We start from the raw sequence: 55015 nt of genomic DNA, 5'->3' as shown, positions 1-55015 counted from the left end.
ATCATGCAGACCCATCAGGCGCTGCATTTCCTGAACGGCGGACGCGGGCGCGTCGGTCTTCAGGAAGGCGTAGTGGCCCTTGCGGTTCTTGTTGATCTTGAACGCCATGGTCTTGACGCCCCAGTATTCGGATTCGACGACGGTGCCGCCGTTATCCGTCAGGACGGTGCCGAAATGTTCGACAAGACCTTCGGCCTGCGCGCTGGAAAGATCCTGACGCGCGATAAAGACATGCTCGTAAAGCGGCATGTGTGCTCCATTTGTGTCCGGGCGCATTTCATAGGGCAGGTCATCCACTCCGCACCTGCCCACGAGAGACTGCGCGTTTCATCGTCTCGCAGAGGGATGGCGCCGTATACACGCTTGGTCCATGGATTCAACCCCCGCCGCCGCCGCCCGGGCAATTCCTTGGTCATGCCCAATTCCGGCCTTCTTTTGACGCGAGGTTAACCTTGTGACGCGTAGCGAGGGAGAGAGCAAGATGTCCGCAGAAACCACGTTTCCGGTCGTACCAATGCCGGCGCAAGACAGCATCATCGTTCTGTTGCGGATGATCGTGCTGGTGGCGGGTGTCACGCTCTGGGCGGCGGCGCTGACCATCTGGCTGGTGCCCACCTCCGAAGGGCTGCCGGCGCTGCAACTGGTCCGGCTGGGGCTGTCGCTGTTTCTGGCGCTGACCGGCACCGCCTGCCTGCTGGGCGGGCGCAGCCAGCCGCAGCAGGGGCCGCAGCCGCGCCCCCTGCGGGAATGAGTGTTCGTATTTCCACAGACCCTGTGGGCGAAGACCGGATTGCCGCGGCGCGGCACTGCCCCACATGAAGAGGCATCTGAAATCCTGATGGAGATGCCTTTCATGAAATCCTATCTGCTCGCCGGTGCGCTGGCGCTTGCCCCCCTTGCTGCTGCCGCCGAACCCGAAGCCTATTCGGTGGATCCGAGCCACAGCCAGATCGTGTTCTCCTACAACCACCTTGGCTATTCGGTCGGCTACGGCATGTTCTCCGGCTTCGAGGGCGTCATCTCCTATGATGCCGAAGAGCCTGCCGCCTCTTCCGTGGAAGTGTCCTTCCCGGTGCGCAGCATGATCACCGGCTGGGAAGCCCGGTTCGACCATTTCATGAGCGGCGATTTCTTCGACGCGGCCGAGGACGAGATGGTGACCTTCACCTCCACCGGCATCGAAGTGACCGGCGAGGACACCGCGCTGATCACCGGCGATCTGACCCTGAACGGCGAGACCAAGGAAGTCGTGCTGGACACCAAGCTGATGCAGGCAAGCGAGCATCCGATGGAAGGCAAGCCGTGGCTGGGCTTCACCGCCACCACCACGCTGCTGCGGTCGGATTTCAACCTTGGCATGTTCGCGCCCTATGTCAGCGACGAGGTCGAGCTGAACATTTCCGTCGAGGCGATGAAGGCAGAGTGATCCAATCCTCTGTTCGGCCCGTATAAGGCCATGTAACGAGTTTTGAACGCCCCCGGAGCCGCTGGTTCCGGGGGCTTTTCTGTCTCTGTCAGCGGCCCGTGCCGCGCGCGCGGAAATCGGCGAGGCTTTTGCCCGGTTCATCCACGAAGAGCCCCGGCAGCGGCGTCAGCGCCGTGACCCGGTCGATGCGGAACGTGTCGAAATCCCGCGCGGTTTCGTTCCAGACCACGCAGGTCCAGACCCGGCCCCAGTAATCCAGATGCAGCGGGCGCACCTCCTGCGGGGGCTCGCCCTCGCGCAGCGTGACGCGCAGCTTCTGCCGGGCGCGGATCGCGGCGCGGAAGGCGGGCATGAAGCGGAACCCCTCCGCCGCTTCGCGGAACGGGTAGGTGGCAAAGCCGAAACTGCCCGCCGCAGCCCCGGCATCCTCGGGCAGCACCGCGTCGATCTTGGCCGAAAGCGACCGCGCCGCCTGCGCCAGATCGGCCATGTCGGCGGCGCCGATGGCGGCGAGCCCCAGATGCAGCGCCTCCAGTTCCGGCTCGGTCAGGTTCAGCGGCGGCAGGGTGATGGCGGCGCGGGCGGTATAGCCGCGCCCGCGCTCGCCCTCGACCGGCACGCCGGAAGCGGCGAGCGTTTCCATGTCGCGGTAGATCGTGCGCACCGACACCTGCAGGGCGGCGGCCAAGTCCTCGGCGGTGTGCAGATGGCCATCCTTCAGCCGCTGCATCAGCGCGTAAAGCCGGTCGGTGCGGGACATGCGATTCGCCTTTCTGCCATGGGGCGGGCCGGGATTTGCTGACATCATTCTGTCACCTGACAGGATACTGTCAGAAACTGTGACGATTTCCAGAGCCACAAGCGCCGTTCCGGGGCCTTGGCGCTTTTCAAGCGGTCGGAAAAGCCTCTAGAACCCGGACAGGGAATAAAACTCGGGCGCGCGCCGCTTCTGCCGCCGCCCCAACGGGAGAGACAACATGCTCAACAATATCGGGCTTCCGGGCATTCTGCTGATCGCCATCGTCGTGCTGGTGCTGTTCGGCCGCGGCAAGATCTCCAACCTCATGGGCGAGGTCGGCAAGGGCATCACCGCCTTCAAGAAGGGCGTCAGCGACGGGTCCAAGGACATCGAGGACGAGAAGGCAGACAAGGCCCGGGATGTGACCCCCGAGGACGAGAAGACCAAGGTCTGATCGCACATGTTCGATCTGGGCTGGTCGGAACTGCTGGTCATCGGCATCGTCGCGCTGATCGTTGTGGGACCAAAGGATTTGCCGGTGCTGTTCCGCAATGTCGGGCGCTTCATGGGCAAGGCACGCGGCATGGCGCGGGAATTCAGCCGCGCCATGAACGATGCTGCGGATGAATCCGGCATGCGCGACGTGGCGAAGACCTTCAAATCCGCCACGAACCCGCTGGGATCCGCGATGGACGGGGTGCGCGATGCCGCCCGGTCGATGACCGATCCCACGCCGCCGAAAAAGGGCGAGGGGCTGAAAGAGGATCCCGGCGCGCTTGATCCCGAACGCGCCGCGCAGAAGAAAAAGATCGAGGCGGGTGCCGCCCGCGCCGCCGCCGAACGCCAGAAACGCGAAGCCGAGGCCGCCGCCAAGCGCGCCGAGGAGTCCGCGCGCAAGGCCGAGGAAATGGAAGCGGCGCTGAAGAAAGACGGTGAGGCATGAGCGAGGCGCATGACGAGATCGAGGACAGTTCCGCCCCGCTGATCGAGCATCTGGCGGAACTGCGCACGCGGCTGATCCGCGCGGTGGTGGCCTTCATCATCGGCATGGTGCTGGCCTTCACCGTGGCCGAACCCATCCTGCAATTCCTGCTGGAACCGATCGAGGCGACGCTGCGCTCGCTGGGTGATCCGTCGCCCACGATGCAATACACCTCGCCGCAGGAATACCTGTTCACGCTGTTCCGGATTTCCATGGTGTTCGGCTTTGCGCTGGCCTTCCCGGTGATCTCTTACCAGCTGTGGCGCTTCGTGGCGCCGGGGCTTTACCGGTCGGAAAAGGGCGCCTTCCTGCCCTTCCTCATCGCCTCGCCGGCGATGTTCCTGCTGGGGGCGAGCTTTGCGCATTTTGTCGTGACCCCGCTTGCCATGGCGTTCTTCCTTGGCTTTGCCGATGTCTCGTCGATCTTCGCCGAACTTCTGGCCCGTGCCGCCGACACGCTGCCCGCCGGTGTGCCGATCGACACCGCCGTGGTGCCGGAAACCACCGAGGGCATGCGGATCACCTTCTTCGGCAAGGTGAACGAGTCGCTCGACATCACGCTGAAATTCATCATCGCCTTCGGGCTCTGTTTCCAGCTGCCGGTGCTGCTGACCCTGATGGGCAAGGCGGGGCTGGTGTCTTCCGAAGGTCTGGCCTCGGTGCGGAAATATGCCGTGGTGGCCATTCTGGTGCTGGCCGCCGTGGTCACGCCGCCCGATGTCACCACGCAGCTGATCCTGTTCGTGGTGGTCTACGGTCTTTACGAAATCTCGATCTTCCTTGTCCGCATGGTGGAAAAGAAGCGCGAGAAAGAGCTGAAGGCCCAAGGCCTGTGGTTCGAAGAAGAGCCTGATACCGAAAACGATCCTCTGATGAAGCAGTTCGACGAGGACGCGAAGGACGACCGCACGTGACCAAATCGACGCTGAAACGCATCGCCGCCGCGCTGGAACGCATGGCCCCCGCGCCGCAGGCCGCCCCAGAATTTGGGGCGGCCGAGGCGTTTGTCTGGCACACCAATCCCGACCGGCTGGAGCCGGTGCATCAGATCAGCCGCGTGGCGCTGCGCCTTCTGGTGGGGGTGGACCGCACGCGGGACACGCTGCTGCAGAACACGCTGCAGTTCGCGCGTGGCCTGCCTGCCAACAATGCCCTGCTCTGGGGTGCGCGCGGCATGGGAAAATCCAGCATCGTCAAGGCGGTGCATGCCGAAGTTCGCGCAAGGGGCGAAGATCTGAAGCTGGTGGAGTTGCAGCGCGAGGATCTGCCCTCGGTCGCGCGTCTGCTCAATCTGCTGCGCGCCAGCGACCAGCGCTTCCTGCTGTTCTGCGACGACCTGTCGTTCAGCCACGACGACCAGCATTACAAAAGCCTGAAGGCGGTGCTGGATGGCGGCATCGAGGGGCGGCCCGACAACGTGCTGCTCTACGCCACCTCCAACCGGCGCCACCTGATGCCGCGCGACATGATCGAAAACGAACGCTCCACCTCCATCAGCCCCTCCGAGGCGGTGGAGGAAAAGGTGTCGCTGTCGGACCGGTTCGGGCTGTGGCTGGGCTTCCACCCCTGTTCGCAGGACGACTATCTGGACATGATCCGGGGCTATTGCGCGGCACATGGCGTGACTGTCCCCGAGGACCGGCTGCGCGCCGAAGCCATCGAATGGCAGGCCACGCGCGGCGCGCGGTCTGGCCGGGTGGCATGGCAGTTCTTCGTGGATCTGGCGGGGCGCGAAGGCGTGGCGCTGAGCTGACGCAGACCGGAGGGGAGCGGCAGATGCAGGTTGCCCAAGGCGCCCGGCCCGATCTTGCGGCACTGGTGACGGCGGTGTTCTCCGCCTCCGAAGGGGCGGCGGAGGGCGCCGTGGTCGGCGGGCTGGTCCGCGACCTGCTGGCCACCACGCCCGCCGCCGACATCCGGGTGTTCTGCGCCACGGAGGCGGGCGAAACCCTTGGCGGCGTCATTTTCACCCGGCTGGATTTCCCCGAGGATCCGCACCGCGTGCTGCTGCTGTCGCCGATGGCGGTGGCTAGGCAGGGGCAGGGCGTGGGGCTGGCCCTGCTGCGCCACGCGCTGGCCGCGCTGCGCGCCGAAGGCTGGGATGTGGCGCTGACCTATGGCGATCCGGCCTTTTACGGGCGGGCGGGCTTTGCCCGCATCACCGAAACACAGGCGCGCGCGCCCCTGCCGCTGAGCATGCCGCAGGGCTGGCTGGGGCGGTCGCTGGACGCGGGGGCCATGCCGGCGCTGCGCGGGCAGTCACGCTGCGTGGCGGCGCTGGACCGGGCCGAGCTGTGGTAACGAAGCCCGGCGCCGGAAAGTGCTGTCAGCGCAGGTAGGTCATGGGATCGACGCTGTCGAAGCCCTTGCGCACCTCGAAATGCAGGAAGGCCGGATCCCCCGCGCGGACCGAGCCGATGGACTGGCCGCGCGTCACCGCATCACCCTTGGCGACCTGCAGCCCGTCCAGATGCGTGTAGATCGACAGCAGTTCGTCCGGGTGGCGGATAACCACGATCTGCACGTTGTCCGTGTTGCGGGTGATGGCGGCCACCGTGCCTGCGGCAGCGGCCTGCACCGGGGTGCCGCCGGGGGCCGCGATGTCGATGCCCTCGTTCTTGCCCTTGGCATATTCGCGCACGATGCTGCCCTGCACCGGCATGGCCATGGCGGCGGCGCTGGCGGGCTTTGACGTGCTCTGGCCGATCTCGGCCACGGGCTTGGCCGGTGCTGCGGGCGTGGTGGAGGCGGAGGCCGTCTGCGCCGCCGGGGCGGGTTCGTTCTGCGGCAGCGGCTGGCTGGCCGAGGGCGGCTGCGGCGTGGGCGATCCGGTGCCGGGCGCGGTGGTGGCCAGCGCCGCGTTGCTGCTGGCGCTGCTGCTGCGCGGCTCCGCCACCGGGATCAGCAGATACTGGCCCTCGCGCAGCGTGTAATTGGCATCAAGCGCGTTCCAGTCGGCCAGCGCGCGCGGGGTCACGTTGTAAAGCCGCGCGATGGTGAAGGCGGTCTCGCCGCGCGTCACCTTGTGGCGGATCGGCTCCACCCCGGTCTGGGGCTGGGCGGCGGTGCTGGCGGGCGGGGTGCCTGCGGGGGTGATGACCTGCGACTGCACGGCGGGGGCACGGTCGATGGCGCCCCCGGCGAGTGTGGCGATGTCGACCTGCGCGGGCGGCTGGATCGGGCCGGTGGTCGCGGCGCCGGTGGCGGGCGAGGGTTCGGACACCCGGCCCGGCAGGGCGATGATGACGCCCTCGCGCAGCGGATCGTCCGGCTGCATGCCGTTGTAGCGCGCCAGTTCTCCGGCGGGCAGGCCGATGCGCCCCGCCAGCGTCGCCACCGTGTCGTCGCGCCGGGCCACGGCCACCTGATAGTTCGGATAGGAGATGATGCCGCGATTGTCCGGGGCGGGGCGGTTGGCGGCGGCCTGCAGCGCGGCGGCGCTGGTGTCGACCGAGCCACCCATGCGGCCCCGCATGTCGTAATCCAGCGAGTCGCAGGCGGCGAGCGCGGCAAGAACCCCCAGCGGCAGGGCAAGGCGGGACGCGGTGAAGCGGCGATTGTGCATCTGTCTCTCGATCCTCAAATGCGCCCCTTGTGCCGGGACGTCACGGCAAATGGGCCGCAGGTTGGGTCAGCTGTCCTTGGCCAGCCCCTCGACCAGCGGCACGAAACGCACGGGGCGCAGTTCGTCATACTCGAATCCGTCTTCCGTGCGGGTGACACGGATCAGATGCTGCACGGTATCAGACTGCCCCACCGGCAGCACCATGATACCGCCAATCCGCAACTGGGCCAAGAGCGGGCCGGGCGGATCCTCGGCGGCGGCGGTGACCAGAATGCGGTCAAACGGTGCCTGATCGGGCAGACCGAAGCTGCCATCGGCGGTGAAGGCGGTGATGTTGGCCAGATCAAGCTGGTCAAAGACCAGCTTCGCCTCGGTGACCAGACGGCGGTGGCGGTCCACGGTATAGATGCGCCGCGCCAGCTGGCTGAGGATCGCGGCCTGATAGCCAGAGCCCGTGCCCACCTCCAGCACCTTGTCGCGGCTCGACACCTGCAGCGCCTGCGTCATGATCCCCACCACCGAAGGCTGCGAGATGGTCTGGCCGCAGGCGATGGGCAGCGGCATGTCCTCATAGGCGCGGTCGGTGAAGTAGCCCTTGACGAAATGCCCGCGGTCGATCCGTTCCATGGCGCGAAGCACGGCGCTGTCCGTCACCCCGCGCGACCGCAGGGCGAACAGGAACTGCATCTTGGCTTCGGCGTCAAAGCTCATGCAAAGGCGTCTTTCAGGCGGTCCAGCGCGTCATGTGCGGTCAGATCCGCGCGCATGGGCGTGACCGAGATATAACCGTCAAGATTCACCTCCGCATCCGATCCCGGCGTGGCGCGGGCGCGCTGGTCGCCGCCCCGGATCCACAGGAAGCGGCGCCCCGAGGGCGACAGATGCGGCTCGCAGCCATAGCTGGTGTCGATGCGGTAGCCCTGCGGCACGACGCGGGTGCCCTTGACCTCTGCGGCGGGCAGGGGCGGGAAATTCACGCTCCAGAACAGCCGGTAGGGCGCGTCGGGCTCCAGCCCGGTGGCAAGGATGCGGCGGATCACCTCGACGCCATAGGTTGCGGCCCCCTCGAAGGGGTTCTCCAGATCGCGGGTGCGCGGCCCCAGATATTGCGACAGCGCGATGGCGGGTAGGCCCTGCAGCGCGCCTTCCATGGCGCCGCCCAGCGTGCCGGAATAAAGCGCGTTTTCGGCGGAGTTGTTGCCCCGGTTGACCCCGGACAGGATCAGATCCGGCGGCGTGTCGGTCATCACGTCATGCAGCGCCGCGATGACGCAGTCGGCGGGGCTGCCCTCGGCGGCCCAGCGGCGCGGGCCAAGCTCGGCCACCATCATCGGATGGGTGTAGCTGATGCAATGGCCGACCCCGGACTGCTCGAAAGCGGGCGCCACGGTCCAGACTTCGCCTTGGGGGCCCGCGATCTCGGTGGCGATGGCGTGCAGCACCTCCAGCCCCGGAGCGTTGATGCCGTCGTCATTGGTGATGAGAATGCGCATGATCTGTCCCTCGTGCTGTCAACTCCATAGGGAATGCGCGCGCGCGGGGCAAGTCGCAGCACCCTGCCGCAGCGGCGGCAGGGGCCGGAAAATCAGGGCTGTGGGGAAAGCGCCGCTGTGGCGGGCGGTGGGGCGGGCCTAGGCCAGCCCGACCTCGGCCAGAAGCCGCGCCGCCTCGGCATAGGGGCTCGCCAGCGCGTCCTTGTCCTCGCCGGGGTGAAAGCGCATCCGGGTGGTGGTGTTCATCGGCGCGGGGGACAGGATGCGCACGCGCGGTCCGGTCTTTTCCGACTCGGCGGCCCAGCTGCGGGCCAGCGCGATCTGCGCGCCCTTGGTGGTGCCGTAATGGCCGTAGAACTTGCGCCCCGCCTGATCGTCCTCGAAGAACAGCGCCAGCCCCTCGGCACCCAGCAGGGGCGCGACATAGGGGATAAGCACGCCCATGGCGCCCAGATTGGTCGCCACCGACTTGTCCCAGTCCTTGCCGTCCATATGGCTGGCCAGCGTCAGGGGGGCGGCATGGACCGCCGTATGGGCCCAGACCGCGATGCCGCCCCAGCGGTCATGGATCGACCGGCAGAGCTGCGCCATGGCTTCGGGCTTGGTGATGTCCATGGGGGCCAGCGTGGCGCTGCCGCCCCGGGCCTTGATGCGGTCGTCCAGATCCTCCAGCCCACCGATGGTGCGGCCGACGGCAACGACATGATGCGCGGGCGCCAGCGCCTCGGCCAGGGCAAAGCCGAGACCGCGGGAGGCTCCGGTGACAAGGGCGATCTTTTCACTCATGCGCGCCCTGTCGCCTGCCGCGCGCGGAATGTCAATTCGGCAGGGTGATCCATTGCGCCGCACCCCGGCGGGCCAGCGCGATGCGGTTCTGATCGATCGCCACCACCTGCGCGCCATCGACCATGTCGCCGATGCCCACGGCTTCGGTGCGGCCATTCTTTTTCAGCACGAGGGCGGCGCGGTGCTGGTCGCGGCCAAACACGCCCAGCAGCAGCGGTCGGCTGCGGGGCAGAGGCGCCTGCGTGGTGGCGGTGGCCGCGATCTGCGGCGGGGTGCCGGTCTGTGCCATGATCTGATCCCTGTCCGTTGGGTGTGGACGGCTGGGATAGCGCGGGTACAGGGCAGGGCGAAAGGGTGCGGCGGGTCACGCCCGCGTGTGCCGGAGATGGGGCAGCGGCGGGCCGCGCAGGGCCGGGCGGTGGACCGCTCAGGCGGTCAGATGCGGCCTTATGTCATCTCCGAAGGCGGCGTAAAGATCGAGCAGCCCGTCGAAGGACAGCCCCTCGCCCTGCGCCTCGGCCAGCGGGCCGTCACTGGCGGTGAAGCGCGGCGGCTGGTCGGGGGCGACCAGCGCCAGCGTCAGCACGCTGGCGCGCTCCTCATCCAAGAGCGGCAGGGTATTGGCCAGCAGGCCCTCGCCGCCCTCAAAGCTGGCGGCGGGATCGTCATAGGTGGCAAGCCACGCGCGGAACACCTGTTCGGGCACTTCGGCCCAGACGCCAAGATAGAGCCGTTCTTCGCTGCCCCGGATGTCAAACCCCAAGAGCCCGCGCAGGAAATAGCGCCCGTCCATCCGGCACAGATCGGCGGTCAGCCGGTCTTCGCCCGCCAGCTTTTCGCCGCCCTCGGGGGCTGGCCCATAAGGCCAGTCCTCGGGAGCGTCAAAACCCAGATCGAACACGCCGGAAAACCGGCGCCCGCAGCAGGGGCAGGCGCGGTCGGGATCGTTGAAGCGCCGCCAGCGCGCATCCAGCGCCAGCAGGGTCACTCTGCCGCCGTCTTGAGCTTGAAGCCCTTTTCGATCATGTCCGCCGGTTCCACCGGATATTCGCCAGAGAAACAGGCATCGCAATATTGCGGGCAGCCATTGTCGCGGCCCTTCGCCTCGCCCACGGCGCGGTAAAGCCCGTCCAGCGAGATGAAGCGCAGCGAATCAACCCCCAGATGCTCGCGCATCTCGTCCTCTGACATGGTTGCGGCCAGCAGCTTTTCGCGCTGCGGCGTGTCCACCCCGTAAAAGCACGGCCATGCGGTCGGCGGCGAGGCGATGCGGAAGTGCACCTCGGCGGCCCCGGCATCAAGGATCATCTCCTTGATCTTGCGCGAGGTGGTGCCGCGCACCACCGAATCGTCGACCAGAATCACCCGCTTGCCACGGATCAGCGCCCGGTTGACGTTCAGCTTCAGCCGGACGCCCATGTTGCGGATCTGCTCGGTGGGTTCGATGAAGGTCCGGCCCATATACTGGTTGCGGATGATGCCCATGCCATAGGGAATGCCCGATTCATGGGCAAAGCCGATGGCGGCGGGGGTGCCGGAATCCGGCACCGGGCAGACCAGATCCGCATCGACCGGGGCTTCGCGCGCCAGTTCCACGCCGATCTGGCGGCGGGTCTCATAGACCGACCGCCCGCCGATGATCGAATCGGGGCGCGAGAAATAGACGTGTTCGAAGATGCAGAATTTCGACGGCTGCGGCCGGAAGGGGCGGCGGCTTTCGACCATCTGCCCGGTGATGACCACCATTTCGCCCGGTTCGATCTCGCGCACGAATTCGGCGCCGATGATGTCCAGCGCGCAGGTTTCCGACGACAGCACCCAGCCATCGCCCACCCGGCCCAGCACCAGCGGGCGCACGCCCAGCGGATCGCGCACGCCGATCAGCTTGGTCCGGGTCATGGCGACCACGGAAAACGCGCCTTCGACGCGGCGCAGCGCATCCTCCATCCGGGCGGGAATGTCGCGTTGCAGCGACCGCGCCATCAGGTGGATGATACATTCGCTGTCCGACGAGGACTGGAAGATAGAGCCGCGTTCGATCAGTTCGCGGCGCAGCGCATCGGCATTGGTGATGTTGCCGTTATGGGCGATGGCAGCACCGCCCATGGAAAATTCGCCAAAGAACGGCTGGACGTCGCGGATCGCGGCGCCTTTCGATCCGGCGGTAGAATAGCGCACATGGCCGATGGCCAGCACGCCGGGCAGCGTTTCCATCAACGACTGCTTGGTGAAGTTGTCGCGCACATAGCCGAAGCGACGTGCCGAGTTGAACCCGTGCTCGGGCGCATAGGAGACAATCCCACCCGCCTCCTGACCGCGATGTTGCAGCGCGTGCAGGCCAAGGGCGACAAAGTTTGCCGCATCGGTCACGCCGTTCACGCCGAAGACGCCGCATTCTTCATGCAGGCTGTCTCCGTCGATCGCGTCGTAATCGAAGGGGTGGGCGGGGGGCATCTGGCGTTGGGACAAGGGCAGCTCCGCATCCATGAGGCTCGAGTCGCAGCCTCCATACGGCCTGCGGCTTCCAGTGTCACGAAGTGTTCGCAATTCCCCGCAATACAAAGAGCCTATCTCGGCAATGTGAACGCGCTTGGCGTCAGGATGCCGCATCCGCAAAACTGGTCAAGCACAATCCCGTGCCCTAGCTCTGGATCATCAGGGATAACCTCAGGGGGCCATGGCATGGATACCTTTCTTGGTCTGGACGCAACGCTGCTTGCGCGGATTCAGTTCGGCTTCACGGTGTCGTTCCATTTCATCTTTCCCGCGATCAGCATCGGTCTGGCCAGCTATCTGGCGGTTCTGAACGGGCTTTATCTGTGGAAGGGCAACGACACCTATCTGCGGCTCTTCAATTACTGGGTGAAGATCTTCGCCATCTGCTTTGCCATGGGGGTCGTGTCGGGCATCGTGATGTCCTACCAGTTCGGCACCAACTGGTCGGGCTTTTCCGATCTGGCGGGGCCGGTGGTCGGGCCGCTCATGGCCTATGAGGTGCTGACCGCCTTTTTCCTCGAAGCGGGGTTTCTGGGCATCATGCTGTTCGGGCGGCGCAAGGTCGGGCCGGGCCTGCACATGTTCGCCACGCTGATGGTGGCGGTGGGCACCGCGATTTCCGCCACTTGGATCCTGTCGGTGAACAGCTGGATGCAGACCCCGCAGGGCTTTTCCATGAACGAGGCGGGGCAGTTCGTCCCCGAAGACTGGTGGGCCATCGTCTTTACCCCCAGCTTCCCCTACCGGCTGGCGCATACGCTGACCGCGACCTATCTGACCACCGCCTTTCTGGTGGGCGGGGTGGCCGCATGGCATCTGCTGCGCGGCGGGCAGGCCAATCCGGGCGTGCGGCGGATGTTCTCCATGGCGATGTGGATGATCGTGGTCACGGCGCCGCTGCAGGTGGTGCTGGGCCATGAACACGGGCTGAACACGCTGGAATACCAGCCCGCCAAGATCGCCGCGATGGAGGGGCATTTCGAAAGCCACCCCGACGGCGCGCCGCTGATCCTGTTCGGCATCCCCGATCAGGCGGCGCAGGAAATGCGCTATGAGCTGTCGATCCCCAACCTCTCCTCGGTGATCTTCGGCAAGGGCTGGACCGGGGCGCTGCCGGGGCTCGATACCGTTGCCCCCGAAGACCAGCCGCCGGTTGCGGTGGTGTTCTGGTCGTTCCGGGTGATGGTGGGGCTTGGCTTCCTGATGCTGGGCATGGGGGCTTGGGCGCTCTGGACGCGGCTGCGCGGCGATCTTTACGCCTCGCCATGGCTGCACCGCGCCGCCGTGCTGATGGGGCCTTCGGGGCTGGTCGCGGTCATCGCGGGCTGGATCACCACCGAGGTGGGCCGCCAGCCCTATGTGGTCTATGGCGCGCTGCGCACCGCCGATGCGGTCTCGCCGCTGGGGGCGGATGCCGTGGGCTGGTCGCTCATGGCCTTCATCGTCATCTATTTCACCGTGTTCGGGGCAGGCGTGCTTTATATCCTGCGGCTGATGTCGCATCCGCCCGAGGCCGGAGAGCACGGGGCGCGGGTCGAGCCGGGCCCGATCCGCAGCGCGGGCCTGACCCCGCAGCAGCAGTATCCCGGGCGGGGCAACCCCTCCGCCGATCCCGCAGAATAAGGATCCCGTCATGCCTTTTGATCTGACCGTCGCCTGGGCCCTGCTTCTGGTCTTTGCCGTCTTCACCTATGTGGTGCTTGACGGGTTCGACCTCGGCTTGGGGATCCTTTACCCGCTCTTTCCCGAAAAGCACGACCGCGATCTGATGATGAACACCGTGGCCCCGGTCTGGGACGGCAACGAGACATGGCTGGTGCTGGGGGGCGGCGGGCTCTTTGCGGCTTTCCCGCTAGCCTATGCCATCATCCTGCCCGCCACCTATCCGCTGGTCATCGCCATGCTGCTGGCGCTGGTGTTCCGTGGCGTCGCTTTTGAATTCCGCTGGCGCGCGCAGCGGCCTTTTTCGCGGGTGTCGTGGGATCTGGCGTTTTTTGGCGGCTCCACGCTGGCGGCGCTGACCCAAGGCATGATCCTTGGCACGCTGCTGCAGGGGATCGAGGTGGAGGGCCGCCAATATGCCGGGGGCTGGTGGGACTGGCTGACGCCGTTCACGCTGCTCTGCGGCGTGGCGGTGGTGCTGGGCTATGCGCTGCTGGGGGCCTGCTGGCTGAACATGAAGACCGAAGGCGAGATCCAGCACCGCGCCCGCGTCATCGCGCGGCTGGCGGGCTTTGCCACCGTGGCGGGGATCGTCGCGGTCAGCCTTGCCACGCCCTTTCTGGAAAACGCCTATTTCGAACGCTGGCTCGCATGGCCCGGCATCCTCGAGGTGGCGATCGTGCCGGTGTTGGTGGGGGTGCTGACGCTGGTGCTGGCCCGCGCGCTTCTGGCGGGGACGGGGCCGGACTGGCTGCCCTTCGTGCTGGTGCTGGCGCTCTTCGGCCTGTGCTTCGCGGGTCTGGGGGTGTCGATGTGGCCCTATGTGATCCCGCCCTCGGTCACCATCTATGACGCGGCCAGCCCGCCCAGTTCGCAGCTTTTCATGTTCGTGGGCGCGGTGGTGCTGGTGCCGATCATCCTTGCCTATACCGCCTATGCCTACTGGGTGTTCCGCGGCAAGCTCGACCCCTCTGAAGGCTATCACTGATGCGGCGCATCCTGTGGTTCGTGGCGCTTTACGGCGCGGGCGTGGCGGTGGTGCTGACCGTGGCCTATGCCATCCGGCTGGTGCTGCTGTAACCCCGCTCCCCACCAAAGCAGAACGCCCCGCCTCGGTCCGAGGCGGGGCGTTTTTTTTAAGGGCGGGCCAGTGCTCCGCGCCGGAACTCAGGCGTCGCTGCCGGCGGGGGCTTCGCAGACGCCGACCAGCTGCTCGTACTGGGTGGTGACCCAGCCCAGTGCCGCAGCGGGATCCTGTGCCGCGATCCGCTCGGTCAGCTGCGAAAAGATCGCGGCAGAGCGGGAATTGTCGATCATCGCGATGTCCTGCGCGGTGATCACGGTCTGGTAGACGAAGAAGGCCACCGCCACCAGCAGCACGCCGCGCGCCACCCCGAACAGGAAGCCCAGACCCTGATCCAGCCCGCCAAGCGCCGACCGCTGCACCAGCCCGGAAAACACCGGCGTGAACAGCGAGGTCACCACCAGCACCAGCGCAAAGACCGCCGCGAAAGCCGCGATGATCGACAGTTCGCAGCTGTCGGACAGGAATTCGCCGATCACCGGCACTTCCTTGACCAGCGGCTGCACCTGCGGTGCGAACATCACCGCCAGCATCGCCGCCACGATCCAGCCCGCGATGGCCAGCGCTTCGCGCGCCAGCCCCCGCGAATAGGCCAGCAGCGCCGACAGCACGATGACGAGCGCAACCACCCCGTCGACGATAGTGAAACCTTCCATGGCTCTTTGCGTCCCTTGCCTTGCGCTTGTCGGGGCCTCAGCCGGCTCCGAACACTTCACCCACGACCGTGGCGAGATCGCCCATTTCGGTCAGCGTCATCTCGCCCGCGCCAACAGGCTTTCCACCCCGCGGCAGGATCGCCGTGGAGAAACCAAGTTTTTGCGCCTCTTTCAACCGATTTTCGGTCTGGCCCACCGGGCGCAGCGCGCCCGACAGGCTGATTTCGCCAAAAACCACCGTTTCCGGAGGCAGCGCCACATCTTCGCGCGCCGACAGCAGCGCCGCCGCCACCGCCAGATCCGCGGCGGGCTCGCTGATCTTCATGCCGCCCGCCACGTTCAGATACACATCGAGCCCCGCAAAGGGAATGCCGCAGCGCGCCTCCAGCACGGCGAGGATCATCGCCAGCCGCCCGCCATCCCAGCCGACCACCGACCGGCGCGGCTGCGCCTGCGGGGTGGGGGCGACCAGCGCCTGAAACTCCACCAGCACCGGGCGCGTGCCCTCGATGCCGGAAAACACCACCGACCCCGGCGCGGGCGTGCCGCGTTCGGACAGGAACAGCGCCGAAGGGTTGGTGACCTCCGCCAGCCCCGCGCCGGTCATCTCGAAGACGCCGATCTCGTCGGCGGGGCCGAAGCGGTTCTTGACCGAGCGCAGGATGCGGAACTGATGGCCACGCTCGCCCTCGAAATAAAGCACGGTATCGACCATATGCTCGATGACCCGAGGCCCGGCGATCTGGCCGTCCTTGGTGACATGGCCCACCATGATCACCGCCGTATTGTGCCGCTTGGCAAAGGCGGTCAGCTCATGCGCCGCTGCCCGCACCTGCGCCACCGATCCGGGCGCCGAGGCCACGTTGTCCACCCACATGGTCTGGATCGAATCGACGATGGCAAGCCCGGGCTTTTCCGCCTCCAGCGTGGTCAGGATGTCGCGCAGGTTGGTCTCCGCCGCCAGCCGCACCGGCGCATCGGCCAGTCCCAGCCGCTGCGCCCGCATCCGCACCTGCGCGCGGGCTTCTTCGCCGCTGGCATAGATCACGCTCTGGCCCGCGCGGGCAAACGCCGCCGCCGCCTGCAGAAGCAGCGTCGATTTGCCGATGCCGGGATCACCGCCAACCAGAATGGCAGAGCCGGGCACCAGCCCGCCACCCAGCACCCGGTCAAGCTCGCCCAGACCCGAGGCGGTGCGCGGCGGCGCCGCCTCCGAGGTGGCGAGATCGGACAGCACCACCGCGCGCCCGCGCGAGGCCCCCAGAGCCTTGCCCGCGGGCCCCTGCGACAGCGGCACTTCTTCCACGATGGTGTTCCACGCGCCGCAGGCATCGCAGCGCCCCGACCATTTGGACGTGGTGTTGCCACAGGCCTGACAGACAAAGGTGGAGGATGTGCGCGCCATGGCGCCTTGTGCCAAGACGGGGGGGCGGCTGCAAGCCGTGCCTTCTTCTGACCGCAAATATCCCGGGGGAGTCTGCGCGCAGGCGCAGACGGGGGCAGCGCCCCCGGCCCTTATTCGGCGGCGCGCCGCGCAGGCATGGCAACGATCCGCTCAGGCGCGTCCCCCTCCTCCGGTTCGGCCCGCAGGGCGGCGGGCAGCACATAGGGGCCGGGCGCCGGGGCGGGTCTGGGCTCCTCGGGCAGAATCTCCGGCAGCACCCGCTCCAGCTCCTCGCAGAGCCGCACCAGCTGCGCCTCGGCCACTGCCTCGTCCAGTTCGACCCGGTCGTGCCACATGCGGATTTCCGTGGCCAGCGCCTTGGCCTGATCCAGCCTGCGGTTGAAATCCTCGATCTCCTGCTGGCGCGCGATCAGGAAATCCCGCGCCCGCATCACGTTGCTGTCGGAATAGATGCGCGCCAGTTCGCGGGACACATGGCTCATCTGCGCCGCAACCTCGAGGATCGACGGCTCCAGATCACCCAGATCGGGATGGTCGCGCAGGAAGGCGATGCGTTCGCGGATCGAATCAAATTCCGAAGACAGCGTGAACACGCCCTGCCGGTCGGCGCGATGCGCCGCCGCATAGGCCTGCGCCACGTCGCGCATGTTCAGGTGAAACCGCCGGTGCGAGCGTTCCAGCGCCATGACCCGCGCATTGGTGGGCAGATAGGCCGCCAGCGCCACCGCCAGCGCCACCAGCCCGATCTGCAGCCACATGCCTGCGTTTTCAATGGGTTCGGTGCCAAGGCTCATGTCCAGCACCAGCCATGGCAGCAGACCGAAGGCCGCCGCCAGCGTCCATGCGCCAAGGCTTGCCCCCAGCGCCAGCACGATCAGGATGGAGATCTGCTGAAGCACCGACTGCAGGATGAGCGCGCTACGGCGCAGCGGTGTTTCCATAACCCAACCCCCCGGAAAACGATCAAAAAACTGATGGGAGTCAAGATAGAACAGGCGGTGGAAAATCCTACAGAATTTTAACCAAATCCCCGCAGGCTGCGCGGTTGCGGCAACAATGGGGGTCCGGGATCAGGATTGTTGCGCCGCTTGCGTCCGCTGCCGGCGTTTCTCCAGCGCGGCCAGCGCCATGGAGGCAAGAATGCAGAAAGTGAAGAGGTAAAGCCCCCATGCCGTCTCCACCCGGCCCACGCCGATGCCCTTGGCCAGCGTGATGTAAAGCGCCAGCAGGAAGATGTCGGCCATGGCGAGCCGGCCCAGGGCTGCAAGTGCGGGCAGGGCGCGCGGGCCGAGCCTGCCGAACTGCACCAGCGCAAGGCCCGCCGTCTTGGCCATGGGCGCCACCAGCGCAAAAAGTGCGACCAGCAGCGCCAGCAGGCGGTCGGTCTGCCAGAGCGCGGCGAGACCCGAGAGCACGCTGATTTCCTGCAGGCCGAACAGCGGCAGCAGGCCCGCGCGCAGCAGGGGGGCTGTCCATGCAAGCGGATAGAGGATCAGCAGCGCGAGGTTGAGGTATTTCAGCATAGCACCCGCCCCGGCCTTGAGGGGGCGCTGCCCCCGCGCGCGTGCCGCGCGCCCCCCGGAGTTTTCCGGGCAAGATGAAGGGGCAGGGTCGCGCTCACAGCCAGCGGGTGGCGGCCCAGAGGCCGAGGAGACCGCCGATCAGGATGACATGCAGCGCGTCGATCCAGGCCGCGCGGCGGCCCGGCAGCATGGCGCTGACCAGAAGCGGCGCCGAGGCCAGCAGCAGCGCGGGCAGGCCCTGCCCCTGGGTCATCGCCTGCGAGGCCATGGCGAAGACCGGGCCTTGGTTCAGGTTCAGCGCCGGGGCGAAGGTCAGCGCCAGCCCCGCCAGCGCCAGCAGCAGCGCCAGCAGCGCCGCCAGCCGCGCCGGGCCGCGCGCGATCAGGCCGCGCGCCAGCGCCAGCAGCGCCAGCACCTCCAGATAGACGAAGGTCCGCACGAAGATCAGCGCCAGCAGCAGCGGGCTTGGTTCAAAAAAGGTCATCGCAGAGCCTCGATGGGGCCATGGGGGTGGCCGTGGATGAACTGCCGGACATAAGGATCGTCGGTGCTGTCCAGATCGCCGACCGGGCCGGTCCAGCGGATGCGGCCGTCATGCAGCATGGCGACGCGGTCGGCAATGGCGCGGACCGAGGCCATGTCATGGGTGATTGTGATGGTGGTGGCGCCCATTTCGGTGGTGATCTCGCGGATCAGGGCGTTGATGACCCCGGCCATGATCGGATCAAGCCCGGTGGTGGGTTCATCGAAGAAGATCACCTTGGGGTCGGCGGCGATGGCGCGGGCAAGGCCCACGCGTTTCTGCATGCCGCCCGAAAGCTCGGCGGGCAGCCGGTCGGCCACCTCCGGCCCCAGCCCGACGCGGCGCAGCTTGTCGAGCGCCAGGGCCCGCGCCTCGGCCTGCGGGCGGCGCAGGCTGCCCCGTAGCAGGCGGAAGGCGACGTTCTGCCAGACCGGCAGGGAGTCGAAGAGCGCGCCGCCCTGAAACAGCATGCCGAAGCGGGACAGGAAGGCCTCGTGGTTGCGGCCCTGCGTGTCCTGCCCGTCCACGGTGATCTGGCCCGCATCGGGCGGCACAAGGCCAAGGATAGATTTCAGCAGCACCGATTTGCCGGTGCCCGACCCGCCGATCACCACCAGCGACTGGCCGCGCGCCACGTCGAGATCGACGCCGCGCAGCACGGCATTGGCACCAAAAGATTTGCTGAGGTTACGGATCCGGATCATGCCGAAAAGAACACCCCCGTCAGCAGGAAATTGGCGGCAAGGATCAGGATCGCCGCCGCCTCGACCGAGCCTTTGGTGGCGCGGCCCACGCCCTGCGCGCCGCGCCCCGAGCCCATGCCGTAATAGCAGCCCATCAGCGCCGCGATGCCGCCAAAGGCGCAGCCCTTGGCGAGCGAGGAGAGCACGTCCAGCGGTTCGAGAAAGTCGAGCGTGTTTTTCAGATAGCCTGCCGCGTTGAAGCCGAGCGGGCCGGTGGCCACGGCATAGCCGCCCGCGATGCCGATGACATCGCCCACCGCCACGAGGGCCGGCACCACCAGCAGCGCCGCCAGCAGGCGCGGCGCCACGAGATATTTCATCGGATGGGTGCTGAGCGTCACCAGCGCGTCGATCTGTTCGGTGACCTTCATCGTGGCGATCTCCGCCGCGATCGAGGAGGTGACGCGGGCCGCGATCATCAGCCCCACCAGCACCGGGCCCAGTTCGCGCACCATGCCGATGGCCACGATCTGCGGCACCACCGCCTCGGCGCTGAACCGCGCGCCGCCCGAATAGATCTGCAGCGCCAGCGCGCCGCCGGTGAAAACGGCGGTCATGCCCACCACCGGCAGCGACAGCCAGCCGATCTGTAGCAGCGCGCCGGCGAATTCCCGGCCATAGAAGGGCGGGCGCAGGAGGTGCGACAGCGCCTGCAGCGCAAACAGCGTGACCCGTCCCACCGCCGCAAGCCCCGCCAGAACGGCGCGGCCGATCAGGGCAAGGGGCGCCGCCGGGCTCATCCGCCGAGATAGCGCCGCGCGTAGCGGGAGCCGAGCGAGGTCAGGATCTCGTAGCCGATGGAGTTGATGTGATCGGCAAGCTGGTCCACGCCCTGATGCGGGCCAAGCAGTTCCAGCGTGGCGGGCATTTCGCGCACCGCGCTGACATCGACGGTGATCAGATCCATGCTGATGCGGCCCAGAAGCTTGCAGCGGGTGTCGCCCGCCCAGAGATGGGTCTTGGGCGCCAGCGCGCGGATCAGGCCATCGGCATAGCCGGCGGCGATGGTGGCGACCTTCATCGGCATCCGCGCCACGAAGGCATTGCCATAGCCCACGGATTCGCCCGCCGTCACGTCGCGCACCTGAATGATCGGGATGTCCAGCGCCACCACCCGCTGCGCCGCCGCAAAGGGCAGCCCGCCATAAAGCCCGATGCCGGGGCGGGTGACGTCGAAATGATAGGCCTCGCCCAGCAGGATGCCGCCCGTCGCCGCCAGCGAGCGCGGCGCCTCGATGCCGTCGGTCATCTCGCGGAAGGTGCGCAGCTGGAAGGCGTTCATGCCGTGATCGGGCTCATCGGCGCAGGCCAGATGCGACATGACCAGACGCGGGTTCTGCGCCAGCGCGATGTCGCGCAGCGCCGACCATTCCGCCGGTTCCATGCCCAGCCGGTTCATGCCGCTGTCCAGCTGGATGCCGAAGGGATGGCCGGGCAGCGCCTCGACATGGCGCAGCATCTGGTCGATGGAATTGATCATCGGCGTCAGATGCGCATCGCGCAGCAGGGCGGCATCGCCGGTCATATGGCCGGAGAAGACGTTGATCTCTGGCCCGGCGCCAAGGATGTGGCGCAAGCTTGCCCCTTCCTCGGTGGTGGCCACGAAGAACCGGCGCACGCCTTCGCGCGCCAGCATGGGGGCCACGCGGTCCGCGCCCAGCCCATAGCAGTTCGCCTTCACCACGGCGCCCGCCTCGGCGGTGCCGCGCGCGGCGAGAGCGCGCCAGTTGGCGCGGATTGCGTCAAGATCGATGGTAAGCTGTGCCTGTGCCATGGCGCGACTGATTGCGTCCGGGGGGCGGGGCGTCAAGGGGGAAAGCGCGCGCAAGCGCCGCTGCGCGGGCTTGCCGCGCTTGAAGGGGGCGGGGTGCTGGTTTATGTCCCCCGGATCACTCTCAGGAAATCCGGGAACACCCATGCGCGCCGAGACCCAGAAAACCGTCGACAAGATCGAGAAATCGCTCGACCTGCTGGCCCAGCGGCTGGACTGGGAGACCGCGCCCTACCGGCTGGAAGAATTCAACGCGCGGGTCGAGGATCCGAACCTGTGGAACGATCCGACCGCCGCGCAGAAGCTGATGCGCGACCGGCAGATGCTGGTCGATGCGATGGAAACCTATCGCTCCATCAAGCAGGATCTGCAGGACGGCGTCGATCTGATCGAACTGGGCGAGATGGAAGACGACGCCGCCGTGGTGGCCGAGGCCGAAGCCGCGCTGAAGCAGCTTGCCGAGCGCGCCGCCAAGAAAGAGCTGGAGGCGCTGCTGGACGGCGAGGCCGACGCCAATGACACCTTCCTTGAGATCAACGCGGGCGCGGGCGGCACCGAGGCCTGCGACTGGGCCGAGATGCTGCAGCGGATGTTCGTCCGCTGGGCGGAAAAGCGCGGCTACGAGGTGGAACTGCAGTCCGAGGAAGCGGGTGCCGAGGCGGGCATCAAGTCGGTGGGCTACAAGATTTCCGGCCTCAACGCCTATGGCTGGCTGAAATCGGAATCGGGCGTGCACCGGCTGGTGCGGATCTCGCCCTTTGGCAAGGGCACGCGCGAGACGTCCTTTGCCTCGGTCTGGGTCTATCCGGTGGTCGATGACAATATCGAGATCGACGTCAATCCCAGCGACATCCGGGTGGACACCTACCGGTCGTCGGGCGCGGGCGGGCAGCACGTGAACACCACCGATTCCGCGGTGCGCATCACCCATATTCCCACCGGCATCGTCGTCACCAGTTCGGAAAAGTCGCAGCATCAGAACCGCGACATCGCCATGAAGGCGCTGAAATCGCGGCTTTACCAGATGGAGCTGGACCGCCGGAACGCCGAGATCAACGCCGCCCACGAGGCCAAGGGCGATGCGGGCTGGGGCAACCAGATCCGGTCCTATGTGCTGCAGCCCTACCAGATGGTGAAGGATCTGCGCACCGGGGTGGAAACCTCTGACACGCAGGGCGTGCTCGACGGCGATCTGGACCAGTTCATGGCCGCCACGCTGGCGCAGAACGTGGCGGGCAAATCCCGCGCCGATGCGCGCGGCGAGGACTGAGGCCGCGCATCCCGCTTGCCCTCTCGCCCTGACCGCGGCTTAGATGCCCGCGGGACAGGAGGAGGAGGCATCATGTCGGACATCCCCGCATCTGGCGTGCCGGAATTTGCACCGGTGCGCCTTGCCACGCTGCGCGCGGCACTGGCGCTTGGCTGGCGGGATCTGCGCCGTGCCAAGCGCTTTGCGCTGGTTCTTGCCGGGGTCTATGTGGCGGCGGGGCTGGCGCTAAGCTGGATCACGCGGGCCACCGGGCAAAGCTTCTGGCTGGTGCTGGCGGCGGTGGGCTTTCCGCTGGTCGGCCCCTTCGCGGCGGTCGGGTTCTACGAGATCTCGCGCCGTCTGGCCCGGGGCGAGGCGCCGGGGTGGCGGCAGGTCTTCGGCGTGATCCTGCGGCAGTCGCAGCGGCAGCTGCCTTCGCTCTGTGCGGTGATGGTGCTGGTCTTCCTGTTCTGGTTCTTTCTGGGCCACATGATCTTTGCCCTGTTTCTGGGGCTTGCGCCGATGACCAATATCAGCAGCAGCCCGGAGGTGTTTCTAAGCGTGAACGGGCTGATGATGCTGGGCACCGGCACGCTGGTGGGGGCAGGCTTCGCCGTGCTGCTTTACACGATCACCGTGCTGGCGCTGCCGCTGCTGCTTGACCGCGAGGTGGATTTTGTCACCGCGATGATCGTGTCGGTCCAGTATGTGCTGGCCCATCCGGTGCTGATGTTGGCCTGGGGCGCGCTTCTGGCCGGGCTGACCTTTCTGGCGCTGCTGCCGGGCTTTCTGGGCCTGTTTCTGGTACTGCCATGGCTGGGCCATGCCTCGTGGCACCTTTACGCCCTGCTGCGGGGCGCTGATCCGGCCTGAGCGGTCAGCGGAACGGGTCGTTCACCCGCAGCTGCTGGCGGTGGAAGGGCACCAGTTCCGACGCCGTGCGGTAGCCCGTGCTGCGCGCGGCGGCCAGCACCTTATGCGTGTCATGGCCCAGAAATTCATAGACCAGCCGCGCCGCCCGCCGCCCCGAGGGGTTTTCGGGCGTGGTGCGCACGGTGTAGCCGACCCAGAAATGGTTGGCGAGCGCCGCCGCCCGCGACAGGTAGTTGAACGAGGTGGTCACCGCCCCGTTGCGGCTGACCATGGCCGCGATACCCTCGGCCTGCGGCATGACAAAGCCGCGGAACTCGCGCGAGGCGGGATCGGTGGGCAGGTCATGCATCGACATCGCTTCCTTCGGCTCGAAGCCGCGCAGGAAGGTGAAGCCGTCGCGCCGGGTGATGTGCACGAGCCCGACCACGAAACGCTCTTCCTCGGAGAACGCGGCGCGGGAAAAGCGGTAGAAACCCGAGGGGAATTCCTCTTCGGAGAGCCCCATCATGCCCGCGCCGACATAGTTCGCGATGAAGGGGTGGCGCAGCAGGTCGCGGGGGGTGTCGCGGATATGCGTCACCGGCTCCAGCAGGATGCGCGCATCAACGCCAAAAAAGCGGCAGATCCGGTGCAGCACATCGGGGCGGGGGAAGCTCTCTCCGGCCAGATAGCGGTTGAACTGCGTGCGGTTGATTCCAAGGTCGCGGCACAAGGCCGAAATCGAGGCCGCATCCTGACCCAGGCGACGCAGATTCGCGCCAAACACGCCCCGCAGCTCTGCCGGGCTTAGCTGCGCCTCCGCAGCATTACCTTCTTTGGCCATGACTTTTCTTCTCTTTTGCACGCCCATCCGGTCGGGAAAACCGCCATCCACCGTCTTGTCCTCACTATCCGTATCTCAACTGATGCGTATTGGCATCATATGTGATGCGATATCGCGACAGGGTTTACTTAAAGCGTCACAAAATGCAAGTGGTCGTCACGTTTACCCTGATGTGCGACGCTTTTGATTTGCGTCACGCTGATGTAATGAACGAGCGTTAAGGGTGTCGCCATGTCACGCAAGATGTACGGGGTCGTGCTCTGGGCCGACCAAACCGATAACCAGGCTGTGGTGTGGTGCGAAGACCATGGAGATCTTGCCTATTGGCATGACACCGGCTCCCCTCAGCACGAGGGGCCCTGTCTTGACGCGGGCGACCTGATCCAGTTCGAACTGATGCAGGACCGCAATCTGCGCTATGTGCGCAATCCCGAACGGGTGATGCAGCAGCATTTTGCCGGGCTTGCCGGGCGGCTCAAGACAGCGCGCGGCGCTGTCTCGCGGCCTTCGGACGCCCGCGACCGGGGCACGACAGTGCTGGCTTTCCCTGCGCGCCGCCGGGCGCCGCTTTCCGTCTGATCGATCGCCTGAGATCCGTCGCCCGGAAACGCAAAGGACCGCCGAGGCGGTCCTTTCTGTCCTGTCCGGGATCCGGAGGTCGGCTCAGCCCTTGCCGCGGCTCAGCGCCGCCACGCCGGTGCGCGCCACCTGAACCAGACCGAGCGGGCGCATGAGATCGGCAAAGGCGTCGATCTTGTCCGGGGTTCCGGTCAGCTGGAAGACGAAGCTTTCCAGCGTGCTGTCCACCACATGGGCGCGAAAGATGTCGGCCAGGCGCAGCGCCTCCACACGTTTGTCGCCGGTTCCGGCCACTTTCAGCAGCGCCAGTTCCCGCTCCACCGAACTGCCTTCGGCGGTCAGGTCGTGGACCTCGTGCACTGACACGATCCGGGTCAGCTGCGCCTTGATCTGTTCGATGACCTGCGGGGTGCCGGTCGTCACGATGGTGATGCGCGACAGATGACCCTCGTGGTCGACCTCTGCCACGGTCAGGCTGTCGATATTGTAACCCCGTCCCGAAAACAGCCCTATGACCCGGGCCAGAACCCCGGGTTCATTTTCCACCAGCACGGTGATGGTGTGGGTCTCCTGAACGTCGGAGAAGGTGGGGCGAAGGTTATAGGCCGAATGCTTGTTCGAGCCCTTCTTGATCTGCAGAGGCGACATCTGCGGTCCTTTCCGGTCATGAGCGAGAATTTTCATCCGAAAATTCTCGCGGGGGGCAGGGGGGCGCGAGAATTTTCGTCCGAAAATTCTCGCTGGGGAAAGGGGTCAGACCATCACCGCACCCTTGCCCGCGATCGCATTGGTGGCCTTGGCATCGCCCAGAAGCATCTTGTTATGCGGCTCGCCCGACGGGATCATCGGGAAGCAGTTCTCGTGCTTTTCCACCAGACAGTCGAAGATGACCGGACCGTCATAGGCCAGCATTTCCATGATCGCGTCATCCAGATCGGCAGGATCGGCGCATTGGATGCCCTTGGCGCCAAAGGCTTCGGCCAGCTTGACAAAATCGGGCAGCGCTTCGGACCAGCTCTGCGAATAGCGCTCGCCATGCAGAAGCTGCTGCCACTGGCGCACCATGCCCAGACGTTCATTGTTGAGGATGAACTGCTTGACCGGCAGGCGGAACTGCATGGCCGTGCCCATTTCCTGCATGTTCATCAGCCAGCTCGCCTCGCCCGCCACGTTGATGACCAGCGCCTGCGGATGTGCCACCTGCACGCCGATGGAGGCGGGGAAGCCATAGCCCATGGTCCCGAGCCCGCCGGAGGTCATCCAGCGGTTCGGATCCTCGAAGCCAAGGAACTGCGCCGCCCACATCTGGTGCTGGCCGACCTCGGTGCAGATGTAACGGTCGCGGTCCTTGGTCAGGGCCTCGAGCCGCTGCAGCGCGTATTGCGGCTTGATGGTGGTCTCGGAGGGTTTGTAGGTCAGGCATTTGACCTTCCGCCATTCCTCGATCTGCTGCCACCAGCGCGCCAGCGCCTCGCGGTTGACGCGGCGCCCGCGGGCCTTCCAGATTTTCAGCACGTCTTCCAGCACATGGGCGATGTCGCCGACGATGGGCATGTCCGCCTTGATCACCTTGTTGATCGAGGAGGGGTCGATGTCCACATGGGCCTTTTTCGAGCGCGGCGAGAAGGCGTCGATCCGCCCGGTGATGCGGTCGTCGAACCGCGCGCCGAGGTTGATCATCAGATCGCAGCCATGCATCGCCAGATTGGCCTCGTAAAGCCCGTGCATGCCAAGCATGCCCAGCCAGGCCCGGCCGGAGGCGGGATAGGCGCCCAGCCCCATCAGGGTGGAGGTGATGGGAAAGCCCGTGGCCTCCACCAGTTCGCGCAGCAGCTGGCTGGCGCCGGGGCCGGAATTGATCACGCCGCCCCCGGTGTAGAAGACCGGACGTTCCGCCGTCTCGATCGCCTCGACAAGCTGGGTGATGGTCTCCATGTCGCCCTTCACCTGCGGGCGGTAATGGCCGGTGGGGGCCTGCGGCTTCGGCGTGTAGTCGGCGCTGGCGAACTGCACGTCCTTGGGGATGTCGACCAGCACCGGACCGGGGCGGCCCGAGGTGGCGACGTGAAAGGCCTGATGGATCACCGAGGACAGCTTGACGGTATCCCGCACCAGCCAGTTATGCTTGGTGCAGGGGCGGGTGATGCCCACCGTGTCGGCCTCCTGAAAGGCGTCGGAGCCGATCATGAAGGTCGGCACCTGACCCGACAGCACCACCAGCGGGATCGAATCCATCAGCGCGTCGGTCAGGCCGGTGACGGCATTGGTGGCGCCGGGTCCGGAGGTGACCAGCGCCACGCCGGGCTTGCCGGTGGAGCGGGCATAGCCTTCTGCGGCATGGATCGCGGCCTGTTCATGGCGCACGAGAATGTGGCGGATGTCGTTCTGCTGAAAGATCTCGTCATAGATCGGCAGCACCGCGCCCCCGGGATAGCCGAATACCGTGTCCACACCCTGATCCTTCAGGGCCTGAACCACCATTTTCGCTCCGGTCATCTGACGTGTCATCGCGGTCTCCGTTCCTGACGTCATTCCAGTCATCTGCGCATAAAAAAGCCCCCGAGACGGTCGGGGGCGCATGGGGGGATCCTCAAGGTTCCGTTTACCGGCCCATGCGCCAATCGCCTACAATGAGAATTACCCGTAGCATCCGTATGGACTCCTTGTGCGTGGCCGGGACCATAGGCAAGCCCGTCGGGGGCGTCAACCGGGAAAGAGACGGAAAAGCTGCGCGGATGGGGCATTTTCTTTCCGTTTCTTGCGCAAGTCTCGAGATTTTTGAAACTTACGGCATTCTGGGGCGCAAGGATGGTGCAGGCGGGGCCGGAAAGTGCCGTCAGGGGTGACAAAGAAGGCGCTGCGCGCGCAATCCCGCAGGCGCAGCAGGCCGGGGGAGGAGGCTCCTGCCCCTGCGTGACGGGGGGAGGGGAGGCAGGCGGGGGCTCTGCCCCCAGCCGCGCGGGGCGCGCGGCTTCCCCCGGGATATTTGCAGCCGATGGAAAGGGCTGCGGCTCAGCTGTTGACGCCGGTGCCCTGCAGCACGCCATGTTCCAGCGCGTAGCGGGTGAGGCCTGCGGTAGAGCTGATGCCCAGCTTGCGCTTGATGTTCTTGCGATGCGTCTCGACCGTGCGAACCGAGATGTCGAGCACCAGCGCCACTTCCTTGTTGGACCTGCCCTGCGCCAGCTGCAGCAGGATGGTCTGTTCGCGGTTGGTCAGCTGTTCGCGCCCGCCGGCGAGGATCGGCGCCAGCGCGCCTTCGGCGCCGGTGCAGAGATAGCGCTCGCCGCCCATGACCGTGTCGATGGCGCGCTTGATCTCTTCGGTGGGCACGTCTTTCAGCACATAGCCCATGGCGCCATGGCCGAGCGCGGTGGAGATGTATTCCGGAGTGTCATGCATCGACAGCATCAGCACGCGGGTCTGCGGGCGGCGTTCAAGGATCATCTCGGTGGCCGACAGCCCGTTGAGCCCGGGCATGTTGAGATCCATCAGGATCACGTCGGGGGCCAGATCGTCCAGCCGGTCGATCATCTGCTGGCCGGAGGAGAGCGTGGCCAGAACCTGGATGTCGTCGTAGCTTTCGAGGATCGCCTCGATCCCTTCGGCCACCAGCGGGTGATCATCCACAACAACGACGCGGGTCTGGGAGGTCATGCGCGGGCCTTTGGCTGGGGGCTTTCTTCGGGGGGCAGCAGGTGCGAGAGCGGGATCTGCGCCTCGATAGCGGTGCCGGATCTGGAGGACAAGATGCGCAGCGTGCCGCCAAGCTGGTCCATGCGTTCCTGCATGTTGCGCAGGCCGATGCCGGCATGGCCCGCGCGGCGGTCGGGATCGAGCCCGCAGCCATTGTCGGCCACCCGCAGCGTCGCCCCCTTGCGGTGGCTGCGCAGGTCGATGTCGACCCGGGTGGCGCCGGAATGGCGCTCCACATTGGTCAGCGCCTCCTGCGCGATGCGGTAAAGCGCGATGCGGCTTTCCTGATCGATGCGGTTGCGGAACACCACCGTGTCAAAGCGGGTGTCGATGCCGGTGCGGGCGTGGAAATCGTCGGTCAGCGCCTTCAGCGCCGGGCCAAGCCCCAGATCGTCCAGCACGCCGGGGCGCAGGTCCCGGCTGATGCGGCGCACCTCCTGAATGGCGCCGGTCAGGGCGCTGTGGCCGCGGTCCAGCGCGTCCATGGCGCGGGGATCCTGCTGGGCCAGCCTGCGCCGGGTGATGTCGAGCGCGTATTTCACGCCCACGAGGATCTGGCTGATGCCGTCATGCAGTTCGCGCGCCACCCGGCCCCGCTCTGCCTCCTGCGCGTCAAAGACGCGCTGGGTCAGTTCCTTGAGCTTGGCATCGGCGAGCCGTCTTTCGCGCAGGTTCATGGCGATGCCAGACAGGAACACCGCCAGCAGCGCGCAAAGCGTGATGGCGCCGATATAGACGAAGGTGCGGCGTACCCGCGCCTCCACCTCGGCGCGGGAGGCGGCAACGGTGGCCAGCACGTCATCGATGAAGACGCCGGTGCCCACCGCCCATTGCCAGTCCTGAAAGCCCATGACGAAGGAGACCATGCGCGCCTCCTCGCCGGTGGAGGGTTTGGGCCAGAGATAGGAATGATAGCCCGAGCCCTGCCGGGCAATCTCGATCAGCGGCCCAACAATGGGGGTGCCTTCGCTGTCGGTGAGATCCTGCCAGTTGCGCCCGATCAGATCCGTCCGGCGCGGCGAGACAAGGTTGGTGCCGTCGTAATCATAGACGAAGAACGACCCGTCCTCGCCATAGATCATCGCGGCAAGGATCTGGGCGACCTTGATCTTGGCGGTCTCGTCATCGGGGGCGGCCCCGCCATAGATGAAATAGAAGCCGTTGCGCGCCTGCGTGACGTAATTGCGCAGCTCCTGCATCTTGGTGTCCAGAAGCTGCGTCTCCAGCGTCTGGATCTCGCGTTCGGCCAGCATCCGGGCGTGATGCGCGACCAGCAGCGCGATGGCCGCCCCCGCCAGCACCAGAGGCACGGAGGCCAGCAGAAAGAGTTTCTGCCCGTAGCTGAGCCGGAGGGTCTGGAGCAGGGCGCGCATGGGAGGCAGGTAAGGCCAATCCCCCGCATGCGCCAAGCGGAAATGCGCGTCCCTTGGGAAGCCGGGGCACAGGATCAAGAGTGCCGCTGCGTCAGAGGCGGTTTTTTGCCGCCTCTCTCCGTAGCAGTGGGTATTCCGCTCTGCCCGCGCCCTGGCTTAGTCTGACGCTGCTATCGATCCGCGACGGTCTCCGAGGAGAGGGACCGCGCTGTCTTCTATGGGAGGAAATTCATGGACCGTCGTTCCTTTTTGCGCGCCACCACTGCGGGCGGCGCTGCCGCTGCCGCCTCGGCGCTTGCAGCCCCCGCCTATGCGCAGGGCCGCCGCACGCTGACGCTGGTCACCACATGGGCCCGGGGCCTTGCCGGGGTGCATGACAGCGCGCAGTACTGCGCCGACCAGATCACCGCCGCCACCGATGGCCAGATCACCGTCGATCTGAAGGCCGCAGGCGAGCTTGTGGGCGCCTTCGAGGTGTTCGACGCCGTCTCCTCCGGGCAGGCGGACATGTATCACGGGGTGGATTACTACTTCCTTGGCCAGCATCCGGCGCTGAGCTTCTTCAGCCAGATGCCCTTTGGCATGAACTTCATGGAATATGCCAACTGGATCAACCACGAGGGCGGTCAGGAACTGTCGGACGAGCTTTATTCCATCTTCGGGCTGAAGGCGATGTCGGCAGGCAATACCGGCCCGCAGTCCGGCGGCTGGTTCGCCAAGGAGATCAACTCCGCCGCCGATTTCGAGGGCCTGAAGTTCCGGATGCCGGGGCAGGGCGGTCAGGTGATGGGCAAGCTCGGCGCCTCGGTGCAGAACCTGCCCGGCGGCGAGGTCTATCAGGCGCTGTCCTCGGGGGCCATCGACGGCACCGAATGGATCGGACCCTGGGCCGATGAAAAGGCCGGGTTCCAGGAAATCACCAAGATCTATTACACCGGCGGCTTCCACGAGCCGGGGCCGAACCTGAACCTGACCATGAACCTCGACGTCTATGAAAGCCTGACCCCGGTCCAGCAGAAGATCGTCGAGCAGGTGACACGCGCCTCCAACATCTGGACGATGTCGCTGTTCATGGCAAACAACTCCTCGGCGCTGCAGCGGCTGCAGTCGGGCGGCGTGCGTCTGATGGAATTCCCCGACGAGGTCTGGGACGCCTTCGGCACCGCCTCCAAGGAAGTCACCGCAGAGCCCATGGGCGACGAGCTCTACAAGCGCTGCTATGACAGCTACATGGCCTCGCTCGCCTCGTCGGCCACGTGGATCGCGCGCTCCGAAGGCACCTTCTCGGCGCAGCGCAACCGCGTGATGGGTCTCTGATCCGCATCCTCTGACACCGGGAGGCCCCGCCGCGCGCGGGGGCTCCCCAACGGTCGGACGCGCGTCTGTGCGGCGGTCCCTGCGGTCCGCCGCAGGGGCCGTGCCGTATCGTGCATCTTTCAATTCGGACCTCAACAAAAGGCGGCGGGACCATGGAGGAAAACGGCACATCCGGTCTTCTGGGCGTTCTGGGCGGCGGATTGCTTGCCTTCGTGCAGAATATCGCGATGTCCTTCTACAATCTCGGCTATGCGATCACGCATCCGGGGCTGTGGCTGGACTGGAGCAACAGCGAATCGATCATGCGCTTCGTCTATTACGGCGCCTCGGTGGAGCTGCTGTATGTCATCCTGACCACGGTGCTGATCCTGACGGCGCTGGGCATGTGGCGGCATTCCATCCTCTGGGGGCTGGTGCGCGGGCTGGAGGGCTTTTCCAACGGGCTGGGCCGCTTCTTCGCCTGGGCCGGGCTGATCATGGTGCTGCAGCAGGTGCTGATCGTCTTCACCCAGCGCATCTTTGCCCGGCCCGACATGTCCTTCGGGCTGGGGCTGACGCTGAGCCTCGACATAAGCTGGTGGTCGGAAGAGCTGAAGCTTTACAACGCGATGATCGTGGTTTTCTGCCTTGCCTATACCTTCGTGCAGGGCGGGCATGTGCGGGTGGATCTGCTTTATTCCCCCGCCTCCTACCGCACCAAAAAGGTGATCGACATGGTGGGCTCGGTCATCTTCATGCTGCCCATGGCGGTGCTGACATGGCTTTACGCGTGGTTCTTCCTGTGGCGGCACCTGATCGTGCCCAACCCCTCGGCCTCCGAAAACCTTGACCGGCTGCTGAACAAGGCGCGCGCGCTGCGCTGGAACGTCGAGACCATCGGCTTCAGCCCCAACGGCTTTACCGGCTATTTCCTGTTCAAGATCCTGATCGTGCTCATGTGCGCGATGATCTTCCTGCAGGGCGTGACCTTCTTCTGGCGCTCCTATCTGGAATGGCGCGAGGGCGAAGAGAGCGAGGGCAAATATCACGACCATGACCGGATCGAGCAGGGCGAAGACGCCTACGATCACGCGGAATTCTGAGGGGACGGGACAGAACCATGTTATTCGGACTTGATGGCGTCGAGATCGGGCTGATCATCGTCTTCCTCACGCTTTTTGCCGCGATCCTGTCGGGTTTTCCGGTGGCCTTCGCCATCGGCGGCGCCGGGGTGATCTCCTTCGGGATCATCGCGGCGCTCGATTCCGCCGGGCTGCTCATTCATCAGGCGATCGACACCGGGTCGGACGCCTATCGCGCGCTGGTGGCCACCGGCGTGCGCGAGGATGCCATATCCATCTTCCGCAATCCGGATCTGCCGCGGATCGGCATGCCGGTCTTTGAACGCGGCTGGGAAGTGGCGATGGACCGCAACCTTGCCTTCATCGTCAACCGCATCAACGAACGCGTCATCGCGGGCCAGAGCATCGAGACGCTGCTCGCCGTGCTGATGTTCGTGATGATGGGCATCGTGCTGGAACGCTCCAAGATCGCCAATGACCTGCTGACCACCATGGCGCGGGTGTTCGGCCCGCTGCCCGGCGGCCTTGCGGTGTCCATCGTGGTGGTGGGGGCCTTCCTTGCCGCCTCCACCGGCATCGTCGGCGCCACCGTGGTCACCATGGGGCTGCTGGCGCTGCCCACCATGCTGCGCAACAACTATTCGCCGGAACTGGCCACCGGGGTCATCGCCGCCTCGGGCACGCTGGGGCAGATCATTCCGCCCTCCATCGTGATCGTGCTTCTGGGCACGCTGGCGGGGGATCTCTATTCCTCGGCACAGGAAAGCCGGGCGCAGCTTGCGGGCTGCACCGATGCGCTGACCCTGCTGGGTGAACCTGCCGTGGTGTCGGTAGGCACGCTCTTTCAGGCGGCGATGCTGCCGGGCATCCTGCTGGCGGTGCTTTATGCCGCCTATGCCTTCGGCTTCGCGCTGCTGCGCCCCGAAGCGGCACCGCCGGTGCAGCTGGGCGGCGCCATGTCCGAACCCGTCACCCGCGGCGAGGCGCTGACCTGGTATCTGGGCGTGCCCGCGCTGATCGTGGTGGGCGCGCTGGCGCTGGGTCAGGTCGGCGTCATCGGCTCCCAGTCGACCCAGATCGACAGCTTCTCGGCAAGCGGCCAGATGGCCAGCCTGCGCACCAATGTCGGCCCGGAATGTCAGGCCTCCATGATCGACCTGCACGGGCAGGAGGCCTGGGACGAGGCCGTGGCCCAGCAGACCGCCATCGACGCCGCAGGCGGCGTGGAACAGAGCCACCGTCTGAGCCCCGAAGAGCGGGTGCAGGCGCTGGCCGACAAGATCGCCAATGCCGCCCCCATCGGCACCGGCATCGCCATCATCGCGGTGATGTTCGCGCTGGTGCTGGCGCTGGCGCGGGGCGTGTCGCCCTCCTCCGATCCGATGCCGCTGGTGGTGGGCGCGGGCGGCGTGGTGGCGGGTCTGCTGATGGACATCCTGTTCATCCGGCCCGACACCTCGCCGGGGGTCACGGTGCTGCTGATGCTGCTGCCCTGGGCCGTGGCGTTCTGGGGCTGCAAGGCTGCGGCACAGCGGCTGGCGCAGAACGAGATCATCCGCGTGGTCTTCCCGCCGCTGGTGCTGATCGTGGCGGTGCTGGGCTCGATCCTTGGCGGCATCACCAACCCCACGCCCGCTGCGGCACTGGGGGCGGCGGGCGCCATCATGCTGGCCGCATGGCGCAAGCTGGGCGAGATGGACCGCTCGCCGGGCATCATCCTGATGTCGACCTTCGCGCTGATCGTGATGATCCTGCTCGGCGTGAATTTCGACCTGCGGGTGAATGCCGAAGGCGCGGGCGTGGAGACGTGGATCGCCTTCCTGCTGGCCTATGGCGCCTATCTCTACGCCATCTTCGGCCTGCTCTTCGCCTGCTGGGTGCTGCTGAAACAGGGGGTTCTGGCGCCTGCGGTGCGCGAGACCGCCAAGGTCACCTCGATGGTCTTCACCATCCTCGTGGCCTCGCAGCTGCTGAACCTCGTGGTGATCTCCTTCGGGGGAGAGCATTACATCCAGGATTTCCTGCGCAGCTTCGATGACGAGCACAAGGTCTTCCTGATCGTGATGCTGGTGCTCTTCGTGCTGGGCTTCGTGCTGGATTTTCTCGAGATCATCTACATCGTCGTGCCCATCGTCGGGCCGGTGATCTATGGCGGCAGCTTCGATCCCAAATGGGTGACGATCATGATCGCGGTCAACCTGCAGACCTCGTTCCTGACGCCGCCCTTCGGCTTCGCGCTGTTCTACCTGCGCGGCGTGGCGCCCGCCTCGGTCACCACCGGGCATATCTATCGCGGCGTGGTGCCCTTCGTGCTGATCCAGCTGGCGGGGCTGGCGCTGCTGTGGTTCGCGCCAGGCATCGTGACCATCGTGCCGGATCTGATCCCGAACTGAGCCGCGGCACCTGTCTGACCTCCAGCCGCCGGGGCCCTGTCCCGGCGGCTTTCCTGTTGTTGAGGCAGAAGGGGGGCGCTGCCCCCCGCCCGCGCGTGCCGCGCGGCCTCCCCCCGGGATATTTTTGCCAAGAAGAACGGGGGACCGCGCTTCTTCTTGGCAAAAATATCCCCGCCGGAGGCAGGCCGGGAGGTTACGCTGGCGAAGGTCAATCAGAAAAGGGCGCGGCGCTCAGCTGCGGCTGTCGGGCAGCGAGATATTGGCGACCTGTTCCGCGATGGGATCGGTGGAAAGCGGGTGCATGTCGGCGGCATAGGCGGAGGGATCGCGCATGCGTTCCCAGCGGCCCCGGCGATAGAGCTCCAGCCCGGAAAACTGCGCCTTGTAGCCCATCTTGGGCGATCCGGGCACCCAGTAGCCCAGATAGACATAAGGCAGGCCCGCCTCGCGCGCGATCTCGACGTGATCGAGGATCATCCATGTGCCCAGACCCTGTTTCGGCAGGTCGGGATCGTAGAAGGAATAGACCATGGAGACGCCATCCTCCAGCACGTCGGTCAGGCAGACGGCGGCCAGATTGCCGCTGCTGCGGTCGGTATATTCCACCACGCGCGAGCGGATCGGGGTTTCCTCGATCATCGCGGCGAATTCGAAGATGTCCATGTCGGCCATGCCGCCATCGGCGTGGCGCGCGTCCAGATAGCGGCGGAACAGCGCGAACTGGTCCTCGGTCGCCCAAGGGCTGGAGGCGCGGCGGCTCAGATGATCGTTGCGGCGCAGCGAGCGGCGCTGGCTTTTGCTGGGCGCAAAGCGCGCCACGTCGATCCGGGCCGACAGGCAGGCGTTGCATTCCGAACAGGAGGGCCGGTAGAGCACGTTCTGCGACCGGCGGAAGCCCTGCCGCGACAGGCTGTCATTCAGCTTTTCGGCATAGTCTCCCTGCAGGGCGGTGAAGAGCTTCCGCTCCATCCGGCCGGGCAGGTAGGGACAGGGTTGCGGCGCCGTCACATAGAACTGCGGCGCGAGGGGCAACGAATGGCGCATTTGTGACCCGTGGGCTGTTTCGTCAAAACGTAACAATGAAAGCCCGCTCCGCCAAGCCCCCCGCAGCGGGCGGGGGGCGGGTCTTTGGTCGCAGCTTTTGTCCGGGTGGTTCTGCGCCAGCCGTCCGGCGCGGCTGTTGAGCGCCTTAGTCCAGTGCGCGGCGGTTGAGCGCCTCAGTCAAGTGCGCGGCGGTTGAGCGCCGCGGTGCCAAGCGCCAGATCGGTCAGGCCCTGACCGCGTTCGGTGGCCAGCATGCAGACGATGGAGACCACCTGCAGCGGTGCCATCGACACCGACAGCGTATAGCCCAGCGTATGCAGCAGCGCCTGTCCGGCGCCAAGCCGCTGGCCGCGCCAGTCGCGCAACTCGATGGCCATCAGCCGCATGCCCCAAGTGGCGGAGCCGCTGGCGATGGTGGCCACGCGGTAGCCGAAGCTGATCACCAGCCACAGCGCGAAGAACACGAACAGCCCCAGAAAGGCGGTGAAGACCAGCGCCACCAGCACCAGCCCCGCCACGATCACCGTGTCGATCAGCCAGGCGAGGCCGCGTTTCAGCGCCACACTGTCGTAGAATTCCCGCTGGCGCACAGGATCGGGAAGCTGGGAATGGGTCTGGTCGAAATACATCTCTCTGTGGCTCCGGCCTTTCGGGAGGGGGGAGGGCGTGCGGGGCGGCCATGGCCCGCGCGGGGCCATGGCCGGGGTGGGATCAGGCCTCGGCCCGGTCCTCTTCCTTGACGTCGCGCGGGCTGCGGCTGCGGTCTTCCATGAACTGGTCGAACTCTGCCTTGTCGCGGGCATCGCGCAGGCGGCGCAGGAAATCCTCGAAGCTTTTCTGCTCGTCCTCGAGGCGGCGCAGCGTATCGGCCTTGTAGGCGTCAAAGGCGCTGTTGCCGCTGGGGCGCAGGGCGGCATAGCCCTGCTGGAAGGAGGAGGTGCGGCGGGTGCGGCAGGATTTTCCAAACATGCGTTTGCTCCAGATCATGTAGCCAAGAAGGGCAAGGCCAAGCGGCCAGAAAAGGATGAAGCCAAGGATCATGGCGACGATCCATGCGGGTCTGCCCCGCTGGTCGAGCCAGCCCTCGGCGCGGCGCAGCCAGCCGGGGTTGGCGGGGGTTGCGTAAGAGGGCGCGGAGGCGGTCATCGGGTCTGGTGTCCTTTCGTTCGGGTGTTGATGTGAATGTCTTTCACATTACGGAAGATCGGAATGCACCCGGCCCGGATCAAGGGGCGATGTAAAAGTTTTTTACATTTTTGCCTCGGGCTCGGCCTCGGGCTTGGCGGCGGCTTCGGTGAAGTCTGCAGGCACCGCCCCGGTGAGGCCGGGCAGCAGATGGGCGTCCATCGCAAACAGATGCCGGGGCGTGCCCGCCGCCGCCCAGATCACCGGAAACTCCAGCAGGCGCGGGTCGATCCATGCGCGGATCGGGCTCAGATGCCCCACCGGCGACACGCCGCCGATGGCAAAGCCGGTCTGGGCGCGGATCAGTTCGGCATCGGCCTTGCCCAGAGGCTCGCCCGCCAGCGTCGAGGCCCGCTTGGCGCAGACCCGGTTGCCGCCTGCGGTCAGGAACAGCACCGCCTCGCCGCTGGTTTCGGCCTTGAAGATGATGGATTTGGCGATCTGGTCCAGCGCGCAGCCGACGCTGTCGGCGGCCTCCTGCGCGGTGCGGGACGATCCCACCTCGCGGATCTCTGTCGTGATCCCCGCCGCGTCCAGCGCCGCGCGCACCCGTTTCAGGCTTTTGCTCATGTCCGGTCCCCCTGTTGACGGACCCGGGATAGCCCCGCGCACGCCGCCCGCGCAAGCTGCGGGATTGCACATTTCCCCGGCACATGGCCAAAGTGGCGGCATGAGCCTTGACCCCCGCATCACCCGCCTGCCGCGCGCCCACGAGCCCGATCTGGGGCAGGAGGCGCTGACCCTCACCCCTTGGGCCGAAGGCGACACCGCCCGCCTGATCCATGGCGCCACCGGCTCCAGCCCCTATCTGGCGAGCCTGCTGCGCAAGGAGGCGGACTGGCTGGAAGCGGCGCTTGCCGCACCCGAGGCGGCGCTGGATGCCGCGCTGGACGGGCTGCCCGAAGACGGCGATCCCGCCAGCCCGCTGCGGCAGGCCAAGCGCCGGGTGGCGCTGCTGGCGGGGCTCTGCGATCTGGGCGGCATCTGGCCGCTGGACCAGGTGACCGGTGCGCTGACCCGGCTGGCCGACCGGGCCGTGGATCTGGCGCTGCGCGATGCCATCGGGCGCGAGATCCGGCGCGGCAAGCTGCCCGGCGCCACGGCGGCGGACATCCCGCAGGCGGCGGGCATGGTGGTCTTTGCCATGGGCAAGATGGGCGCCGGAGAGCTGAACTACAGCTCCGACATCGACCTGATCTGCCTGTTTGACGAAAGCCGGTTCGAGCGGGACGATTACCACGAGGCCCGCGCCGCCTTCATCCGGGCCACGCGGCGGATGACCGCCACGCTCAGCGATCTGACCGGCGAAGGCTATGTGTTCCGCACCGACCTGCGGCTGCGCCCCGATCCCGCCGTAACCCCGGTCTGCATGGCGATGGAGGGGGCGGAGCGGTATTACGAAAGCCTTGGCCGGGCGTGGGAGCGCGCGGCATGGATCAAGGCGCGGCCCTGCGCCGGCGATCTGGAGGCGGGCGCGCGGTTTCAGGAGGTGCTGCGCCCCTTCGTCTGGCGCAAGCATCTGGATTTTGCCGCCATCAAGGATGCCCATGACATGCGCCTGCGCTACCGCGAGGCGAAGGGGCTGTCGGGGCCGATCACGCTGCCCGGCCATAACATGAAGCTGGGCCGGGGCGGGATCCGCGAGATCGAGTTCTTCACCCAGACCCGGCAGATCATCGCGGGCGGGCGCGATCCCGACCTGCGGGTGCGCGGCACGGTGCCGGGGCTGGCGGTGCTGGCCGAAAAGGGCTGGGTGCCCGGCGACGTGGCCGAAACGCTGACCGGGCATTACCGCTTTCACCGCGAGATCGAACACCGCATGCAGATGGTGCAGGATGCGCAGACCCATGCCCTGCCGGTCAACGAGGAGGGATTCCACCGCCTTGCCGCCATTACCGGGCGCGACCTGCACGAGCTGAAGGCGGATCTGTCAGCGCGGCTCGAAGAGGTGCATGCCCTGACAGAAGGGTTTTTCGCCCCCGAGGCCCGGGCCGAGGCGCAGGTGCCCGACATGCTGGAGGACAGCCCGCTGGTGGCGCGCTGGACCAGCTACCCCGCGCTGCGCTCGCAGCGCGCGGTGGAGATCTTCACCCGGCTGCGCCCGGAAATCCTCAGCCGTCTCGCCCGTGCCGCCCGCCCCGAAGAGGCGCTGCAGGCCTTTGACGGCTTTCTTGCGGGCCTGCCCGCCGGGGTGCAGCTGTTCTCGCTTTTCGACGCCAATCCGCAGCTGGTGGATCTGCTGGTAGACATCGTGTCGACCTCGCCGGATCTGGCCCGGCATCTGGCCCGCCATGCCTCGGTTTTCGACGCGGTGATCGGCGGCGATTTCTTCGCGCCCTGGCCGGGGGTGGCGGCGCTGCGCGCCGATCTGGCCGAAACCCTCGCGCGGGAGGCGGATTACGAACGCCAGCTCGATATGGCGCGCCGCTGGGCCAAGGAATGGCATTTCCGCGCGGGTGTGCATCTGCTGCGCGGCCTCACCGATCCCGAGGAGGCGGCGCAGCACTACGCCGATCTGGCCGAGGCGGTGCTGGCGGCGCTGCTGCCGGTGGTGCAGCAGGAATTCGCCGCCAAACATGGCGCTGCGCCGGGGCGGGGCGCCGTGGTGCTGGGCATGGGCAGTCTTGGCGCGGGGCGGCTGCATGCGCGCTCCGATCTCGACCTTATCGTGATCTATGATCCGGCGGGGGTGGAGGCGTCCGAAGGCCGCCGCCCGCTGCCCGCCCGCACCTATTACGCGCGGCTCACGCAGGCGCTGATCACCGCCATGACCGCCCCCATGGCCGAGGGGCGGCTTTACGAGGTGGACATGCGCCTGCGCCCCTCGGGCAATCAGGGCCCGGTAGCCACCTCGCTCACCGCCTTCACCGAATACCAGCGCGGACAGGCCTGGGTCTGGGAACATCTGGCGCTGACCCGCGCCCGGGTGGTGGCGGGCCCCGCCGATCTGGCCGCCGATGTCGAGGCGCTGCGCCATGACCTGCTGGGCAGCCCGCCGCCGCGCGACCGGGTGCTGGCGGAACTGGCACAGATGCGAGCCCGCATCGCCGCCGCGCGCGGCGCAGGCGATCCGTGGGATCCGAAGCTGGGCCGGGGCCGGATGCAGGACATCGAACTGGTGGCGCAGGCGGGGGCGCTGCTGTCGGGGCAGGCGCCGCGCCGCACCGCGCGCGGCCTTGCCGCCGCCGCCCGCTCGGGCTGGCTCGACAGGGCAGGCGCCGATCACCTCGCCAGCACCCACCGCCTGCTCTGGAGCCTGCAGATCGGCGCGCGGCTCATCGCCGACGGCGCGCTTGACCCCGAGGATCTGGGCGCGGGCGGCTGCGCCTTCCTGACCCGGCTCGCGGGCATCGACAGCCCCGACGCGCTGCGCCTGCGCATCGCCGAGATGGCCGAAAAATCCGCCGCGATCATCGACGCGGCGCTGCCCGCGCCCGAAACCAGAAACGCGGAAACCCCGCGCCCAGAAAGCTGAGGCGGCGCTTCCAGCGGCCCCAAATATCCCGGGGGGCCCGCGTCAGCGGGCGGGGGCAGCGCCCCCTCCGCCCCCCTCCGCAAAAGCGGGGGCTCAGCCCCGCGCCAGCCCTGCGGCCTCGGCGGCAAGCGCGGTGATCCCGGCCCAGTCACCTGCCGCCATCATGTCGGCGGGGGCCACCCAGCTGCCGCCGACGCAGAGCACGTTCTTCAGCCCCAGATAGTCGCGGGCATTCTTCATGCTGACGCCGCCGGTGGGGCAGTAGCGCACCTGCGGGATCGGCGCGCCGATGGCCTTCAGCGCAGGCACGCCGCCATTGGCCTCGGCGGGAAAGAACTTCTGCACGGTATAGCCGCGCTCCAGCAGGGCCATGCTTTCGGTGGCGGTGGCCGCGCCCGCCAGCAGCGGCAGATCCTGCGCCTCGCAGGCGTCCAGCAGCCGGTCGGTGGCACCGGGCGACACGCCAAAGCGCGCGCCCGCCGCGATGGCGGCGCTGACATCCTCGGGGGTCAGCAGCGTGCCCGCGCCAACCACGCCGCCTTCGACGCTGGCCATCTCGCGGATCACATCCAGCGCCGCCGGGGTGCGCAGCGTCACCTCCAGCACCGGCAGGCCGCCCTTGACCAGCGCCTCGGCCAGAGGCCGGGCATAGGAGACATCCTCGATCACCAGCACCGGGATCACCGGGGCCATGCGGCAGAGGGCTTCGTTGGAACGGCTGGCGTCAGCGGGGGTCATCATGGCCGGGTCTCCGACTTGGGGGAAAGGGTGCGCAGAGGCGTAGGGGCAGGGCGGGCAAAGCGCAAGCGCGTCACACCACCACCGCCGCCCCGGTGGAGGCGAGGCCGACATTGCGGCGGAACGCCTCGAACAGCTCGCGCCCCACGCCCGCGCCATTGCCGGACAGATCGGCACTGGCGGGCTCGCGGGTCTCGAAGCCTTCGGTCAGGCACATCAGCGTGCCCGCCTTGGCATCCAGCCGCACCAGATCGCCGTCGCGCAGCCGCGCCAGCGGGCCGCCATCGGCGGCTTCGGGGCTGACATGGATGGCGGCGGGCACCTTGCCGCTGGCCCCGGACATGCGCCCGTCAGTGACCAGCGCCACCTTCAGCCCGCGATCCTGCAGCACCGCCAGCGTCGGCGTCAGGCTGTGCAGTTCCGGCATGCCGTTGGATTTCGGCCCCTGAAAGCGCACCACCACGATGGTGTCGGTGGTGAATTCGCCACGCTTGAACGCCTCCTTGACCTCACCCTGATCGTGGAAGATCCGCACCGGCGCCTCGACCAGATGATGCTCGGGCTTCACCGCCGAGATCTTGAGGATGCCATGGCCCAGATTGCCGTCAAGCTGGCGCAGCCCGCCGGTGGGCTGGAACGGATCGGAGGCCGGGCGCAGGATGCGGTCGTTCTGGGTGACGCGCGGCGTCTCCTCGTAGCTCAGCACGCCATCGCGCAGCTTCGGCTCCTGCGTATAAAGATGCAGCCCGTCGCCCGCCACGGTCTTGACGTCCTCGTGCAGCAGCCCCGCCTCCAGCAATTCGCCGATCAGGAACTGCAGCCCGCCCGCCGCGTGGAAATGGTTCACATCGGCAAGCCCGTTGGGATAGACCTTGGCCATCAGCGGCACGGCGTTGGAAATGGCGTCAAAATCCTCCAGATCCAGCACGATGCCCGCCGCCCGCGCCATTGCGGGCATGTGCAGCACAAGGTTGGTGGACCCGCCCGTGGCCATCAGCCCGACGATGCCGTTTACAAACGCCTTGGCATCCAGCACGTCGCAGACCGGGCGGTAATCATTGCCGAGCCGGGTGATTTCCAGCGCGCGCTGCGCGCCCGCGACGGTCAGCGCCTCGCGCAGCGGCGTGCCGGGATTGACGAAGGACGCGCCCGGCAGGTGCAGCCCCATGAATTCCATCAGCATCTGGTTGGTGTTGGCGGTGCCGTAGAAGGTGCAGGTGCCCGGACCGTGATAGCTGGCCATCTCGGCCTCCATCAGCTTGTCGCGACCGATCTCGCCGGTGGCGAACTGCTGGCGGACCTTGGATTTCTCGTCATTGGGCAGGCCGCTGGTCATCGGCCCTGCGGGCAGGAACAGCCCGGGAATATAGCCGAAGGTGGCGGCGGCGATCACCAGACCCGGCACGATCTTGTCGCAGACCCCCAGATAGACCGCCGCGTCATAGGTGTTGTGCGACAGCGACACGCCCGCCGCGAGGGCAATCACGTCGCGGGAAAACAGCGACAGTTCCATCCCGGTCTGGCCCTGCGTGACGCCATCACACATGGCAGGCACGCCGCCCGCCACCTGCGCGGTGCCGCCCACCTGCCGCGCCGCCTCGCGCAGCAGGGCGGGATAGGTCTCGTAGGGCTGATGCGCCGACAGCATGTCGTTATAGGCGGTGACGATGCCCAGATTCGGCGCCTGTCCGGTGGCAAGCGCCTCCTTGTCCGCGCCCATGGCGGCATAGGCATGGGCCTGATTGCCGCAGGCCAGATGACCCCGGCGTGGGCCTTCCTCGGCGGCGCGGCGCATCTGGTCCATATAGCGGCGGCGCAGCGGTTCGGACCGTGCCTCGATCCGTGCGGTCACATCCGCGATGCTGGCATTGAGTGTCATGCTGGCTCCCTTCCGCCGGGCGGCCCGGCCTGAGTGACGACCTGTCTGTCGCTGCATGTAATGCAGTTAGCGCTATCAGTAAACCCGCACATCGGGCCCGTGCCCGGCAAAACCCGCAGCCGCGGCGGGGGGTGAACGCGGGTCTGCCGCCCCCGCTGCGGCCCGTCTTCGGGATAGCCGCCGCGGCACGTCCCGGCAGGCCCGCGCGGGCCGGCGCAGACAGGAAGCGAAGGCGCTTCCCTCGCGCGCGGCGGAGGCGTAAAGGAGCGGCATGACAGATGCCGATTTCCCCGTGATCCGACTTCTCCCCAAGGCCAAGCCGCAGGCGATCCGCCGTGGCTACCCTTGGATTTATGCCAATGAACTGGTGATGGACCGGCGCAGCCGTGGCATCCCCGCCGGCACCGTGGTGCGGCTGGAGGATGCCGAGCGCGGCGTGCTGGGGCTGGTGGGCTTCAATGCCGACAGCAAAATCGCGGGGCGGATGCTGGATCCCGATCCCGAGGCGGTGATCGGGCGCGACTGGCTGGTGGCCAAGCTTGCCCGCGCGCTGGCGCTGCGCACGCGGCTGTTCGACCGGCCCTATTACCGGCTGGTCCATGCCGAGGCTGACGGGCTGCCCGGCGTCATCATCGACCGCTTCGGCGATGTGGCGGTGATCCAGCCCAATGCCGCATGGGCCGAGGTGCTGCTGGCCGATCTGGCCTCGGCGCTGGCCGAGGTCACCGGCGTGACCACCATCCTCAAGAACGCGGGCGGGCGGGGCCGCGCGCTGGAAGGGCTCGACGATGTTGATGCCGTGCTGCTGGGAGAGGCGCCCGCAGCCCCGCTTCCGGTGGAGATGAACGGCGCCACCTATATGGCCGACCTGACCGGCGGGCAGAAGACTGGGCTTTTCTACGACCAGCGTCCCAACCATGCCTTTGCCGCGCGTCTGGCCGAGGGGCAGCAGGTGCTGGACGTGTTCAGCCATGTGGGCGGCTTCGCGCTGGCGGCACTGGCGCAGGGCGCGCAGGCGGCGCTGGCGGTGGACGGATCCGCCGCAGCGCTGGATCTTGCCCGCGACGGCGCGGCGCGCATGGGCGCGCAGGACCGCTTTGCCACGCGGCAGGGCGATGCCTTTGACGTGCTGACCGCCATGGGTCAGGAAGAGGCGCGCTTCGGGCTGGTGGTCTGCGATCCGCCCGCCTTCGCGCCGTCGAAACCCGCGCTGGAGGCGGGGCTGCGCGCCTATGAGCGGGTGGCGCGGCTGTCTGCCGGGCTGGTGGAGGAGGGCGGCTATCTGGTGCTCTGCTCCTGTTCGCATGTTGCGGATCTGTCGAGCTTCACCGGCGCCTGCCTGCGCGGCATCGGACGGGCCGGGCGCCGGGCGCAGCTGCTGCATACGGGCTTTGCCGGTCCCGACCATCCGCTGCTGCCGCAGCTGGCGGAATCGGGCTATCTGAAAGCGCTGGTGTTCCGCCTGTGAAGGTGCTGCTCGACGCCTGCGTGATCTACCCCACCGTCATGCGCGAGATGCTGCTTGCGGTGGCGGCGCGCGGCGCCTTCACCCCGCTCTGGTCGGCGCGCATCCTTGAGGAATGGGCGCGGGCGGCGCGCAAGCTTGGTCCCGCAGGCGAGGCGCAGGCGCGCGGCGAGGTCGCCCTGCTGCGCGCGGCATGGCCCGAGGCCGAGATCCGGGCGGGGGCAGCGCTGGAAGCGCGGCTCTGGCTGCCTGATCCCGCCGACATCCATGTGCTGGCCGCCGCCATCGCGGGCCATGCCGATCTGATCGTGACCCTGAATGCCCGGGATTTTCCGCGCGGCACGCTGGCCGAAGAAGGCCTGTCGCGTGCCGATCCCGACGCCTTCCTGCACGGCATCTGGCAGGCGCAGCCCGGGCTGGTGACTGAGGCCGGGGAGGAGGTGCTGGCGCGGGCGCGGCAGATCTCCGGCGAGGACTGGCAGATGCGCGCGCTGCTGAAAAAGGCGCATCTGCCGCGGCTCGCCAAGGCGCTGTCGGCCTGAGGCCGCGCGGCGGAGGCGGAGCAGGGGGCGCTGCCCCCTCTTGGCCTGCGGCCAATTCACCCCCGGGATATTTTTGCCAAGAAGAAGCGGCGGGCCGGATCAGCTGTGCGGCCTGCGGCAGGGCGTCGCTGCGGGTTGCGGGGGGGCGGGTGCGCTGGTATCGGGCGGGACATCCCGAGGGAATTTATCAGACTTGCAGGAGGGGCAGGCTTGGACACTCCGCATCCGCGACTGGACGTCCGCAACCTTGTGCGCCGCATCGACGGGCGCGCGGTGGTGGACGATCTGAGCCTTGAGATCGCGCCGGGTCATGTGACCTGCCTGCTGGGGCCGTCGGGCTGCGGCAAATCCACGACGCTGCGCATGATCGCGGGCGTGGACCGGCAGGATCAGGGGCAGATCTATGTCGATGGCGACCTGATCTGCGACACGGTGTTCCGGGTGCCGCCGGAGCGCCGCGCCATCGGGCTGATGTTTCAGGATTTTGCGCTGTTCCCGCATCTGAGCGTGGGGGCGAATGTCGGCTTCGGCCTGAGCGGCAGCGGCGCGGAGAAGCGCGCGCGGGCCGAGGTGCTGCTGGACCGGGTGGGGCTTGGGCATTTTGTCGATGCCTATCCGCACCAGCTGTCGGGGGGCGAGCAGCAGCGCGTGGCGCTGGCCCGGGCGCTGGCGCCGCGCCCGCGCATCATGCTGATGGACGAGCCGTTTTCGGGTCTGGACAACCGGCTGCGCGACGGCATCCGCGACGAGACGCTGGCGCTGCTGAAGGAAGAGGGCACCTCGGTGCTGCTGGTGACGCATGAGCCCGAGGAGGCGATGCGCATGGCCGACGAGATCGCGCTGATGCGCGACGGGCGGATCGTGCAGCGTGGCGCGCCCTACAACATCTACAACGCCCCCGCCGACAAGGCGGCAGTGGCGTTTTTCAGCGATGTCAACGTGTTGCGCGGTCGGGTGCGGGGGGCGCTGGTCGACACGCCCTTTGGCCAGTTTCTGGCCCCCGGGGTCGCGGACGGCACCGAGGTCGAGATCGTGTTCCGCCCGCAGCATGTGGGCATCGATTTCGACCGGGCCGGTCGCGGGCCCAACCCCACCGAGCGCGCGGGCACGCCCGCCCGGGGCGTGGTGGAGCGGTCGCGCTTCATGGGGTCGGAAAGTCTTGTGGAATTCCGCATGGATTTTGACGGCGGGCCGCTGCGCGCCACGGTGCCCAACGTGTTCCTGCCCAAGCCCGGCACGCCGCTGTGGCTGACGGTGCGGCGGGACCGCTGTTTCGTCTTCCCGGCAGAAGCCTAGGAGAAGCCAGGAAACTGCCGCGCCACCCGGGCGGGCAGATCCATCTGGTGCCGCCGCAGCAGGCCATGCGCGGCGAGCCGGTCCACAAGATCGGGGCTGGCGGTGCAGATCTCGTCAAAAAAGGCGCGGAGCGCGGGCTGGCCCCCCGTCGCCTCGATCTGGCGCAGCAGGTCATGATGGCTGAGCGTGCCGCTGCGGGTCAGTTCGGCGCGGTAGGATCCCTGCGCCAGCCGGAACCGGTAGGCGGCAAGGAAGGACTCCCAGCCGGGGGCGTGGAAATGGCCCAGTTCCATGCCGGGCAGCGGTTCTTCGCCCGGGTTCTGGATGCCGTCCAGCGTGAGGTTGTGGATGCGGATCTGCAGCCCCTTGCTGCCGGGGCGAAAGATCAGCTTGCCCGCCACATGGCTGAGAAAGCCGCCCGACAGATGCCGCCCCCAGATGGGAAAACAGGCCTCCGCGGCGCGGCGGCGTGCCTGCTGGTCCAGCGGGAAAGCCTTGAACAGCGTCTCGGCAGAGGTGTGCCCTTCGGGAGGGGCCAGCGCCTCCACCGGGCGGATGCGGGCGCAGAGGCAGCGGGCGGGCAGGGCGGCCAGCTGGTCGGCCAGAGGGGCGGCCTGCGGCGTGGCGGGCAGCAGGAATTCATCCACGTCGATATGGGCCAGCCAGTCCAGATCGGCGCAGGTTCTATTCGCGTGGCGGGCATTGGCGCCCTGCCGCAGCTGGTGCTTGGCGGGGCGGCCCTTGCGCGCCTGCCACCACGCGTCATCGGTCACATGCAGCCGGATGCGGGGATGGGCGCGCAGCGCCGCCTCGGCCCCGGGATCGGGGGCGTCGAGATAGATCACCACCCGCGACGCCCCCTGATCCAGATGCCATGCGGCGAAATCGAGGATGCGCGGCAGCGGCGCGTTGGTGGTGGTGACGGTGCCACAGCGGATCACGGCAGGGCGCCGAAGATCCGGGCCACCGCCGCGTCGGGGTCGAATTCGGCATGGACCAGCATGCCCTGCGCGGCAAGCCTGCGCCGCAGCTCGGGCGTGTCGGCGCAGACCTCGTCGAAAAGCGCGCGCAGCCCGGCCTCGCCTTCTTCTTCCATGAGATAGCGCAGCAGTTCGGCCTGCCCCATCTCGGGGCGGGAGGAGGCGCGGCGATAGGATCCCTTCGTCCGGCGAAATTCCAGATGGTCGCGGAACTGCTGCCATGACGGCGCGTGCAGATGCGCGAGCCAGATCGCGGGGAGACGGTGGCGGTTGGTGGCCTCCGCCCCGTTGTATTTCAGCGTGTGGATGCCAAGGCGGGTGTCGGGAATGCCGGTGCGGGCGAAGATCTTGCCCGCCGTATGGCTGAGAAAGCCGCCATAAAGATGCGCGCCGAAGGTGGGATAGACCTCCTGCAGGCGGGATTTGGGCAGGCCCGCCTGCCGGTGGGTGATCTTGAAATGGCTGGGCCAGCCGTCGGAGGGGGCCAGCGCCTCGGCGGGGGCGATGCGGGCCACGGCGCAGTCGGGGGGCACCTCGGCCAGCAGGTCGGCCATGGGGCGGGCGGGCAGCAGGAATTCGTCCACGTCGATATGGCCGAGCCAGTGCAGCCCGCCTGCGGCCCGCAGTGCGCGGCTGGCCACATGCACCTGCCGCAGCTGATGTTCCTCGGGGCGGGGGCGCCCGCTGTCCCGCCAGAAGGCGGCGTCACAGGCGGTGACATGCAGCCGGGCATGGCCGGAGAGAAAGGCCATGGTGTCGGGATCGGGGTCATCAAGGTAAAGGTGCAGCGCCTGCGCCCCCAGATCGAGGTGATGCGCGGCAAAGCGGGCGATGGCGGGCAGCGGCGCGCGGATCAGCGCCACCAGACCCCAGCGCAGCTGATCGGGCTCAAGCTGGCGCTGTGCCAGCGGCACCGGCGCATCGTTGCGCGGGGTCGCGGCGGGTTTGGCTTCGCCCTCGGCGGGGGGAGCGATCTCCTTGCGGCGGGACAGATCCGCGCGCATCCGGGCCAGCCGGTGCAGCAGCCCGCGCGGTTCGGTGATCAGCCGCTCCAGCAGGTGATGCGCGAGCGGGGCGATGACCGGATCCTCCTCCGCCTCCAGCCAGAGACGGCCGATCATGTTCACGTCAAGCCCGCCATGGGCCAGCGCATAGGGATCCATGTCCAGCGGCAGGCGCCCCCGCTGCCTGTGCTCCAGCGCAAAGGGCTGGTCGGGGGGCTGGCCGGAATAGAGCCGTTCGGATTCGTAAAGCTTCATCGTGCTGAAAAGCACGCTCAGCGCCAGCCCGACCGACCGCTGCGCCGGGGTCAGGCCGTGATCGCCGAAGGTGGTGACCGCAGAGACCGCCCAGCGGGGATCAAGCTGGTCCAGCAGGGCGGCGCCCTGTTCGGCCCAAAGCCGCTGGAACAGCGCAGGGGCGTGATCGGGCCAGCGGCGCCTGCGCAGATGCGCGATCAGCAGCGCGTTCAGGAAGACCAGTTCGGACCGGCCCGCCAGTTCCTTGCGCAGCGCATGGCGCTTGCGGTGATAGCTGGACCGGAACGGGCCGCATTCGGCGGGATCCGCATCGGGATCGGTGACGGTCTGCGTGGCCAGCGGGGCCAGATCCAGATCCGGCGGCGGCAGTCCCTCGCCGGGGGCATAGTCCATGGGGTCGCGCCGCCCTTCCATCTGGGTCAGCAGCGCGGCGATTCCGCCGGGATAGGTCTGAGTCTTCGGCTCGTCCATGCCCGGCAGAGTGGCCTTTTGCCGCCGCCCGCGCAATCGGGCGCGCGGTGCCGCAGCGGGCGCGTGCCCGCGCCGCCACAGCGCTCAGCCGCCCAGCATGCCGGGGCAGCGGCGATGGGCATTGGTCAGCCCGATATCGGCGCCGTTGAGGATCAGGTGCCATGTGGCGGGATAGCCCGGCGCCTGCGCGCGGGAATAGGTGCAGCCCTGCGGCGACACCCAGGTTTGGCCCTGTCCGCCGGTGGCGGGGGGCTGGGCCATGGCATCGCGGGTGGACAGGCGCGGGCTGTCGGGCTGGGCCTGCGCGGGCAGCGCCATCAGCAGCAGAAGCGCGGGGGCAAGGATCAGTCGGGTCATCATGGCGGGCTCCCTCTGGCCGGAATGGCGCCAGACTCGCCGCCAAAGATGAACGCCGCCTCAAAATTTCGAATGCGCGCTTCTTTGCGCCTGCGCTCGGGACTTGGCAAACCCCGCGCGGTGCGGCACAGGTCAGCGCATGAGCCAGACCTCCTTTACCCTTCATGCCACCGATGGCGCCGCGCGGACCGGGGTGATCGCCACCCCCCGGGGCGAGATCCGCACGCCCGCCTTCATGCCCGTGGGCACCGCCGCCACCGTCAAGGCGATGCTGCCCGAGTCGGTGCGCGCCACCGGCGCCGACATCCTGCTGGGCAACACCTATCACCTGATGCTGCGTCCCGGCGCGGAACGCATCGACCGGCTGGGCGGGCTGCACCGCTTCATGAACTGGGACCGGCCCATCCTTACGGATTCGGGCGGGTTTCAGGTCATGTCGCTGGCCGGGCTGCGCAAGCTGACCGAGCAGGGCGTGACCTTCCGCAGCCATGTGGACGGGTCCAAGCACATGCTGAGCCCGGAACGGTCGATGGAGATCCAGCGCCTGCTGGGATCGGACATCGTGATGGCGTTTGACGAATGTCCGGCGCTGCCCGCCGACCGCGCGCGGATCGAATCCTCCATGCGGCTGTCGATGCGCTGGGCGCAGCGGTCGCGCGACGCTTTCGGCGACCGGCCCGGGCATATGCTGTTCGGCATCCAGCAGGGCGGGCTGGAGCCTGACCTGCGCGAGGAATCGGCCAAGGCGCTGACCGGCATCGGCTTTGACGGCTATGCGGTGGGCGGGCTTGCCGTGGGCGAGGGGCAGGAGGCGATGTTCGCCTGTCTGGACCACGCGCCGGGCCATCTGCCGGTGGACAAGCCGCGCTACCTGATGGGCGTGGGCAAGCCCGATGACATCGTGGGCGCCGTCAAGCGCGGCATCGACATGATGGACTGCGTGCTGCCCTCGCGCTCTGGCCGGACCGGGCAGGTCTTCACCCGGCAGGGCGTGGTCAACATCAAGAACGCCCGCCATCAGGACGATCCGCGTCCGCTGGACGAGGCCTGCAGCTGTCCGGCCTGCCGGGGCTATTCCCGCGCCTATCTGCACCATGTCTTCCGCGCGCAGGAGATGATCTCGGGCATGCTGCTGACATGGCACAACCTGCACTATTATCAGGATCTGATGCAGGGCATGCGCGACGCCATCGCCGAAGGGCGGTTTGCGGCATGGGAGGCGAAGTTTCACGCCGACCGGGCGCAGGGCGACATCCCCCCGCTCTAGGCGGCTCCCGGCTGCGGCTTGGTGCGGCGGCGCACAGGGTTCTGTGCGCTTGCCGCGCCGCAGCGGATGCCTATGTGGAAAGCCTCAGCCGGTGCCGTGCACCGGCACGTCAGCAAGAGGACATCCGATGACCGAGGCACTTTTCACCCCCTTCACCGCCGGGGACATGGCGCTGGCCAACCGTGTGGTCATGGCGCCGCTGACCCGCAACCGGGCCGATGACGTCACCGGCGAAGTGGGGCCGCTGCATGTGGAGTATTACCGGCAGCGCGCGGGCGCCGGGCTGATCATCACCGAAGCCTCGCAGATCACGCCGCAGGGCAAGGGCTACATCCAGACCCCGGGCATCCAGACCGACGGTCAGGTTGCCGCGTGGAAGAAGGTGACCGATGCCGTGCATGCCGAAGGCGGCAAGATCGTCATCCAGCTGTGGCATGTAGGCCGGATCAGCCACACCTCGCTGCAGCCGGACGGTCAGGCGCCGGTGGCGCCCTCGGCCATCGCGGCGGGCGGCAAGACCTTCACCAAAAACGGGTTCGAGGACACCTCCATGCCGCGCGCGCTGGAGACGGACGAAATCCCCGGCATCGTCGAGGATTACCGCCACGCCGCCAAGCAGGCGATCGCCGCAGGCTTTGACGGGGTGGAGGTGCATGGCGCCAATGGCTATCTCATCGACCAGTTCCTCAAGACCGGCAGCAACCAGCGCACCGATGGCTATGGCGGCTCGGTCGAGAACCGCGCGCGCTTCCTGTTCGAGGTGCTGGACGCGGTGACCGCAGAGATCGGCGCGGGCCGCACCGGGCTGCGCCTGTCGCCCTTCTCGCCCGCCAACGGCATTTCCGACGCCGATCCGCAGCCGCTTTTCGAACATGTGGTGGCGGGGCTGAACCGCTACGGGCTGGCCTATGTGCATGTGATCGAAGGTGCGACCGGCGGCACCCGCGACCTGCAGCCCGGCGAGGACATGGCGGCGCTGCGCCAGCTGTTCCACGGCCCGTGGATGGTCAACAACGGCTATGACCGGCAGATGGCGCTGGATGCCGTGGCCAAGGACCATGCCGATCTGGTGGCCTTCGGGCGGCCCTTCATCTCCAACCCCGATCTGGTGGAGCGGCTGCGCCGCGACGCCGCGTGGAACGAGGGCGACAGCGCCACCTTCTACGGGGGCGGCGCCGAGGGCTATACCGATTACCCGACGCTGGATCAGGCCAAGTGATCCGCTGATCCTGTCTCTGCAGGGGCCCGCGCGGTCCCTGCAGGGTCTGCCCCCATGCGGGGCGGGGGCGGGCCGCGAAACGCCGGATCCGCCACATTTGTCCGCTTGCGCCCGCCGCGGCGCAGGGTCACATTGGCGGCTGGGTCGCGCCACGCTTGAAACGGGGGGACAAGCGCCCCACGTTAACACTTCTCACGACGGGGACGGCGGGGGCTGCCGATGACCGGGGCCGGTCCGTCCTGCCAAGAACCAAGGAACGCGCATGCAACAGCCACTCAATACATCCTATCCGGTGCTGCCGCTGCGGGACATCGTGGTGTTTCCGCACATGATCGTGCCGCTTTTTGTCGGGCGGGAAAAGTCGGTCAAGGCGCTGGAAGAGGTGATGGCGGATGACAAGCAGATCCTGCTTGCCGCCCAGATGGACCCTGCGGTCGACGATCCCGATGCCAGCGGGATTTACAAGGCGGGCGTGCTCGCCAACGTGCTGCAGCTGCTGAAACTTCCCGATGGCACCGTCAAGGTGCTGGTCGAGGGTCAGGCGCGGGTGCGCATCACCGAATACCTCGACAATGACCGCTTCTTTGAGGCGAAGGCCGAATATCTGACCGAGATGCCGGGCGATCCCGCCGCGATCACCGCACTGGTGCGCACGGTGTCCGAAGAATTCGAACGCTACGCCAAGGTCAAGAAGAACATCCCCGAAGAGGCGCTGTCCGCCGTTTCGGAAACCACCGAACCTGCAAAGCTCGCCGATCTGGTGGCGGGCCATCTGGGCATCGAGGTGCAGCAGAAGCAGGAGCTTCTGGAGACGCTTGCCATCAGCGAGCGGCTGGAAAAGGTCTATGGCCTGATGCAGGGGGAGCTTTCCGTCCTGCAGGTCGAGAAAAAGATCAAGACCCGCGTCAAGAGCCAGATGGAGAAGACCCAGCGCGAATATTATCTGAATGAGCAGATGAAGGCCATTCAGAAGGAGCTGGGCGACGGCGAGGACGGCCAGAACGAGATCAACGAACTGGCCGAGAAGATCGCCAACACCAAGCTGTCGAAAGAGGCGCAGGAAAAGGCCGAGGCGGAGCTGAAAAAGCTGCGCAACATGAGCCCGATGTCCGCCGAAGCGACCGTGGTGCGCAACTATCTGGACTGGATGCTGTCGATCCCGTGGGGCGTGAAGTCGCGCGTCAAGAAGGATCTGGGCCGCGCGCAGTCTGTGCTGGATGACGACCATTACAGCCTCGACAAGGTCAAGGAGCGCATCGTCGAATATCTGGCGGTGCAGGCGCGCAGCGCCAAGCTCAAGGGCCCGATCCTCTGCCTCGTCGGCCCTCCGGGCGTCGGCAAGACCAGCCTTGGCAAGTCGATGGCCAAGGCCACGGGGCGCGAATTCATCCGCATCAGCCTTGGCGGCGTGCGCGATGAATCGGAAATCCGCGGCCACCGCCGGACTTATATCGGTTCCATGCCGGGCAAGATCATTCAGGCGCTGAAAAAGGCAAAGACCACCAACCCGCTGATCTTGCTCGATGAGATCGACAAGATGGGGCAGGATTTCCGCGGCGACCCGGCTTCGGCCATGCTGGAGGTGCTGGATCCCGAACAGAACTCGACCTTCGTCGACCACTATCTTGAGGTGGAATACGATCTGTCGGACGTGATGTTCGTGACCACGTCGAACAGCTACAACATGCCCGGACCGCTGCTGGACCGGATGGAGATCATCCCGCTGTCGGGCTACACCGAAGACGAGAAGCTGGAGATCGCCAAGCGCCACCTGCTCGACAAGCAGGTGAAGGCGCACGGGCTGCGCAAGGGCGAATTCAGCGTGACCGATGGCGCGCTGACCGACATCCTGCGTTACTACACCCGCGAGGCGGGCGTGCGGAACCTCGAGCGCGAGATCGCCAAGCTGGCGCGCAAGGCGGTCACCAAGATCGTCAAGGGTGACGAGAAGCATGTGGAGGTGACCTCCGACAATCTCGCCGATTTCCTCGGCGTCCAGAAATACCGCTATGGTCTGGCCGAAGAGGAACATCAGGTCGGGGTGGTCACGGGGCTGGCCTATACCTCGGTGGGCGGCGATCTGCTGCAGATCGAGGCGCTGCGCCTGCCCGGCAAGGGCCGGATGAAGACCACCGGCAAGCTGGGCGACGTGATGAAGGAATCGATCGAGGCGGCGGCAAGCTATGTCCGCTCGATCAGCCCTCAGATCGGGGTCAAGCCGCCACGCTTCGACAAGATGGACATCCACGTCCACGTGCCCGACGGCGCCACGCCCAAGGACGGCCCCTCGGCCGGTCTGGCCATGGTGACGGCGATCGTGTCGGTGCTGACCGGCATCCCGGTGCGCAAGGACATCGCCATGACCGGCGAGGTCACGCTGCGCGGCAATGCCAGCGCCATCGGCGGGCTGAAGGAAAAGCTGCTGGCGGCGCTGCGGGGCGGCATCACCACGGTGTTCATCCCGCAGGAGAACGAAAAGGATCTGGCCGAACTGCCGGACAACGTGAAGACCGGGCTGAAGATCATTCCGGTGCGCCACGTGTCCGAAGTGCTGGAAATGGCGCTGCTGTCCAAGCCCGAGCCCATCGACTGGGACGAGGCCGCCGAAGAGGCAGCGCTGCTGGCCCGCGCGCAGGAAGACAAGGGGCAGGGCGCCACCGCGCACTGATCCCGGCCATTTGGTCCCCATCAAGGGCGCCCCGCGGGGCGCCCTTTTTGCTTTTGGTCCCCTGCGGCGGAGGCCGGAAATGACGTGAGGACAGGGGGCGAAAAAGGCGTGAATTTTTTGCGAAAACCCCCTTGCGGACCCCCGCCGCTCTGGGTAAACCCCGCGCTACCGGGTGATTAGCTCAGTGGTAGAGCGCTTCGTTCACATCGAAGATGTCAGGAGTTCGAATCTCTTATCACCCACCATTCTCTCTTTAGTATCCTAGGCGCGGTGCGCAGCTTCCCGAAGCGGTGCTGCTCCTTGCCCCCGAGCCTCCCTTATCACGCTGCCAAAGTCGCGCATGTCTACCGCATCCCCGCATGTGCTGCGGCAGGATACGGGCTAGGTCGATAAGACCGTGGCGGTGTTGAAATGGCCCGGCATCCGGCTCACCTCCTCCAGCGGCACAGCACCGTCACCGCCTCAGATCGGCCTCCACCCGTCACACATGCGGCTTCCGACACTCGGGGCGCCGCCGGTGCCGGACTCGGCCACAGCCATCGCCACAGGCTGACGGCTCCGCAGATGACGACCGGCGTTCCAGCCGGCGCGGGCAGAGAAGATGTGACGGAGGGGATGGGCCGCGTGAGCGCAGCGGCTACCGCGTGCGGCCATACTCGAAAACTTCAGGCTGCGCTCACGGGGGACAAGATGACGCAGACGACAAGGAAGGCGAGTGAAGTTTTTGCTATGCTGCACCTGCAGTGTTGCGAACGCGGCTTTGGGGTGGGGGTACGCAGGTTGATCTGCAGCCGCGTTCGCGAAATCACCATAACGTTATAATTTAAGCTGATAATTCGAAATGTTGGAAACAATCATCGGCTTTGATGGTGTGACCGCCCCCCGACGGCATCTAGTGTGCCAAGGTGGGTCAGCAATGATCCACGGGAGGGAGCGGTCATGTCGAAGATTA

General features: G+C 67.1%; 54 protein-coding genes and 1 tRNA gene (1 of these 55 cut by a window edge). 24 read left to right on the top strand and 31 right to left on the bottom strand.

Translation table 11 applies throughout. From position 1 onward, the window contains the following. A protein-coding gene (rpsF, locus tag BLR51_RS03970) for a 30S ribosomal protein S6 (protein ID WP_089844213.1) crosses the window boundary here: on the bottom strand, positions 1-249 show its 5' portion. It extends 180 nt beyond the left edge of the window; the window shows 249 of its 429 coding nt (coding positions 1-249); it begins with the start codon at positions 247-249; its stop codon lies off the left edge, out of view. Positions 250-481: 232 nt separating this feature from the next. On the opposite strand from rpsF, the gene BLR51_RS03965 reads away from it, so the two are divergent. Together BLR51_RS03965 and BLR51_RS03960 are read left to right on the top strand one after the other, a co-directional pair. Continuing rightward, a complete protein-coding gene (locus tag BLR51_RS03965; protein ID WP_131821779.1) occupies positions 482-751 on the top strand; it encodes a hypothetical protein in 270 nt (89 codons plus the stop codon). Positions 752-853: 102 nt separating this feature from the next. Next, on the top strand, positions 854-1426 hold the full coding sequence (locus BLR51_RS03960; protein WP_089844633.1) for a YceI family protein: 573 nt from the start codon (positions 854-856) through the stop codon (positions 1424-1426). 88 nt (positions 1427-1514) lie between these two features. Here the strand turns inward: BLR51_RS03960 and BLR51_RS03955 are convergent, their stop codons facing one another. Next, positions 1515-2186: a helix-turn-helix transcriptional regulator gene (locus BLR51_RS03955; protein ID WP_089844210.1), complete on the bottom strand. Its 672-nt coding sequence runs from the start codon at positions 2184-2186 to the stop codon at positions 1515-1517. Positions 2187-2403: 217 nt separating this feature from the next. Here BLR51_RS03955 and BLR51_RS03950 point away from each other — a divergent pair, with 217 nt between their 5' ends. Genes BLR51_RS03950 through BLR51_RS03930 form a run of 5 tightly spaced genes read left to right on the top strand, consistent with a single transcriptional unit; the run spans position 2404 to position 5448 of the window. After that, entirely contained in the window at positions 2404-2619 is a 216-nt protein-coding gene (locus tag BLR51_RS03950; RefSeq protein WP_089844208.1) for a twin-arginine translocase TatA/TatE family subunit, read from the top strand. A gap of 6 nt (positions 2620-2625) precedes the next feature. Beyond that, positions 2626-3108, top strand: a complete 483-nt coding sequence (gene tatB, locus BLR51_RS03945; protein ID WP_089844206.1) for a Sec-independent protein translocase protein TatB — start codon at positions 2626-2628, stop codon at positions 3106-3108. Next, positions 3105-4061, top strand: a complete 957-nt coding sequence (gene tatC, locus BLR51_RS03940) for a twin-arginine translocase subunit TatC (protein WP_089844204.1) — start codon at positions 3105-3107, stop codon at positions 4059-4061. The genes tatB and tatC overlap by 4 nt, the downstream gene beginning before the upstream one ends. Positions 4062-4102: 41 nt before the next feature. Further along, positions 4103-4900, top strand: coding sequence for an ATP-binding protein (locus BLR51_RS03935; RefSeq protein WP_375342676.1), 798 nt, complete (start codon positions 4103-4105; stop codon positions 4898-4900). Positions 4901-4923: 23 nt separating this feature from the next. Then, positions 4924-5448: a GNAT family N-acetyltransferase gene (locus BLR51_RS03930; protein WP_089844199.1), complete on the top strand. Its 525-nt coding sequence runs from the start codon at positions 4924-4926 to the stop codon at positions 5446-5448. Between the two features lie 25 nt (positions 5449-5473). On the opposite strand, the gene BLR51_RS03925 is transcribed toward BLR51_RS03930, so the two are convergent. The 7 genes from BLR51_RS03925 to purF form a co-directional block, all read right to left on the bottom strand. Next, on the bottom strand, positions 5474-6712 hold the full coding sequence (locus BLR51_RS03925) for a M23 family metallopeptidase (protein ID WP_089844197.1): 1239 nt from the start codon (positions 6710-6712) through the stop codon (positions 5474-5476). Positions 6713-6778: 66 nt separating this feature from the next. Next, entirely contained in the window at positions 6779-7423 is a 645-nt protein-coding gene (locus BLR51_RS03920) for a protein-L-isoaspartate(D-aspartate) O-methyltransferase (protein WP_089844194.1), read from the bottom strand. Then, positions 7420-8205, bottom strand: a complete 786-nt coding sequence (gene surE, locus BLR51_RS03915; protein WP_089844193.1) for a 5'/3'-nucleotidase SurE — start codon at positions 8203-8205, stop codon at positions 7420-7422. The genes BLR51_RS03920 and surE overlap by 4 nt, the downstream gene beginning before the upstream one ends. A 138-nt stretch (positions 8206-8343) precedes the next feature. Beyond that, positions 8344-8991: an SDR family NAD(P)-dependent oxidoreductase gene (locus tag BLR51_RS03910; protein WP_089844191.1), complete on the bottom strand. Its 648-nt coding sequence runs from the start codon at positions 8989-8991 to the stop codon at positions 8344-8346. A gap of 31 nt (positions 8992-9022) precedes the next feature. Next, the gene (locus BLR51_RS03905) at positions 9023-9280 is read right to left on the bottom strand and encodes a type II secretion system protein N (protein ID WP_110506197.1); all 258 of its coding nucleotides are present in this window, start codon (positions 9278-9280) and stop codon (positions 9023-9025) included. Positions 9281-9418: 138 nt separating this feature from the next. Further along, complete coding sequence (locus BLR51_RS03900; protein ID WP_165616723.1) at positions 9419-9979, bottom strand: DUF2199 domain-containing protein; 561 nt, start codon at positions 9977-9979, stop codon at positions 9419-9421. Beyond that, positions 9976-11445, bottom strand: a complete 1470-nt coding sequence (purF, locus tag BLR51_RS03895; RefSeq protein ID WP_089844627.1) for an amidophosphoribosyltransferase — start codon at positions 11443-11445, stop codon at positions 9976-9978. The genes BLR51_RS03900 and purF overlap by 4 nt, the downstream gene beginning before the upstream one ends. A 228-nt stretch (positions 11446-11673) precedes the next feature. Between purF and BLR51_RS03890 the strand changes: the two genes are divergently transcribed. From BLR51_RS03890 to BLR51_RS03880, 3 genes are read left to right on the top strand one after another with little or no spacing between them, the layout of a single operon-like run. Next, positions 11674-13110, top strand: coding sequence for a cytochrome ubiquinol oxidase subunit I (locus tag BLR51_RS03890; RefSeq protein WP_089844189.1), 1437 nt, complete (start codon positions 11674-11676; stop codon positions 13108-13110). A gap of 10 nt (positions 13111-13120) precedes the next feature. Then, entirely contained in the window at positions 13121-14137 is a 1017-nt protein-coding gene (gene cydB / locus BLR51_RS03885; protein WP_089844187.1) for a cytochrome d ubiquinol oxidase subunit II, read from the top strand. Further along, a complete protein-coding gene (locus BLR51_RS03880; RefSeq protein WP_089844185.1) occupies positions 14137-14229 on the top strand; it encodes a DUF2474 domain-containing protein in 93 nt (30 codons plus the stop codon). Before cydB ends, BLR51_RS03880 begins: the two co-directional genes overlap by 1 nt. 87 nt (positions 14230-14316) lie before the next feature. On the opposite strand, the gene BLR51_RS03875 is transcribed toward BLR51_RS03880, so the two are convergent. The 8 genes from BLR51_RS03875 to alr all read right to left on the bottom strand — a co-directional run bounded on the left by BLR51_RS03875 (position 14317) and on the right by alr (position 20857). Continuing rightward, positions 14317-14889: a CvpA family protein gene (locus tag BLR51_RS03875; protein ID WP_089844183.1), complete on the bottom strand. Its 573-nt coding sequence runs from the start codon at positions 14887-14889 to the stop codon at positions 14317-14319. Between the two features lie 37 nt (positions 14890-14926). Next, on the bottom strand, positions 14927-16294 hold the full coding sequence (gene radA, locus BLR51_RS03870; RefSeq protein WP_089844181.1) for a DNA repair protein RadA: 1368 nt from the start codon (positions 16292-16294) through the stop codon (positions 14927-14929). 110 nt (positions 16295-16404) lie between these two features. After that, the gene (locus BLR51_RS03865) at positions 16405-17235 is read right to left on the bottom strand and encodes a DNA repair protein (protein WP_089844179.1); all 831 of its coding nucleotides are present in this window, start codon (positions 17233-17235) and stop codon (positions 16405-16407) included. A 129-nt stretch (positions 17236-17364) separates the two neighbouring features. Continuing rightward, positions 17365-17817: a paraquat-inducible protein A gene (locus BLR51_RS03860; RefSeq protein ID WP_089844177.1), complete on the bottom strand. Its 453-nt coding sequence runs from the start codon at positions 17815-17817 to the stop codon at positions 17365-17367. 94 nt (positions 17818-17911) lie between these two features. Continuing rightward, positions 17912-18301 (bottom strand): hypothetical protein, encoded by a 390-nt coding sequence (locus BLR51_RS03855; RefSeq protein WP_089844176.1) that lies wholly within the window; start codon positions 18299-18301, stop codon positions 17912-17914. Then, positions 18298-19044: an ABC transporter ATP-binding protein gene (locus tag BLR51_RS03850; protein WP_089844174.1), complete on the bottom strand. Its 747-nt coding sequence runs from the start codon at positions 19042-19044 to the stop codon at positions 18298-18300. The genes BLR51_RS03855 and BLR51_RS03850 overlap by 4 nt, the downstream gene beginning before the upstream one ends. After that, positions 19041-19823, bottom strand: a complete 783-nt coding sequence (locus tag BLR51_RS03845; RefSeq protein WP_089844172.1) for an MlaE family ABC transporter permease — start codon at positions 19821-19823, stop codon at positions 19041-19043. Before BLR51_RS03845 ends, BLR51_RS03850 begins: the two co-directional genes overlap by 4 nt. Next, the gene (gene alr / locus BLR51_RS03840) at positions 19820-20857 is read right to left on the bottom strand and encodes an alanine racemase (RefSeq protein ID WP_089844170.1); all 1038 of its coding nucleotides are present in this window, start codon (positions 20855-20857) and stop codon (positions 19820-19822) included. The genes BLR51_RS03845 and alr overlap by 4 nt, the downstream gene beginning before the upstream one ends. 142 nt (positions 20858-20999) lie before the next feature. Between alr and prfB the strand changes: the two genes are divergently transcribed. Further along, the gene (prfB, locus tag BLR51_RS03835; protein ID WP_089844169.1) at positions 21000-22124 is read left to right on the top strand and encodes a peptide chain release factor 2; all 1125 of its coding nucleotides are present in this window, start codon (positions 21000-21002) and stop codon (positions 22122-22124) included. A 72-nt stretch (positions 22125-22196) separates the two neighbouring features. Next, positions 22197-22976 carry a DUF2189 domain-containing protein gene (locus tag BLR51_RS03830; protein ID WP_089844167.1) on the top strand — a complete coding sequence of 260 codons (780 nt, stop codon included), beginning with the start codon at positions 22197-22199 and terminating at the stop codon, positions 22974-22976. Positions 22977-22980: 4 nt separating this feature from the next. Here BLR51_RS03830 and BLR51_RS03825 read toward each other — a convergent pair whose 3' ends face one another. Next, positions 22981-23799 (bottom strand): helix-turn-helix domain-containing protein, encoded by an 819-nt coding sequence (locus BLR51_RS03825; RefSeq protein WP_089844165.1) that lies wholly within the window; start codon positions 23797-23799, stop codon positions 22981-22983. A 231-nt stretch (positions 23800-24030) separates the two neighbouring features. Between BLR51_RS03825 and BLR51_RS03820 the strand changes: the two genes are divergently transcribed. Then, positions 24031-24378, top strand: coding sequence for a hypothetical protein (locus BLR51_RS03820; protein ID WP_131821778.1), 348 nt, complete (start codon positions 24031-24033; stop codon positions 24376-24378). Positions 24379-24462: 84 nt separating this feature from the next. On the opposite strand, the gene ilvN is transcribed toward BLR51_RS03820, so the two are convergent. From ilvN to BLR51_RS03800, 4 genes are all read right to left on the bottom strand, one after another. Beyond that, positions 24463-25026, bottom strand: coding sequence for an acetolactate synthase small subunit (gene ilvN, locus BLR51_RS03815; protein ID WP_089844162.1), 564 nt, complete (start codon positions 25024-25026; stop codon positions 24463-24465). A 105-nt stretch (positions 25027-25131) separates the two neighbouring features. After that, positions 25132-26886: an acetolactate synthase 3 large subunit gene (locus BLR51_RS03810; protein WP_089844160.1), complete on the bottom strand. Its 1755-nt coding sequence runs from the start codon at positions 26884-26886 to the stop codon at positions 25132-25134. Between the two features lie 504 nt (positions 26887-27390). Beyond that, positions 27391-28035, bottom strand: a complete 645-nt coding sequence (locus BLR51_RS03805; protein ID WP_089844153.1) for a response regulator transcription factor — start codon at positions 28033-28035, stop codon at positions 27391-27393. Then, positions 28032-29447 carry a cache domain-containing protein gene (locus BLR51_RS03800; protein WP_089844151.1) on the bottom strand — a complete coding sequence of 472 codons (1416 nt, stop codon included), beginning with the start codon at positions 29445-29447 and terminating at the stop codon, positions 28032-28034. Before BLR51_RS03800 ends, BLR51_RS03805 begins: the two co-directional genes overlap by 4 nt. 231 nt (positions 29448-29678) lie before the next feature. Between BLR51_RS03800 and BLR51_RS03795 the strand changes: the two genes are divergently transcribed. The 3 genes from BLR51_RS03795 to BLR51_RS03785 all read left to right on the top strand — a co-directional run bounded on the left by BLR51_RS03795 (position 29679) and on the right by BLR51_RS03785 (position 34218). After that, a complete protein-coding gene (locus tag BLR51_RS03795) occupies positions 29679-30764 on the top strand; it encodes a TRAP transporter substrate-binding protein (RefSeq protein WP_089844150.1) in 1086 nt (361 codons plus the stop codon). 152 nt (positions 30765-30916) lie between these two features. After that, positions 30917-31846: a TRAP transporter small permease subunit gene (locus BLR51_RS03790; protein WP_089844147.1), complete on the top strand. Its 930-nt coding sequence runs from the start codon at positions 30917-30919 to the stop codon at positions 31844-31846. 17 nt (positions 31847-31863) lie between these two features. Beyond that, positions 31864-34218 carry a TRAP transporter large permease gene (locus tag BLR51_RS03785; RefSeq protein ID WP_089844145.1) on the top strand — a complete coding sequence of 785 codons (2355 nt, stop codon included), beginning with the start codon at positions 31864-31866 and terminating at the stop codon, positions 34216-34218. A 231-nt stretch (positions 34219-34449) separates the two neighbouring features. Here BLR51_RS03785 and BLR51_RS03780 read toward each other — a convergent pair whose 3' ends face one another. From BLR51_RS03780 to BLR51_RS03765, 4 genes are all read right to left on the bottom strand, one after another. Further along, positions 34450-35262 (bottom strand): arginyltransferase, encoded by an 813-nt coding sequence (locus tag BLR51_RS03780; protein WP_089844144.1) that lies wholly within the window; start codon positions 35260-35262, stop codon positions 34450-34452. A gap of 173 nt (positions 35263-35435) precedes the next feature. After that, positions 35436-35891, bottom strand: a complete 456-nt coding sequence (locus tag BLR51_RS03775; RefSeq protein ID WP_089844142.1) for an RDD family protein — start codon at positions 35889-35891, stop codon at positions 35436-35438. 82 nt (positions 35892-35973) lie between these two features. After that, positions 35974-36408 (bottom strand): DUF2852 domain-containing protein, encoded by a 435-nt coding sequence (locus BLR51_RS03770; RefSeq protein ID WP_089844140.1) that lies wholly within the window; start codon positions 36406-36408, stop codon positions 35974-35976. Positions 36409-36510: 102 nt separating this feature from the next. After that, complete coding sequence (locus tag BLR51_RS03765) at positions 36511-37017, bottom strand: YbaK/EbsC family protein (protein WP_089844138.1); 507 nt, start codon at positions 37015-37017, stop codon at positions 36511-36513. Between the two features lie 100 nt (positions 37018-37117). Between BLR51_RS03765 and BLR51_RS03760 the strand changes: the two genes are divergently transcribed. Further along, complete coding sequence (locus BLR51_RS03760; RefSeq protein WP_089844136.1) at positions 37118-39922, top strand: [protein-PII] uridylyltransferase family protein; 2805 nt, start codon at positions 37118-37120, stop codon at positions 39920-39922. Between the two features lie 93 nt (positions 39923-40015). On the opposite strand, the gene eda is transcribed toward BLR51_RS03760, so the two are convergent. Further along, positions 40016-40660: a bifunctional 4-hydroxy-2-oxoglutarate aldolase/2-dehydro-3-deoxy-phosphogluconate aldolase gene (gene eda / locus BLR51_RS03755; RefSeq protein WP_089844625.1), complete on the bottom strand. Its 645-nt coding sequence runs from the start codon at positions 40658-40660 to the stop codon at positions 40016-40018. A gap of 73 nt (positions 40661-40733) precedes the next feature. After that, positions 40734-42539: a phosphogluconate dehydratase gene (gene edd / locus BLR51_RS03750; protein ID WP_089844134.1), complete on the bottom strand. Its 1806-nt coding sequence runs from the start codon at positions 42537-42539 to the stop codon at positions 40734-40736. Between the two features lie 271 nt (positions 42540-42810). Here edd and BLR51_RS03745 point away from each other — a divergent pair, with 271 nt between their 5' ends. From BLR51_RS03745 to BLR51_RS03735, 3 genes are all read left to right on the top strand, one after another. Beyond that, the gene (locus BLR51_RS03745) at positions 42811-44007 is read left to right on the top strand and encodes an RSP_2647 family RNA methyltransferase (RefSeq protein ID WP_089844133.1); all 1197 of its coding nucleotides are present in this window, start codon (positions 42811-42813) and stop codon (positions 44005-44007) included. Continuing rightward, entirely contained in the window at positions 44004-44546 is a 543-nt protein-coding gene (locus BLR51_RS03740; protein ID WP_089844131.1) for an RSP_2648 family PIN domain-containing protein, read from the top strand. Before BLR51_RS03745 ends, BLR51_RS03740 begins: the two co-directional genes overlap by 4 nt. Before the next feature lie 210 nt (positions 44547-44756). After that, positions 44757-45842 carry an ABC transporter ATP-binding protein gene (locus tag BLR51_RS03735; protein WP_207543544.1) on the top strand — a complete coding sequence of 362 codons (1086 nt, stop codon included), beginning with the start codon at positions 44757-44759 and terminating at the stop codon, positions 45840-45842. Here BLR51_RS03735 and BLR51_RS03730 read toward each other — a convergent pair. The 3 genes from BLR51_RS03730 to BLR51_RS03720 all read right to left on the bottom strand — a co-directional run bounded on the left by BLR51_RS03730 (position 45839) and on the right by BLR51_RS03720 (position 48912). Further along, on the bottom strand, positions 45839-46783 hold the full coding sequence (locus tag BLR51_RS03730; RefSeq protein ID WP_089844129.1) for a glycosyltransferase family 2 protein: 945 nt from the start codon (positions 46781-46783) through the stop codon (positions 45839-45841). The two genes, BLR51_RS03735 and BLR51_RS03730, sit on opposite strands and share 4 nt — an antisense overlap. Further along, positions 46780-48552 (bottom strand): glycosyltransferase family 2 protein, encoded by a 1773-nt coding sequence (locus BLR51_RS03725; protein WP_089844127.1) that lies wholly within the window; start codon positions 48550-48552, stop codon positions 46780-46782. Before BLR51_RS03725 ends, BLR51_RS03730 begins: the two co-directional genes overlap by 4 nt. A gap of 84 nt (positions 48553-48636) precedes the next feature. After that, positions 48637-48912: a hypothetical protein gene (locus tag BLR51_RS03720; protein WP_242656630.1), complete on the bottom strand. Its 276-nt coding sequence runs from the start codon at positions 48910-48912 to the stop codon at positions 48637-48639. A gap of 136 nt (positions 48913-49048) precedes the next feature. Here BLR51_RS03720 and tgt point away from each other — a divergent pair, with 136 nt between their 5' ends. The 4 genes from tgt to BLR51_RS03700 all read left to right on the top strand — a co-directional run bounded on the left by tgt (position 49049) and on the right by BLR51_RS03700 (position 54308). Then, the gene (tgt, locus tag BLR51_RS03715) at positions 49049-50176 is read left to right on the top strand and encodes a tRNA guanosine(34) transglycosylase Tgt (protein WP_089844125.1); all 1128 of its coding nucleotides are present in this window, start codon (positions 49049-49051) and stop codon (positions 50174-50176) included. A gap of 127 nt (positions 50177-50303) precedes the next feature. Next, the gene (locus BLR51_RS03710) at positions 50304-51395 is read left to right on the top strand and encodes an alkene reductase (protein WP_089844123.1); all 1092 of its coding nucleotides are present in this window, start codon (positions 50304-50306) and stop codon (positions 51393-51395) included. A 262-nt stretch (positions 51396-51657) separates the two neighbouring features. Further along, entirely contained in the window at positions 51658-54063 is a 2406-nt protein-coding gene (lon, locus tag BLR51_RS03705; protein WP_089844120.1) for an endopeptidase La, read from the top strand. A gap of 170 nt (positions 54064-54233) precedes the next feature. Beyond that, a tRNA-Val gene (locus tag BLR51_RS03700) sits at positions 54234-54308 on the top strand. The last annotated feature ends 707 nt before the right edge of the window (positions 54309-55015 follow it).

The sequence above is a fragment of the Salipiger marinus genome (genome assembly GCF_900100085.1).
GTDB lineage: Bacteria > Pseudomonadota > Alphaproteobacteria > Rhodobacterales > Rhodobacteraceae > Salipiger > Salipiger marinus.
The sequence above is the reverse complement of the archived record's forward strand: the minus strand, read 5'-3'. Positions and strand labels throughout refer to the sequence as shown.

Coding starts and splice junctions, on each gene's coding strand:
- BLR51_RS03965 (WP_131821779.1), top strand. CDS start 482: ATGTCCGCAGAAACCACGTTTCCGGTCGTACCAATGCCGGCGCAAGAC.
- BLR51_RS03960 (WP_089844633.1), top strand. CDS start 854: ATGAAATCCTATCTGCTCGCCGGTGCGCTGGCGCTTGCCCCCCTTGCT.
- BLR51_RS03955 (WP_089844210.1), bottom strand. CDS start 2,186: ATGTCCCGCACCGACCGGCTTTACGCGCTGATGCAGCGGCTGAAGGAT.
- BLR51_RS03950 (WP_089844208.1), top strand. CDS start 2,404: ATGCTCAACAATATCGGGCTTCCGGGCATTCTGCTGATCGCCATCGTC.
- tatB (WP_089844206.1), top strand. CDS start 2,626: ATGTTCGATCTGGGCTGGTCGGAACTGCTGGTCATCGGCATCGTCGCG.
- tatC (WP_089844204.1), top strand. CDS start 3,105: ATGAGCGAGGCGCATGACGAGATCGAGGACAGTTCCGCCCCGCTGATC.
- BLR51_RS03935 (WP_375342676.1), top strand. CDS start 4,103: ATGGCCCCCGCGCCGCAGGCCGCCCCAGAATTTGGGGCGGCCGAGGCG.
- BLR51_RS03930 (WP_089844199.1), top strand. CDS start 4,924: ATGCAGGTTGCCCAAGGCGCCCGGCCCGATCTTGCGGCACTGGTGACG.
- BLR51_RS03925 (WP_089844197.1), bottom strand. CDS start 6,712: ATGCACAATCGCCGCTTCACCGCGTCCCGCCTTGCCCTGCCGCTGGGG.
- BLR51_RS03920 (WP_089844194.1), bottom strand. CDS start 7,423: ATGAGCTTTGACGCCGAAGCCAAGATGCAGTTCCTGTTCGCCCTGCGG.
- surE (WP_089844193.1), bottom strand. CDS start 8,205: ATGCGCATTCTCATCACCAATGACGACGGCATCAACGCTCCGGGGCTG.
- BLR51_RS03910 (WP_089844191.1), bottom strand. CDS start 8,991: ATGAGTGAAAAGATCGCCCTTGTCACCGGAGCCTCCCGCGGTCTCGGC.
- BLR51_RS03905 (WP_110506197.1), bottom strand. CDS start 9,280: ATGGCACAGACCGGCACCCCGCCGCAGATCGCGGCCACCGCCACCACG.
- purF (WP_089844627.1), bottom strand. CDS start 11,445: ATGCCCCCCGCCCACCCCTTCGATTACGACGCGATCGACGGAGACAGC.
- BLR51_RS03890 (WP_089844189.1), top strand. CDS start 11,674: ATGGATACCTTTCTTGGTCTGGACGCAACGCTGCTTGCGCGGATTCAG.
- cydB (WP_089844187.1), top strand. CDS start 13,121: ATGCCTTTTGATCTGACCGTCGCCTGGGCCCTGCTTCTGGTCTTTGCC.
- BLR51_RS03880 (WP_089844185.1), top strand. CDS start 14,137: ATGCGGCGCATCCTGTGGTTCGTGGCGCTTTACGGCGCGGGCGTGGCG.
- BLR51_RS03875 (WP_089844183.1), bottom strand. CDS start 14,889: ATGGAAGGTTTCACTATCGTCGACGGGGTGGTTGCGCTCGTCATCGTG.
- radA (WP_089844181.1), bottom strand. CDS start 16,294: ATGGCGCGCACATCCTCCACCTTTGTCTGTCAGGCCTGTGGCAACACC.
- BLR51_RS03865 (WP_089844179.1), bottom strand. CDS start 17,235: ATGGAAACACCGCTGCGCCGTAGCGCGCTCATCCTGCAGTCGGTGCTT.
- BLR51_RS03860 (WP_089844177.1), bottom strand. CDS start 17,817: ATGCTGAAATACCTCAACCTCGCGCTGCTGATCCTCTATCCGCTTGCA.
- BLR51_RS03855 (WP_089844176.1), bottom strand. CDS start 18,301: ATGACCTTTTTTGAACCAAGCCCGCTGCTGCTGGCGCTGATCTTCGTG.
- BLR51_RS03850 (WP_089844174.1), bottom strand. CDS start 19,044: ATGATCCGGATCCGTAACCTCAGCAAATCTTTTGGTGCCAATGCCGTG.
- BLR51_RS03845 (WP_089844172.1), bottom strand. CDS start 19,823: ATGAGCCCGGCGGCGCCCCTTGCCCTGATCGGCCGCGCCGTTCTGGCG.
- alr (WP_089844170.1), bottom strand. CDS start 20,857: ATGGCACAGGCACAGCTTACCATCGATCTTGACGCAATCCGCGCCAAC.
- prfB (WP_089844169.1), top strand. CDS start 21,000: ATGCGCGCCGAGACCCAGAAAACCGTCGACAAGATCGAGAAATCGCTC.
- BLR51_RS03830 (WP_089844167.1), top strand. CDS start 22,197: ATGTCGGACATCCCCGCATCTGGCGTGCCGGAATTTGCACCGGTGCGC.
- BLR51_RS03825 (WP_089844165.1), bottom strand. CDS start 23,799: ATGGCCAAAGAAGGTAATGCTGCGGAGGCGCAGCTAAGCCCGGCAGAG.
- BLR51_RS03820 (WP_131821778.1), top strand. CDS start 24,031: ATGTCACGCAAGATGTACGGGGTCGTGCTCTGGGCCGACCAAACCGAT.
- ilvN (WP_089844162.1), bottom strand. CDS start 25,026: ATGTCGCCTCTGCAGATCAAGAAGGGCTCGAACAAGCATTCGGCCTAT.
- BLR51_RS03810 (WP_089844160.1), bottom strand. CDS start 26,886: ATGACACGTCAGATGACCGGAGCGAAAATGGTGGTTCAGGCCCTGAAG.
- BLR51_RS03805 (WP_089844153.1), bottom strand. CDS start 28,035: ATGACCTCCCAGACCCGCGTCGTTGTTGTGGATGATCACCCGCTGGTG.
- BLR51_RS03800 (WP_089844151.1), bottom strand. CDS start 29,447: ATGCGCGCCCTGCTCCAGACCCTCCGGCTCAGCTACGGGCAGAAACTC.
- BLR51_RS03795 (WP_089844150.1), top strand. CDS start 29,679: ATGGACCGTCGTTCCTTTTTGCGCGCCACCACTGCGGGCGGCGCTGCC.
- BLR51_RS03790 (WP_089844147.1), top strand. CDS start 30,917: ATGGAGGAAAACGGCACATCCGGTCTTCTGGGCGTTCTGGGCGGCGGA.
- BLR51_RS03785 (WP_089844145.1), top strand. CDS start 31,864: ATGTTATTCGGACTTGATGGCGTCGAGATCGGGCTGATCATCGTCTTC.
- BLR51_RS03780 (WP_089844144.1), bottom strand. CDS start 35,262: ATGCGCCATTCGTTGCCCCTCGCGCCGCAGTTCTATGTGACGGCGCCG.
- BLR51_RS03775 (WP_089844142.1), bottom strand. CDS start 35,891: ATGTATTTCGACCAGACCCATTCCCAGCTTCCCGATCCTGTGCGCCAG.
- BLR51_RS03770 (WP_089844140.1), bottom strand. CDS start 36,408: ATGACCGCCTCCGCGCCCTCTTACGCAACCCCCGCCAACCCCGGCTGG.
- BLR51_RS03765 (WP_089844138.1), bottom strand. CDS start 37,017: ATGAGCAAAAGCCTGAAACGGGTGCGCGCGGCGCTGGACGCGGCGGGG.
- BLR51_RS03760 (WP_089844136.1), top strand. CDS start 37,118: ATGAGCCTTGACCCCCGCATCACCCGCCTGCCGCGCGCCCACGAGCCC.
- eda (WP_089844625.1), bottom strand. CDS start 40,660: ATGACCCCCGCTGACGCCAGCCGTTCCAACGAAGCCCTCTGCCGCATG.
- edd (WP_089844134.1), bottom strand. CDS start 42,539: ATGACACTCAATGCCAGCATCGCGGATGTGACCGCACGGATCGAGGCA.
- BLR51_RS03745 (WP_089844133.1), top strand. CDS start 42,811: ATGACAGATGCCGATTTCCCCGTGATCCGACTTCTCCCCAAGGCCAAG.
- BLR51_RS03725 (WP_089844127.1), bottom strand. CDS start 48,552: ATGGACGAGCCGAAGACTCAGACCTATCCCGGCGGAATCGCCGCGCTG.
- BLR51_RS03720 (WP_242656630.1), bottom strand. CDS start 48,912: ATGATGACCCGACTGATCCTTGCCCCCGCGCTTCTGCTGCTGATGGCG.
- tgt (WP_089844125.1), top strand. CDS start 49,049: ATGAGCCAGACCTCCTTTACCCTTCATGCCACCGATGGCGCCGCGCGG.
- BLR51_RS03710 (WP_089844123.1), top strand. CDS start 50,304: ATGACCGAGGCACTTTTCACCCCCTTCACCGCCGGGGACATGGCGCTG.
- lon (WP_089844120.1), top strand. CDS start 51,658: ATGCAACAGCCACTCAATACATCCTATCCGGTGCTGCCGCTGCGGGAC.